Below are 55,864 nucleotides of genomic sequence, written 5' to 3' on the forward strand. Positions count from 1 at the left end.
GGGCGCGACATCACGCCCAAGAACCTGGAGTGGGCGGAGCGCCGTCTGCAGCAGGACGGGCCCGCGGCCATCGACAAGCTGCTGCCCTGACCCGCGCCGCGGGGGGCTCGACGACAGGCTCTCAGCCCCTCGCGTAGACGCTGCTCGCGAACGAGGCGAACTGGTCCGCCGGGAGGTGCCGGGCCAGATCCGCCTCGGTGATCACACCGACCGGCTCGCCGTCGTCCACGACGACGAGGCGGCGTACGCGCGCGTCGCTCATCACCCGCACCGCCTCGGCCGCGTCCGCGTCGGCGGAGACCGTCAGCGGTCTGCCGTCGGCGAGGTCGCCCGCGGTCACCTCGGCCGCCTCCTTTCCGGCGGCGAGCACCTTCACCACGATGTCGCGGTCCGTGACGATGCCGGACAGCGTGCCGTCACCGGCCTTGACCGGCAGCGCGCCGATGTTGTGGTCGCGCATCAACTGGGCCGCGCGGTCGAGCGTCTCGCTCGCCGGGATGCAGCGGACGTCGACGGTCATCAGGTCGCGGGCGGTGGCCATGAGGCCTCCCCAGAGCGGTGGGTACGCCCTCGCCATGCTGGCCGCGCCCCGGGCGCGCGGCTACCGCGGGGCGACGAACGGGTGAGTGGCCGCGCGGCAGCGCACCGCCCTTCCAGATTCTTGGAACACGTTCTACTGTGTGGCCCGCTCGTACGACGTACGGCGCGGCACGACCGCGTACGACCGCGTACGGCCACGTGCGGCGACGCACAGCGACGGACCGTGACCCGCCTGGAGGGCCCGTGCACCTCGACTACACGCCCGAGCAGCAGCGGCTCCGCGCCGAGCTGCGCGCCTACTTCGCCGAACTGGTCCCCGACCACGCCTACGCCCGGTACGCCGACCCCGCCGCCCAGAAGCGCTTCTACCGCGACACCGTGCGCCGCCTGGGCGCGGACGGCTGGCTGGGGGTGGGCTGGCCCGAGGAGTACGGTGGGCGCGGGCTGAGCCCGATGGAGCAGTTCATCTTCTTCGACGAGGCCGCCCAGGCCGGGGTCCCGCTGCCGCTGATGGCGCTGAACACGGTCGGCCCCACCCTGATGCGGTTCGGCACGGACGAGCAGAAGGCGTACTTCCTGCCGAGGATCCTCTCCGGAGAGATCGACTTCGCCATCGGCTACAGCGAGCCCGACGCCGGCACGGACCTGGCCGCGCTGAAGACGCGCGCGGTGCGCGAGGGCGACGAGGCCACCGGCCACTACACGGTCAACGGGCAGAAGATCTGGACCACCAACGGCGACACCGCGGACTGGGTCTGGCTGGCCGTGCGCACCGACCCCGCCGCGCCCCCGCACAAGGGCATCTCCATGCTCCTGGTGCCGACCTCCGACCCCGGCTACTCCTGCACCGTGATCAACACGCTCGCCTCGCACGACACCACCGCCAGCTACTACGAGGACATCCGCGTCCCCGCCTCCCGCCGCGTCGGCGAGGAGAACCAGGGCTGGCGGCTGATCACCAACCAGCTCAACCACGAACGCGTCACGCTCGCCGCGCACGGCACCATGGCGATCCGCGCCCTGCACGACGTCCAGCGCTGGGCCGCCGACACCAAGCTCACCGACGGCCGCCGCGTCATCGACCTCGGCTGGGTACGCGGGCGCCTGGCCCGCACCCACACCAGGCTCGACGCGATGAAACTGCTCAACTGGCAGATGGTCAACGCCGTCCAGCACAACACCCTCACCCCGCAGGACGCCTCCGCCGTCAAGGTGTACGGCTCGGAGGCCCGCCGGGACGCGTACGCCTGGCTCATGGAGGTCGTCGGCGCGGCGGGCCCCATGAAGGAGGGCTCGGCGGGCGCGGTGCTCCACGGCGAACTGGAGCGCGGCTACCGCTCGGCCGTGATCTTCACCTTCGGCGGCGGCAACAACGAGATCCAGCGCGAAATCATCTCCTGGATCGGTCTGGGGATGCCGCGCGTGCGCCGTTAGCCTGGCCCGTACAGGAGGTGGCGGCAGATGGGTGACGGCAGTACCGGAACCGGTGGGGCCGACCCCGGGTACTTCGGACCCGACTCGGTGACCTGGCAGATGCACGCCGACCCGATCATGTGGATCGCGGGGGTGCGGGCGCTGTACCTCCAGGCCCTGCACCCGCGCGCGGTGCGCGGGGTCATGCAGAACAGCGACATACGCGAGGACACCTGGGGGCGGCTGCTGCGCACCGCCCGCTTCGTGGGCACGCTCACCTACGGCACCAAGGCCGACGCCGAGCGGGCCGGTGCGCGCGTGCGGCGCATCCATGGCCTCCTCGAGGCCGACGACCCGGTGACCGGCGAGCGGTTCCGCGTCGACGACGCGGCCCTGCTGATGTGGGTGCACTGCGCGGAGGTCGACAGCTATCTGCACGTCGCCCGGCGCTCGGGCTTCGTGCTCAGCGACGCGCAGGCCGACCGCTATGTCGACGAGCAGCGCGAGGCCGCCCGGCTCATAGGGCTCGACCCCGCCCTCGTCCCGGCGTCCACCGCGCGGCTCGCCGCCTACTTCGCGGACGTACGGCCCGAGCTCACCGCCGGTGCCGACGCGCGCGACGTGGCCGCCTTCCTGGGAAGCCCGCCGGTCCACCCGCTGCTGGTACCGGCGCGCGCGCTGGTGTGGCGGCGGGTGGCCCGGCTCGCCTACGACGCGCTGCCCCCGTACGCCCACGAGCTGTACGGGCGGCCCGCGCCCGCGCCGCACGAGGTCACCCGCCGTCTGACCGCCGCCGGGCGGCTGCTGCGCGGCATCCCGGACACCGTGCGCTGGCAGCTGCCGCCCAAGCACATCCTGCGCGCGGTGGCCCGGCTCGGCCCGGGAACGCGCCCGGCCCCGTACAAACTTCGCAGACGGGCGGCCATACTGGAGGAAGCCGGGGAGGGCGCAGCAGCGGAGTGACGGGGGCGACATCGCGCGATGGCGGACACCAGGCTGATCCACGGCCGGTACCGGCTGCTGGAGCTGATCGGGCGCGGCGGCATGGGCGAGGTGTGGGCGGCCCGCGACGAGTCGCTGGGCCGGCGCGTGGCCGTCAAGTGCCTGAAGCCGCTGGGCTCGCAGCAGGACCACGCCTTCGCCCGGGTGCTGCGCGAGCGGTTCCGGCGCGAGGCGCGGGTCGCGGCCGCGCTCCAGCACCGGGGCGTCACGGTCGTCCATGACTTCGGGGAGTTCGAGGGCGGGCTCTACCTCGTCATGGAACTGCTCGACGGCCGCAACCTGAGCCAGCTCCTCCAGGACCACAAGGGGCACCCGCTGCCCGTCGCCGACGTCCTGGACATCGCCGAGCAGGTGTCGTCCGCCCTCGCGTACACCCACCAACAGGGCATCGTCCACCGGGACCTGAAGCCCGCCAACATCATGCGGCTGCCGGACGGCACCGTGAAGATCCTGGACTTCGGGATCGCCCGCCTCGGCGCCGACATCGGCTTCACCTCCCGGCTCACCGGCACCGGCATCGCCATGGGCACCCCGCACTACATGTCGCCGGAACAGATCGGCGGCGCCCCCGTCGACCACCGCAGCGACCTGTACTCGCTCGGCTGCGTCCTGTACGAACTCGCCACCGGGGCGCCGCCGTTCGACCTCGACGACGCCTGGGCGATCCTGGTGGGCCACCGCGACACCGAGCCGGAGCCGCCGCGCGCCCGGCGCGTCGAACTCCCGGTGTACTTCGAGGAGATCGTGCTCGACCTGCTCGCCAAGGAGCCCGGCGCCCGGCCCCCGGACGCCCGGGAGCTGGTGCGGCGGCTGGTGGCCGGGCGCGGGCTCGCCCCGGCGCCGGCCACCCCCTTCGCGGTGGCGCCGCCGCCCGTGCCCACGCGCGGGCTGCCGTCCTGGGCGCGCGGGATGACCACCGGCCACAAGGCGACCGGCGCCACCCCGCCGGACCCCGCCCCGCCCGACCCCGACGGCAGTCTCACCGGCGCGTGGACGACCGCGCTGCCACCCGTCCCGCCCCAGCCCGACCGGCCGCCGCCGCCCCCGCCCGACCTTCTGGCCGAGCTCGGCGCCCGTCACCGCGAAGGCCTGGGCCTGGGCGCCGCCGGCCGGTGGGCGGAGGCGGGCGAGGTGCACCGCGCGGTCGCCGCCGAACGTGCCCAGGCGCTGGGCCCGGACCATGTGGACACCCTGGTCAGCCAGTACGAGGTGGCCTTCGCCCTGAGCCGGACCGGGCGCGAGGCCGACGCCCTGCGCGAGTTCGGCCTGGTCGCCCGGGCCCGGGCCCGCACGCTGGGGCCCGACGACCCGGCCACGCTCGACGCGCGCCAGGAGACCGCGTACGTCCTGGGCCGCCTCGGACGCCACTTCGAGGCCCACCAGGAGTACGTGTCGGTGCTCGACGCCCGCGAGCGGGTCATGGGGGCCGACCACCCGGCCACCCTGCGCTGCCGCCACAACCTCGCCTTCAACCTGGGCCGGCTCGGCCGTCTGGAGGAGGCCCACCGGATGGCCCGAGAGGTCGCCGCCGACCGCGCGCGCGTACTCGGCGCCGGACACCCCGACACCCTGGTCTCGCGCTACGAAGTCGCCTATGTGCTGGGCCAGTTGGGGCGCTGGGTGGAGGCGCTCCAGGTCTACCGCGAGGTCGCCGCGGCGCGCGCGACCGTGCTCGGGGCCGACCACCGCGACACGCTCGCCGCCCGCTACGAGGTAGGTATCGCCCTCGGCCGCCTCGGCCGCAGCGCCGAAGCGTTGCAGCTGTACCGGGTGCTCGTCGAGGACCGCACCCGCGTCGACGGGCCCGAGGGCCCCGAGACCCTGCGCGCCCGCCACGGCCTCGGCGTCAACCTCGGGCGGCTGGGGCGCTGGGAGGAGGCGCTGGCCGAGGCCCGTGAGGTGGGCGCGCTGCGGGAGCGCGTGCTGGGTCCTGACCACCCCGACACCCTGGTCAGCCGGCGCGAGAGCGCAGTGGGGCTCGGCTGGCTCGGGCGCTGGGCGGCGGCCCTCACGGTCTACCGGCAGGTCGCGGACGCGCGGGAGCGGGTCCTGGGCGCCGACCACCCCGACGCCCTGGCCAGCCGGAGCGAGGAGGCCCACTGTCTGGAACGGCTGGGGCGCGGCGCCGAGGCGGCCGCCCTGTACCGGCGCGTCGCGACCGTGCGGCAGCGGGCCGGCAGGCAGGGAGGGTAGCGGGCGGCGGGGACGGTGGGCGGCCCTGGCGGCGGGCTGCCCGGGCGGTGGCCCGGCCGCGGCACCCTGGCCGCCGGTGATCGGCGCGTGCTAGGAAGGGCCATGCCCGCACACCAGGTGTACGACACCGTGATCGTCGGCGGAGGACACAACGGCCTGGTGGCCGCCGCCTACCTCGCCCGCGCCGGGAAGTCGGTGCTGGTTCTGGAGCGCCTCGGCCGCACCGGCGGCGCGGCCGTCTCGACCCGGCCCTTCGCGGGCGTCGACGCCCGGCTCTCGCGCTACTCCTACCTCGTCTCGCTGCTGCCGCGAAAGATCGTCGACGATCTGGGGCTGCGCTTCGCCGTCCGCAAGCGGGACGTCTCCTCGTACACGCCGGTGGTCCGCGACGGCCGCCCCACCGGGCTGCTCGTGGGCGGTGGCGAGGAGCGCACCCGGGCCTCGTTCCGCCGACTGACCGGCTCCGACGCCGAGTTCACCGCCTGGCAGGAGTTCTACGGGATGACCCGGCAGGCCGCCGAGCGGATCTTCCCCACGCTGACCGAGCCGCTGCCCACCCGGACTGCCCTGCGCGAGCGCCTGGGCGACGACACGGCGTGGCGGATCCTCTTCGAGGAGCCGATCGGCGTCGCCGTGGAGCAGCGGTTCGCCGACGACCTGGTCCGCGGTGTCGTCCTCACCGACGCCCTCATCGGCACCTTCGCCGATGCCCACGACCCCACCCTCGCCCAGAACCGCTGCTTCCTCTACCACGTCATCGGCGGCGGTACCGGCGACTGGGACGTGCCGGTGGGCGGTATGGGCGCGTTCACCGACGCGCTCGCGGGCGCCGCACGCGCGGCCGGCGCGGAGATCGTCACCGGGCACGAGGCGACCGCGCTGCGCACCGACGGCCGCGAGGCCGAGGTCGACTTCCGTACGGAGACGGGCGAGGGCACGGTCGCGGCCCGGCACGTCCTGGTCAACGCCTCTCCCGAAGCCCTGGCCGCGCTCACCGGCGGGTCGGCCCCCGAGCCCGCCGAGGGCGCCCAGCTCAAGGTCAACATGCTGCTCACCCGGCTGCCCCGGCTCAAGGACACCTCCGTCGACCCGCGCGAGGCGTTCGCCGGGACCTTCCACATCGGGGAGGGGTACGGGGCGCTGGCCACCGCGTACGCCCAGGCGGCGGCCGGGCAGCCGCCCGCCGCGCCGCCCTGCGAGATCTACTGCCACTCGCTCACCGACCCCACCATCCTCGGCCCGGACCTCGCCGAACGGGGTTACCAGACGCTGACCCTCTTCGGCCTGCACACCCCGGCGCGGCTGTTCGCGGGCACCGCCGAAGAGCATGACAAGGCGCGCGAGGCCCTGTGGGAGGCGACGCTGGCCCAGTTGGACACGCATCTGGCCGAGCCGCTCGCGGACTGCCTGGCCACCGACGCCGAGGGCCGCCCCTGTATCGAGGCGAAGACCCCGCTCGACCTGGAACGCGATCTGCGGCTCCCCGGCGGCAACATCTTCCACCGCCCGCTCGCCTTCCCGTACGCCCAGGAGTCCACCGGCCGCTGGGGCGTGGAGACGGCCGACGCGAACGTCCTGCTGTGCGGGGCGGGCGCGGTGCGCGGCGGCGGTGTGAGCGGCATCCCGGGCCACAACGCGGCGATGGCGGTGCTGGACACGCCTTGAGGGGCGCGTTCTCGGGCGAGGGCGGTGCACTCCCGGCCGCCGGGCCGCGCCGGCACGCAAAGAAACTGACGCAGCATCAGAAAATCTCTTCCCTCGTCGCCCGGGCTGCGGCATCCTGCGCCCCATGCAGACGGAGCTGAGCAGCAGACTGGGAGTGGAGCACGCCATCTTCGGCTTCACACCGTTCCCGGCGGTGGCCGCCGCCATCACCCGGGCCGGCGGGTTCGGCGTGCTCGGCGCGGTCCGCTACACCGCCCCCGACGACCTCGCGCGCGACCTCGACTGGATGCAGGAGCACACCGACGGACTGCCCTACGGCCTCGACGTCGTCATGCCCGCGCGCAAGGTGGAGGGCGTCAGCGAGGCCGATGTCGAGGCCATGATCCCCGAGGGGCACCGGCAGTTCGTGCGCGAGACGCTCGCCAAGCACGGCGTGCCCGAGCTCGCCGACGGCGAGGCGTCCGGCTGGCGGATCACCGGGTGGATGGAGCAGGTGGCCCGCGGCCAGCTCGACGTCGCCTTCGACTATCCGGTCAAGCTGCTCGCCAACGCGCTCGGCTCGCCGCCCGCCGACGTCGTCGAACGGGCCCACGCCCAAGGCGTCCTGGTCGCCGCGCTCGCCGGCAGCGCCCGGCACGCCCGCCACCACGCGGAGGCGGGCATCGACATCGTCGTCGCCCAGGGCTACGAGGCCGGCGGCCACACCGGAGAGATCGCCTCCATGGTGCTGGTGCCCGAGGTCGTCGACGCGGTCGGGCCGCTGCCCGTGCTGGCCGCCGGAGGCATCGGCAGCGGCGCCCAGGTGGCCGCCGGGCTCGCCCTCGGCGCCCAGGGCGTCTGGCTGGGCTCCCTCTGGCTCACCACCACCGAGGCGGATCTGCACTCACCCGCGCTCACCCGCAAACTCCTCGCCGCGGGCTCCGGCGACACCGTCCGCTCGCGCGCCCTCACCGGCAAGCCCGCCCGCCAGCTGCGCACCGAGTGGACCGACGCCTGGGACGACCCGAGCGGCCCCGGCACCCTGCCGATGCCGCTCCAGGGACTGCTGGTGGCCGAGGCGCTGTCGCGCATCCAGAAGTACGAGGTCGCCCCGCTGCTCGGCACACCGGTCGGCCAGATCGTCGGCCGGATGAACTCCGAGCGCAGCGTCCAGGAGGTCTTCGACGACCTCACCCGCGGCTTCGAGCAGGCCGTCGACCGCATCAGCCGTATCGCCGACAGGAGCGGGTCATGACCGACTCCACGCAGCCGCCCAACGGGTTCTGGGCGCAGGCCGCCGCCGACCCCGACCGCGTGGTGCTCACCGCGCCCGACGGCGAGCGGTGGACGGCGGGACGGCTGCACGCCGCCGTCAACCAGCTGGTGCACGGGCTGCGCGCCGCCGGACTCCAGCGGGGCGACGCGTTCGCCGTGGTCCTGCCCAACGGGGTCGAGTTCTTCACCGCGTATCTGGCCGCCTCCCAGGCCGGGTTCTATCTCGTCCCCGTCAACCACCATCTGGTCGGGCCCGAGATCGCCTGGATCGTCGCGGACTCCGGCGCCAAGGTGCTCATCGCCCACGAGCGGTTCGCGGACGCGGCCACCGCGGCCGCCGACGAGGCGAAGCTGGCGGGCAGCCACCGGTACGCGGTGGGGGAGGTGGCCGGGTTCCGCCCCTACCGCCGACTCCTGGACGGGCAGCCCGGGTCCGTGCCCGAGGACCGCACCCTCGGCTGGGTCATGAACTACACCTCGGGCACCACCGGCCGTCCGCGCGGCATCCGGCGCCCGCTCTCCGGCAAGCTCCCCGAGGAGACCTATCTGGGCGGCTTCCTGGGGATCTTCGGCATCAAGCCGTTCGACGACAACGTCCATCTGGTCTGCTCGCCGCTCTACCACACGGCCGTGCTCCAGTTCGCGGGCGCGTCCCTGCACATCGGGCACCCGCTGGTCCTGATGGACAAGTGGACGCCCGAGGAGATGCTGCGGCTGATCGACACGTACCGCTGTACGCACACCCATATGGTGCCGACCCAGTTCCACCGGCTCCTCGCGCTGCCCGAGGAGGTCAGGGCGCGCTACGACGTGAGCTCGCTGCGGCACGCCATCCACGGCGCGGCCCCCTGCCCCGACCATGTGAAGCGGGCGATGATCGAGTGGTGGGGGAGCTGTGTGGAGGAGTACTACGCGGCGAGCGAGGGCGGCGGGGCGTTCGCCACGGCGCAGGACTGGCTCAAGAAGCCGGGCACGGTCGGCAGGGCGTGGCCCATCAGTGAACTCGCGGTCTTCGACGACGACGGCGAACGGCTGCCCGCGGGCCAGCTCGGCACTGTCTACATGAAGATGTCGACGGGCGGCTTCAGCTACCACAAGGACGAGACCAAGACCCGTAGGAACCGCATCGGCGACTTCTTCACCGTCGGCGACCTCGGCTACCTCGACGAGGACGGCTATCTCTTCCTGCGCGACCGCAAGATCGACATGATCATCTCGGGCGGGGTCAACATCTACCCGGCCGAGATCGAGGCCGCGCTGCTCACCCACCCCGCCGTCGCCGACGCCGCCGCGTTCGGCATCCCGCACACGGACTGGGGCGAGGAGGTCAAGGCGGTCGTGGAGGCCGCGCCCGGATACGAGCCCGGCGACGAACTCGCCCTCGACATCCTCGCCCACTGCGAGGAGCGCCTCGCCGGCTACAAGCGCCCCAAGTCCGTCGACTTCATCGCGGCCATGCCGCGCGACCCCAACGGCAAGCTCTACAAACGCCGGCTGCGCGACCCGTACTGGGAGGGCCACGAGCGGGCGGTGTGAGCCACCGGGGCCGCTGTGCCCCACGTCACATCCGGTGACTGTCACGCGTGAGGGGCCTCGCCCGTCCTGATGCCGAACCTCCTCCGGGGCCGCCCACCGGCCCCGGAGGGCCGACCTCAGGAGGAACCCCATGCGTGTACTCGTCGCCGGAGCCACCGGAGTCATCGGGCGGGCCCTGGTCCCGCTGCTGACCTCGGTGGGCCACGAGGTGACCGGCCTCTCCCGCTCGACCGGGCGCTCCGCGTTCCTGGCGGGGGCGGGCGCGAGGACCGTGGTGGCCGACGCCCTCGACGCGGCGGCCCTGGACCGGGCCGTGCGCGAGGCGGCGCCGGACGCGGTCGTGCATCTGCTCACGGCCATCCCGTCCCGGCTCAACCCCCGTGGCATGCCCAAGCAGTTCGCCCTCACCGACCGGCTGCGCACCGAAGGCACCCGCAACCTGATCGAGGCGGCGCACCGCGCGGGCGCGCGCCGGGTCATCACCCAGAGCGTCGCCTTCGCGTACGAACCGGACGGCGACGGCCTCGCCAACGAGGACACCCCGCTGTGGCGCAACCCGCCCAAGCAGTTCCGGCGTTCGCTGGACGCCCTGCGGGAGCTGGAGCGGCGCACGGGCGACGCCGGTGGGCTGGTGCTGCGCTTCGGCCACCTGTACGGGCCGGGCTCGGCGTTCGACACCGACGGACAGTTCGTGTCCCAGCTCAGGGACGGCAAGCTGCCGCTGGTGGGCGGGGGTTCGGCGACCTTCTCCTTCACCCACGCCCATGACGCGGCCACCGCGGTGGTCGCGGCCCTGGACAAGAACACCACCGGCGTCCTGAACATCGTCGACAACGACCCGGCCCGGATGAGCGAGTGGGCACCGGAGGTCGCACGGATCCTGGGCGCCCCGGCGCCGAAGCGGCTGCCCGCGTTCGTGGCCCGCCTCGTCGTCGGCGGCTGGGGGACGGCGTACATGACGCGGCTGCGCGGCGCGGACAACGCGCGCGCCCGGCTCAGCCTCGACTGGCGGCCCCGCCACACCTCGTGGCGCACCGGCCTCGCGGCCGAGTTGAATGGCCGGGTGGCCGCGGCGAACTGACGCCGACCACGGCTGTGAACAGCGAAAACAGGGGAAGGGAACCGGTTGTGGCAGCGCCCGCGGAGCAGCAGGAGACGGCGTCGGACGGCGGCGGTGCGGCCGAGTTCGAGCGGCACCGGCCGATGCTGCTCGGGCTCGCCTACCGCTTCCTCGGCTCGATGTGGGACGCCGAGGACGTGGTCCAGGACGCGTGTGTACGGTGGCTGGGCATCGGCCAGGACGAGATCAGGGTGCCCCGCGCCTACCTGGTCAAGATGGTCTCGCGCCTCGCCCTCGACCAGCTGCGCTCGGCACGGGTGACCCGTGAGGCCTACCCCGGGCCCTGGCTGCCCGAGCCGGTCGCCACCGACGCGCTCGGGCCGATGGACACCGCCGAGCTCCGCGACACGGTGGCCTTCGCCACCGTGCACCTGATGGAGCGGCTGACCCCGCCGGAGCGGGCGGTGTTCGTGCTGCGCGAGGCGTTCGAGCTGCCGTACGACGAGATCGCCGACATCCTCGGGGCGAGCGCCGCACACTGCCGCCAGCTGTTCCGGCGGGCCGGGCAGCACCTCGCGGACGGCCGCGAGCGCTTCCACCCCGCCGAGGAGGACCACGTACGGCTCTTCACACGCTTCCTCGAAGCCGCGCAGCAGGGCGATCTGGGCGGGCTGACCGATCTGCTCAGCGAGGACGTCGTCGCCTGGAACGACGGCGGCGGCCGGGTACGCGCCGCGCTGCGCCCGGTCATCGGCCGCACCAAGGTGCTGGCCTTCATCAGCGGTCTGCTCAACCGGCACGCGGTCGGCGCCACCCGCCTGGTCGACGCCAACGGCGCGCCCGCGCTGTTCACCTCGCTCGACGACCGCTCCCAGCTCACCTCGCTGGACATCCGCGACGGCCGGGTCCACGGGATCTACGTCGTCCTCAACCCCGACAAGCTCGGCCACGTCCAGGCGTGAGCCCCTCGGCGCGGCCCGCCCGGACGGCGGGCCGCGCCGAGGGCGGGCCGCGCGGACCTCAGCGGTGCTCGCGCACCCGGACGACCCGCAGGGCGGGCGAGGAGAGGATGTCGCGCTCGCAGTACCGCGAAGTGACCCAGCGCTGCTGGGAGTAGAGCGCCGTCTGGTCGCTGTGGTGCGGCGAGAGGACGTTCTCCGACTGGGAGTACGTCAGCAGGGTGCGGGCGACCGGGCAGCGGCCGCCGCCCCAGCCGACCGCCTGGATGTGGCTGGATCCGGTCGACACCTCCGGGTAGCCCCGGGCCGGGTCCCATACGCCCTCGACCTTGTTCCAGATGCCCAGCGCCTCGGTCCCGCCGGAGACCGGAAGGCGCTTGCCACCGCGTACGACGTACTGGTGCTCGCCGAGCTTCGAGTCGAGCGGGACGCCCGCCGCGCGCAGCTCGCCGACCGCGTCGGCGAGGGCCCGTGCGACGCCCGGCGAGGCGGTGTTGAGGGTGTTCGGCGTGTGCACCGGGTCGGCGGGGGAGAACGGCACCTTCCACAGCTCGGCCGCGGCGACCGTGCCGGTCAGCCTGCGCCAGTAGCGGTCGAAGAGCAGCGCGCCCCGGCTTCCCGCGTCCACCGTACGGTCCCAGCCGGCCAGCACCGCGCACGCGCCGGACACGTCGACCGCCTTGCCGGAGCTGTCCGTCGCGGTGCCGCCGGGCAGCGCGGCACACGCCCTGGCCGTGTCGGCCGCCGTCAGGTCCCCGGCGGGTGCCCGGTCGGCGAACTCCTGGCGCTGGAGGTCGGCGACGGTGAGCCGGCCCCTCGCGGCCATGGCCGAGACGTCCTCGACGGCGCCGCGCGTACGCAGTGAGCGCGGGGTGGCGACGGTGCCGAAGACCCGCTCGTAACCGGTCAGCGGGTGGTCGGCGTTGGTCAGCCAGGCGCTGTCGTTCGAGTTCTCCGCGTACACCGCGTCCTTGAGCAGCGGCATCCGGGCGGGCCCGAACACCCCGGCCTGGACCGCGTCCGGGTCCGAGCCGAGCGCGCAGTCGCCGCGCGAGCCGTCCAGGACCGCGACGCCCGACGCCGGGTAGAGGGCCTTGCCCAACGGGGCGGAGCAGCGCGCGGCCAGCTCGTCGGTGATGCGCGGGAGCACCTGGGACTGGGTGAACAGGGAGTGGCCGTGCGCGTCGGCGGCGACCGTGTTCACCCAGGGCAGGCCCTGGGTGCGGCGCAGCGAACCGAGGACGTCGTCGGTGCTCCGCGCCTTGGAGAAGCCCAGACCGGTGTCGGCGGCGCGCAGATTGAGGGCGTTGGGGTCGTTCAGGGCGAACGCCGTGGCCTTGGTCCACGGCAGCGGCACCGTGGGGCCGAGCCCGGTGACCACCGGCCCGTACCGCGTCCACCACTGCGTACGGGTGACGGGGGCGCCGCCCTTGACCGGGACCGTCACCGTTCGCCGGGTCATCCGCTCGGTGCGGCCGTCCACCAGGTACGCGGTCGGGTCGGCCGGATCCAGTGTCAGCTGGTGGAGGTTGAGGGTGACGCCGGTGGCGACGGTGTGGCTCCAGGCCACCTTGTCGTTGAAGCCGATGCTCATGGTCGCGGTGCCGAGCAGGGCCGCCCCCGAGACGTTCAGCTCGCCCGGGATCGTCTGCTGCATCTGCCAGAAGCGGCGGCCGCCGTGCCAGGGGTAGTGCGGGTTGCCCAGCAGCAGCCCGCGCCCGCCGGCCGTGGCGGCGCCGCTGAAGGCGACGGCGTTGGAACCCATGTCGGCCTGGTCGGCGGCGAACAGCCGCTGGGCGGCCTTCGCCTGCTCGGCGGGGGCGGGCGCCGTGGACGAGGCAGCGGCGCTCGGGGGCTGGGCGGCGGTGATGCCGTCGGTGACGCGGCCCTGGCCGCCGAGCACGGATATCGCGAAGCCGCGCGCGGCCACGTCGGTGACGGTCACCGGCCGCACCCAGGCCGCGCCCCGGCACGCCGGGTCGGTGACACGGTGCTGCTTCAGCCAGGCGTTGTAGCCCGCCGCCCAGCCGCGCATCAGCTCCCTCGACTGCCGGCTCGGCCCGGCGGGCGCCGGGGTGGCCAGCAGCTTCTCGACCGTGCGGGAGTCGCGTACGGAGGTGAAGTACAGGTCACTGGAGAGGTTCTTGGTGGCGGCGGAGAGCGAGCCGTCGGGGGCCGCGTCCGGGCCGAACCACTGGGAGCGCTCCCCGCGCAGCGTCACGAAGCCGTCGGCGAGGGTGCACACCTGGTCGGCCGCCTGGGCGTATCCGGTGCCGAAGCCCAGGTCGGCGTAGTCGCGGGCGAGGATGTGCGGAATGCCGTACTCGGTGTACCGGATGACGGCGGACAGGCCGCCTCCGGAGGGGTGGTGCTCGCGGTCGCCGGACGTCGCCGAGGCCGTTGGGGACAGCGACGCCGAGGCGGTCAGCAGCGCCACCCCGACCAGCGCGAGACGCTCGATCCGGGTGCGGGTGCGGGTGCGGGTGCGGGTGCGGAGAGCCAACGTTCCTCCCAACTCGTGGGGTGCCATGGGTGGTTGCCCAAGACACACGAAGTGCCGCCAGCCACTCAGTCAGCCCCGCGCCCACCTGTCAACAGGCCGGCCGACACCCGTTCCCGCACCCCAAGAGCCGCGCGGGGCCCGTCGGTCCACCCCAGAACGTCACCCCGCCCCCGGACCGCTCCGCAGATCCACGATCCTCTTGAACTTGCCCACGGACCGCTCGATGGTGTCCGGGTCGACCACCTCCACCGCCACCGAGACCCCGATGCCGTCCTTCACCGCCGCGACGATCGAGCGCGCGGCCGCGTCACGCCGCTCGGACGGCGTGTCTGCCCGCGCTTCCACCCGTACCGTCAGCGCGTCCAGCCGGCCCTCCTTGGTGAGCCGCAGCTGGAAGTGCGGGGCGAGGCCGGGCGTGCGCAGCACGATCTCCTCGATCTGGGTGGGGAACAGGTTCACCCCGCGCAGGATCACCAGGTCGTCGCTGCGGCCGGTCACCTTCTCCATCCGCCGGAACACCCGCGCCGAGCCCGGCAGCAGCCGGGTCAGGTCCCGCGTCCGGTAGCGCACGACGGGCATGGCCTCCTTGGTCAGCGAGGTGAAGACCAGCTCGCCGCGCTCGCCCTCGGGCAGCACCTCGCCGGTGAGCGGGTCGACGACCTCCGGGTAGAAGTGGTCCTCCCAGATGTGCAGGCCGTCCTTGGTCTCCACGCACTCCTGGGCCACACCGGGGCCCATGACCTCCGACAGCCCGTAGATGTCGACCGCGTCGATGGCGAAGCGCTCCTCGATCTCGCGGCGCATCTCCTCGGTCCACGGCTCGGCGCCGAATATCCCGACCTTCAGCGAGGTCGTCCGGGGGTCGACGCCCTGCCGCTCGAACTCGTCGAGGAGGGTCAGCATGTACGACGGAGTCACCATGATGACCTCGGGACGGAAGTCCTGGATCAGCTGGACCTGGCGGGCTGTCATCCCGCCGGACGCGGGGATCACCGTACAGCCCAGCCGCTCCGCCCCGTAGTGCGCGCCCAGGCCGCCCGTGAACAGCCCGTACCCGTACGCCACATGGACCTTGTGGCCCGGGCGGGCACCCGCCGCGCGCAGCGAGCGGGCCACCACGTCCGCCCAGGTGTCCAGGTCGCGCTCGGTGTAGCCGACCACCGTGGGGCGGCCGGTGGTGCCGCTGGAGGCGTGGATACGGCGGACCTCGGCCTCGGGGACGGCGAACATCCCGAACGGGTAGTGGTCGCGCAGGTCCGCCTTGGTGGTGAACGGGAAGCGGGCGAGGTCCGCCGGCGAACGGCAGTCCTCCGGCCGCACCCCCGCCTTGTCGAACGCCTGGCGGTAGAAGCCCACCTTCTCGTACGCATGGCGCAGCGAGGCTCTCAGCCGGTCGAGCTGGAGCGCCTCCAGCTCCGCGCGGCTCAGCCGCTCCGCCGCGTCCAGCAGGGGTTCCATGGACCGCTCCCGTCCTCGCCAGCCGTCACTCCGCCCGAAATCGGACGACCGATCATTCGGTAGATCTGCTTGGGTTCAGTAATCCAGCCACCGAACCGCACCGTCAAGGCCTGTGGACAACGTGCTTGGCGGCCGTGCCCTTCGCGCTCTGGGCGAAACGGCCTTGGCCAGGGCCGCACGGGCTGTGAAGATCACCAGCATGCCGAAGTTCACCGCATACGACGGGACCGAGCTCGCCTACCGCCTGGTGGGGACGGGGAAGCCGCTGATCTGTCTGCCCGGCGGGGCCATGCGCGCCTCCGCCTATCTGGGCGACCTGGGCGGGCTCTGCGCCCATCGGCAGCTGGTGCTGCTCGACCTGCGCGGAACCGGTGAGTCGGCGGTGCCCGAGGACGTCTCCTCGTACCGCTGCGACCGGATGACCGACGACGTCGAGGCGCTGCGCGAGCACCTCGGCCTGGAGCGCGTCGACCTCCTCGCGCACTCCGCCTCCGGCAACCTCGCCACCCTCTACGCGGCCGCCCACCCACAGCGGATCGCCTCCCTCGTCCTGGTCACCCCCGGCATCCAGGCCGTCGGCCTGAAGGTCACCGAGGACGACTGGCGGGACGCCGTGGCACTGCGCGAGGGTGAGCGCTGGTACGCCGAGGGCAGGGCCGCGTTCGAGGAGATCTGGGGCGGGCGCGACCCGCGCGAGGTGTGGACGTCGATCCAGCCGTTCATGTACGGGCGCTGGGACGAGGCCGCCCGGGAGCACGCGGCGGGCGAGGACACCCAGATCAACCGGGCCGCGGCAGCCGTCCACTACGAGGACGGCGTCTTCGACCCGGCCGCCACCACGGCCGCGCTCGCCGCGGTGGACGCGCCCGTGCTCGTGCTGGCCGGCGCCTACGACGCCACGCCGACCCCCGGGCGGGCGGCCGAGTTCGCCGCGCTCTTCCCCCGGGGTGAGGTGACGGTGCTGCCTGGCGCCGGGCACTTCCCGTGGCTGGACGCGCCGGGCGACTTCGCCCGTACCGTCGCGGCCTTCCTGACGCCCGGCGTCCACAGCGTACGGACCGCCTGCGGCCTCCGGCTCGCCTACCGGGCCTGGGGCGACCCGGCCGCACCGCCCGTGGTGCTCGCGCACGGGCGCGGCGGCTCGGGGGCGCACTGGACGGAGGTCGCCGAGCGGCTCGCCCCCACGCGCCGGGTCTACGCGCCCGACCTGCGCGGCCACGGCCTCAGCGACTGGCCCGGCAGCTACTCCTTCGAGGGGTTCCGGGACGATCTGCGCGGCTTCTTCGAGGCGCTCGGCCTGGCCGGAGCCGACCTCGTCGGCCACTCCATGGGCGGAGCCGCCGCGCTGCTGCTCGCCGAGGAGGCACCCGGGCTGATTGGGCGACTCGTCCTGGAGGAGGCGCCCGCGTTGGTGCCGCTGGACCCGCCGCGCGGGCCGGTGGCGCGGCCCGACGAGGAGCTCGGGTTCGACTGGCCGGTGATCGCCGGTACCAACGCCCAGTTGAACGCGCCCGACCCGGCGTGGCGCGCGGGGCTCGCCCGACTCGCGGTGCCCACGCTGCTGGTCGCGGGCGGGGAGACGAGCGAGATCGTGGACCAGTCGCTCATCGCGGAGATGGCCACCTTGGTCCCCGGCGCCCGACTGGTCACCATCGACGCCGGTCACTCGGTCCACACCGCCCGGCCGGACGAATTCGTCGCGGAGATCCGTAAGTTCGGGATATAGAGCCAGTGGTCCGGGGCCGTGGTCACCCCGCCGGGGACTCGTCCGCCACCGCCACCGCCCGCGCCCAGCGGTAGTCCGCCTTGCCGCTGGGTGAGCGCTGGATGCTCGGTGCGATCACCAGCTGGCGCGGCACCTTGTACCCCGCGAGCCGGGTGCGGCAGTGGCTCTGGATGTCGTCGAGGGTCGGCGCCTCGGCGCCCGCGCGCACCTGCACCACCGCCGCCACATGGTTGCCCCAGGTGGCGTCGGGCACCCCGGCGACCAGCGCGTCGTACACGTCCGGGTGGGACTTGAGCGCCTGCTCGACCTCCTCCGGATACACCTTCTCGCCGCCGGTGTTGATGCACTGCGAGCCCCGGCCGAGGACCGTGACGACGCCGTTCTCGTCGACCGTGGCCATGTCACCGAGCAGCACCCAGCGCTCCTCGCCCCGCTGGAAGAAGGTCTCGGCGGTCTTCGCGGGGTCGTTGTAGTAGCCGAGCGGCACATGGCCGCGCTGGGCGATCCGGCCCGGCTCGCCGGGCTTCACCGGCTCGTGGGTGGCCGGGTCGACCACCGCCGTACGGGAGTTGACGCGCAGCCTGAAGCCCTTGTCGGGGCCGGAGTCGTCGGTGGCGGTGCCGTTGAAGCCGGACTCGGTGGAGCCGAAGTTGTTGAGCAGCATCGCGGTCGGGACCAGCGCGCTGAACTGGGCGCGGACCGTGTCCGACATGATGGCGCCGGAGGACGAGACGCTGAACAGGGACGAGCAGTCGGTGCCCTTCAGCGGCCCGCTCAGAGCGTCGATGAGCGGGCGCAGCATCGCGTCCCCGACCAGCGAGACGCTGGTGACCCGCTCTTTCTCGATCGTCCTCAGCACCTCTTCGGGCACGAACTTACGGTGGATGACCACCCGCTGACCGAAGTTGAAGCCGATGAAGGCGGTGAGCGTGGAGGTGCCGTGCATCAGCGGGGGAGTGGGGAAGAAGGTGATGCCCTCGCCGCCCGCCGCGACCCGCTCGGCCAGCTCCTCGGGCCGGGCGACCGGCTCGCCCGTGGGCGCGCCGCCGCCGAGCCCGGAGAAGAACAGGTCCTCCTGGCGCCACATCACGCCCTTGGGCATACCGGTGGTGCCACCGGTGTAGATGATGAAGAGGTCGTCGGGCGAGCGGGGTGCGAACCCCCGCCCCTCGGCCCCGGCCGCCTCCGCCTCGGCGAACGGCACCGCGTCCAGCGCGGGCGCGCCCTCGGGCGGCTCTCCCACCCGTACGAGATGGCGCAGCTTCTCCGTGTGCGGCAGCGCGCCCGCCACCCGGTCGGTGAACTCCGCGTCGAAGACCAGCGCCGCCAGATCGGCGTCCCGGTAGAGGTAGACCAACTCCTCTTCCACATACCGGTAGTTGACGTTGACCGGCACGATCCGGGCCTTGAGGCAGCCGAGCGCGGTCTGGAGGTACTCGACACCGTTGTACAGGTGCAGCCCCAGGTGCTCGCCCGGCCGGATACCGCTGTCGAGCAGGTGGTGGGCGATCCGGTTGGCGGCCGTGTCCAGCTGCCGGTAGGTGAGCCGGCGCTCCGCGCCCGTACCGGGGTGGTCGAGGTGGACCAGTGCCTCGCGGTCGGGGACCACGTCGACGACCGACTCGAACAGGTCGGCAAGGTTGTACTCCACCGCTCCTCCTGACCCCGGCGCCATCCGTGTGGCCGTCATCAGAGCAGAGCCGCACGGAACTGGGAAGGGTGCCGCCGAAAGAATCTGACTGCCTGTCAGAAAACTCTTGAACTGCGCCCGCCGCTCCTGCAACCTGTTCCAGTCCGACGACGGGAGGCAGGCCATGGACGGCACCGAACACCTCGCCGTGCGGCGCGAGGGCGCCACACTCATCCTCACGCTCAACCGGCCCGAGGCCAGGAACGCGCTCTCGCTGTCGATGCTGGTCGGCCTCTACGACGGCTGGCTGGCGGCCGACGCCGACGACGCCATCCGCTCGGTCGTCCTCACCGGCGCCGGCGGCGCGTTCTGCGCGGGCATGGACCTCAAGGCCCTGGCCGGGAAGGGGATGGCGGGCGAGCGGCACCGGGACCGCCTCAAGGCGGACCCGGATCTGCACTGGAAGGCGATGCTGCGCCACCACCGCCCCCGCAAACCCGTGATCGCGGCCGTCGAGGGGCCCTGTGTGGCGGGCGGCACCGAGATCCTCCAGGGCACCGACATCAGGGTGGCGGGCGCGAGCGCCACCTTCGGGCTCTTCGAGGTCCGGCGCGGACTCTTCCCCATCGGCGGCTCCACCGTCCGCCTCCAGCGCCAGATCCCGCGCACCCACGCCCTGGAGATGCTGCTCACCGGACGGTCCTACAGCGCGGCCGAGGCGCGCGACATCGGGCTCGTCGGCCGGGTCGTGCCCGACGGCACCGCGCTCGACGAGGCGCTCGCCCTCGCCGAGCAGATCAACGCCTGCGGGCCGCTCGCGGTCGAGGCGGTCAAGGCCTCGGTGTACGAGACCGCCGAGATGACCGAGGCCGACGGGCTCGCCGCCGAACTGGCGCGCGGCTGGCCGGTCTTCGACACCGACGACGCCAAGGAGGGCGCCCGCGCCTTCGCCGAGAAGCGCCCGCCCGTCTACCGGCGCGCCTGAGCCACCACCCCGGCCGCGCTCCCGAGCCCGTCGTCGGCCCACCCGAGAAGGAGCCCCCGATGCCCGAAGTCCTCAGCGCCCCCCTGGTGGTCGAGTTCCCGTTCACCCGCTCCCTGGGCCCCGTACAGAGCGCCTTCCTCACCGGGTTGCGCGAGCGGACCGTGCTCGGGGTGCGGACCTCGGACGGGCGGACCCTGGTGCCGCCCGTCGAGTACGACCCGGTCACCGCCGAGGAGCTCCGCGACCTCGTCGAGGTCGCCCCCACCGGCACCGTCACCACCTGGGCCTGGAACCCGTCCCCCCGCCGCGGTCAGCCCCTGGCGCGCCCCTTCGCCTGGGCCCTGGTCCGGCTCGACGGCGCCGACACCGCGCTGCTGCACGCCCTGGACGCGCCGGGCCCCGAGGCCGTGCGGACCGGGATGCGGGTACGGGTGCGCTGGGCCGACAAGCGCGGCGGCGCCATCACCGACATCGCCTGCTTCGAGCCGTACGAGAGCGAGGAGGCGGGCGATCCCGGCGCCCACAGCGGGGAGTTCGCGGACCCGGTGACCGGCATCGTCGCCCCGGCGCGGCTCGACTACACCTACAGCCCGGGCCGCGCCCAGGCCGGGTACATCGAGGCGCTGGCCGACCGCAGGACGGTCGGCGAGCGCTGCCCGTCGTGCCGCAAGGTGTATGTGCCGCCGCGCGGGGCCTGCCCCACCTGCGGGGTCGCCACCGACGAACGGGTGGAGGTGGGACCGGCCGGGACCGTCACCACGTACTGCATCGTCAACATCAAGGCCAAGAACCTGGACATCGAAGTGCCCTACGTCTACGCCCACATCGCCCTCGACGGCGCCGACCTCGCCCTGCACGGCCGGATCGGCGGCATCCCCTACGACCAGGTGCGGATGGGCCTGCGGGTCGAACCCGTGTGGACCGAGGACGGCCGCCACCCCGACCACTACCGGCCCACCGGGGAGCCCGACGCCGACTACGACACCTACAAGGAGCTGATCTGATGGGCCCCGCACGGGACGTGGCCGTCGTCGCCTTCGCGCAGAGCGACCACCGGCGCCGCACCGACGAGCTCTCCGAGGTCGAGATGCTGATGCCGGTGCTCCACCAGGTGCTGGACAGCACCGGACTGAAGACCAGCGACATCGGCTTCACCTGCTCCGGCTCCTGCGACTACCTCGCGGGCCGCGCCTTCTCCTTCACCATGGCCCTGGACGGCGTGGGCGCCTGGCCGCCCATCGCCGAGTCCCATGTGGAGATGGACGGCGCCTGGGCGCTCTACGAGGCCTGGGTGAAGATCCTCACCGGCGAGGCCGACACCGCCCTCGTCTACTCGTACGGCAAGTCCTCGCCCGGCGAGCTCCGCGAGGTGCTGACCCGCCAGCTCGACCCGTACTACCTGGCGCCCTTGTGGCCCGACTCCGTCGCGCTGGCCGCCCTCCAGGCGCAGGCGCTGATCGACGCGGGCGACACCGACGAGGGCGCGCTGGCCGCGATAGCCGCCCGCAGCCGGGACTCCGCCACCGCCAACCCCCATGCCCAGGTGCGCGGTTCCCGGCCGCAGGGCGACTATCTGGTACGCCCGCTGCGCACCGGAGACTGCCCGCCGGTCGGGGACGGGGCAGCGGCGGTGATCCTGGCCGCCGGGGACAGCGCACGTGAGCTGTGCGAGCGGCCCGCCTGGATCCGGGGCATGGACCACCGCATCGAGGCGCACGCCCTGGGGGTGCGTGATCTGACCGACTCACCCTCGACGCGCCGGGCGGCCGAGCGCGCCGGGGCCTTCGACCGGCCCGTGGACACCGCCGAACTGCACGCCCCCTTCAGCTCGCAGGAGGTCGTCCTGCGCAAGGCGCTGGGGCTGGCCGACGATGTACGGGTCAACCCGTCCGGGGGAGCGCTGGCCGCCAACCCCGTGATGGCCGCCGGACTGATCCGGATCGGCGAGGCCGCCGCCGGGATCCACCGGGGCGAGTCCCACCGGGCGCTGGCCCACGCCACCTCGGGGCCGTGCCTCCAGCAGAACCTCGTCGCCGTCCTGGAGGGGGAGCCGTCGTGAGCAAGGAACCCGTGGCCGTCGTAGGAGTCGGCCAGACCAAACACGTCGCCGCCCGGCACGACGTCTCCCTCGCCGGGCTGGTCCGCGAGGCGGCCGGGCGCGCCCTGGAGGACGCCGGGCTGGGGTGGGCGGACATCGACGCGGTCGTCATCGGCAAGGCCCCGGACTTCTTCGAGGGCGTGATGATGCCGGAGCTCTATCTCGCGGACGCGCTCGGCGCGGTCGGCAAGCCCATGCTGCGGGTGCACACGGCGGGCTCGGTCGGCGGCTCCACCGCGCTGGTCGCCGCGAACCTGGTGGCCGCCCGGGTGCACACCACCGTACTGACCCTCGCCTTCGAGAAGCAGTCCGAGTCCAACGCCATGTGGGGCCTGTCGCTGCCGATCCCCTTCCAGCAGCCGCTGCTCGCCGGAGCGGGCGGCTTCTTCGCGCCGCACGTGCGCGCGTACATGCGGCGCAGCGGCGCCCCCGACACCGTGGGCTCGCTCGTCGCGTACAAGGACCGGCGCAACGCGCTCCTGAACCCGTACGCGCATCTGCACGAGCGGGACCTCACCCTGGAGAAGGTCCAGGCCTCGCCGATGCTCTGGGACCCGATCCGCTACTCGGAGACCTGTCCCTCCTCGGACGGGGCGTGCGCGATGGTCCTCACCGACCGTGCGGGGGCGGCCCGTTCGCCGCGTCCGCCCGCCTGGGTGCACGGCGGCGCGATGCGCAGCGAGCCCACGCTCTTCGCGGGCAAGGACTTCGTCTCGCCCCGGGCGGGCAAGGACTGCGCCGCCGACGTCTACCGGCAGGCGGGGATCGCCGACCCGCGCCGGGAGATCGACGCCGTCGAGATGTACGTGCCGTTCTCCTGGTACGAGCCGATGTGGCTGGAGAACCTGGGGTTCGCGGCGCAGGGCGAGGGCTGGAAGCTCACCGAGTCGGGCGTCACCGAGCTCGACGGGGACCTTCCGGTCAACCCGTCGGGCGGGGTGCTCTCCACCAACCCCATCGGCGCCTCCGGCATGATCCGCTTCGCCGAGGCGGCCCTCCAAGTGCGCGGGCGGGCCGGGGAGCACCAGGTGGAAGGGGCCCGCAGGGCGCTGGGGCACGCCTACGGCGGCGGCTCGCAGTTCTTCGCGATGTGGCTGGTCGGATCCGAGCCGCCGAGCCGCTAGGGCGTGTCGGCGCCTCCCCGCCGCCCCACGACCGGGCCCCGGGCGCCCGTCCGGGCCGTCGTCGCGGGCCCCCCGCGGTACTCCTTCCGTGGCCTGTCCGGGACCGGACGCGATCGCTAGTCTGGCCCCGGACGACAGGGAACCGGGAGGAGCAGGGACGTGGCCGAGAGCACCACCCAGCAGACCCTTGTGGGCTGGGACAAGCCGGATCTCGATCTCAGCAAGGCCGACTGGAGGTCGAGCAGCCAAGGGACGGGAGACGTCCAGATCGCGTTCGTGGAGGGGTTCATCGCGATGCGCAACGGGGGCCGCCCCGGCAGCCCCTCGCTGATCTTCAGCCCGGCCGAGTGGCGCGCCTTCGTGCTGAACGCGCGCGACGGGGAGTTCGACCTCACCTGAGCCGAGAGCCGGACGGGCCCGTCCGGCCCGGCCGCCGACCCCCGTGCGACCCGCCCGGCCCGTGGGCCGGGCGGGGCCGGGGCGCGTGCCGGGCGTCGCGGCGCGGGCCCGGATTCAAGGACGGGCTCTCACGCCTGCCGCCATGGTTACCATCAGCCACATGCCCGACCACTCCCTCGTACTCGACCTCGCCCTCACCGTCCGCCACGACGGCCACGGCGGGGTCGCCGACGACCTGAGCGGTCTCGAGGGGCTGACCGTGTGGGTGCGCGAGCACGCGGCCGCGCTGGCGGGGGACCCACACCCGGCCGCCGACGCCTTCGCGGCCGACGCCTTCGTGGCCGGCACCTTCACAGCCGACACCTTCACCGCCGACGACGACGCCCTCGCCGCCGTGCGCGCGCTGCGGGCCGCCGTACGCGCCCTCTTCGCCCGCGCGGTACGGCCGGACCCGCCGAGCGCCGCCGACGCCCAGCGGCTGCTGCCCGTCGAGATGGCCCTGGAGCTGCTGAACACGGCCGCCGCGGCGGTGCCCACCGCGCCCCGCCTCCAGTGGCCGGAGGGCGGCGACCCGTACACCGTCCACCAGGGCACCGGCACCCCCGACGCGGCCACGGCGCTCTGCGCCGCGCTGGCCCGCGCCGCCGTGGACTTCCTGACGGGGCCCGACCGGGCGAGGCTGCGGGCCTGCCACGCGCCCCGGTGCGTGCGCTACTTCCTCAAGGAGCACCCGCGCCAGGAGTGGTGCGGGCCCTCCTGCGGCAACCGCGCCCGGGTCGCCCGCCACCAGCGGCGCCACCGCGCGCCCACCGGACCGTAGACCGGCGGGAGCTCAGGCCTCCAGCGCGTCCGCCCCCTCGAAGAGGTGCCCCCAGGGCCGCTGGCCGCGGCCCGCCGCCTCGACGCCGGTCCTGTTGTAGCGGGCCGTCGTGCGCGACCACGCCAGATTGCCGCTCATCAGCGACCGCATGCCCGCCACATAGTCGTCGACCTGGGCCCGCAGCTGGTCCGAGACCCCGGTGTCCTGGAGCGCCTCGGAGAGTTCCACCGCGAGCGTCTGGAAGCGCTCCACCCGGGAGTTGGCCAGCCGGGCGACCTCACGGGCGGCGCGGTCCAGCGACAGCCCGGACCCCTTGTGCAGGATGATCACGCTGTTGTTGACGTCCCCGGCGGCCAGTTCCTTGTCCGCGGAGACGATGTCGTTGACGAAGATCACCACATCGGCCGTGATCCAGCGCATCTCGGCCAGCGGGCTGCCCCGGTGCAGCTCGTCCGGGAGCGTGTACCGGCCGCACCGCTCGACCAGGTCCAGACAGGGCTGCACCCCGATGGAGTCACGGCGGCCGCGCAGGAACCCCGGCAGCGACGGCAGCCCGGTGCGGGTGCGGTTGACCGCCTCCCAGTGATAGGCCATCAGATACTCCCGCCAGTGCGCCCGGAAGCGCTCCTGCCACAGCCGCGGGGTGCCGTCGCCCAGCCGCTTCCACAACTCCGCGAGTGTGCCCGCGAGATGGGTGGTCGGGTCGCCCGGGGCCGGGCCCCGGTCGCTCATCGTGCGCAGCATGATGTCGATCTGCCGGATCACCGCGTCCGGCTGCCGGCCGATCGGCCCGTCGAACTGGTCGTCGAAGACGAAGAACCAGGCGTTCAGATCGGTCGCCAGGGCGAGGTCGGCGTCGGTGGCGTCCGGATAGAAGTACGCCATCAGACGTTCGAGCCCCATCGCGTCGTACTCCTCGGTGGCGCACTGGCCCGAGAGCATCCCGAACCGGTGAAGCCAGTCGAGGGTGTGCTGACGCGCGACCGCGTGGCGCGGATGGCAGCGGGCGGGGAACGGGATGTCGATGAGCCCCGTGCGGTCCTCCGACAGCCGTGAGCCTGCTGGCGACGACATCGCTCCGCCTCCTCTGCGCCGAAGGGTGAGCAGCCTTGGGCGGAGCTGCCTGTCCGGAAAGCTCATAGTGCGCCCGTGGCCGGAACCGCACAAGCCGCGTGAGGACCGGTGCTTCGCGCCCCCGGATGCGATGTCAACCCCCCAGCAGATCCAGGCGAGTTAGTCAAGCCGGGTTTGCAAGACGGTCACATCGGTGTCACGGTGCGTGTCCGAAAGCGTAGGCTCGGCCCTACTGTCAAAAGGGGACGGTTGTGGCGGACACGAAAGGCCGGCGGACCAGTGGTGCGCGTCGGCGGCTGTTCGAGCGGGAGAATGAACTCCTGCTCCTCGAAGGCATGTTGGACGACCTGTGCGGCACCGGAGCCGAGGGGGATACGACCGCGCCGAGCGGTGGGCTGCTCGCGATCTCGGGAGCGGCCGGTCTCGGCAAGACGAGTCTGATCGCAGAGATCCGCAGGGAGGCCGTCGCCAGGAACTGCACCCTGCTGACGGCCCGCGGCGGCGAGCAGGAGCAGGGCGTGGCCTTCCACGTGGTGCGCCAGTTGGTGCAGCCCGTGCTGGCCGCGGCCGGTGAGAACGAACACCGGCGGATACTCGGGACCTGGTACGACATCGTGGCGCCCGCGGTCGGCCTGGTCGCCGTGCCCGGCGGCGGCTCGCCCGACCCGCAGGGCGTGCGCGACGGCCTGGACTGGCTGGTGACCCGGTTCGCCGTCCAGCACACGCCCGTCGTGCTCATCGTCGACGACGCGCACTGGGCCGACGACGAGTCGCTCACCTGGCTGAGCTCGTTCGCCCTGCGGGCCGCCGAACTGCCGATCCTGATCGTGGCGGCGTACCGGCCCGAGGAACTGCCCGCACAGGCGAGCGAGTTCCGCAGGCTCGCCGAGCGGCACGGCTCGCGGCCGGTGAACCTCGCGCCGCTCTCCCCGCACGGCGTGGGCAGGCTCGTCCACGACGTGCTGCAGAACGGCGCCGACGACCTCTTCTCCCGTGAGTGCTGGGCGCTGACGGGAGGCAACCCGTTCGAGGCGGTCGAGCTGATCGCCAAGATCCGCGAGCGCAACATCAAACCGCACTACGCCAACGCCGCCGAGCTGCGCGAGCTCGCCTCCTCGGCCCGTGGCAGCGGACTCGTCGAGCGCCTGGAGCGGCTCGGCCCCTCACCGGTCAGGCTGGCCTGGGCCGTCGCCATCCTGGGCACCGCGGTCGACCCGGACATGGCCAGCAGCGTCGGCGGGCTGGGCGCCGAGGAGTCGGTGGACGCCATCCAGCGGCTGCGCGAGGCCCGCATCCTGGCCGGGCGCACCGGCGACACCGACCGGCTGGACTTCTTCCACCCGCTGGTCGGTACGGCGGTCTACCGCGCCATTCCGCCCGCGATGCGGGTGGCGATGCACGGCCAGGCGGCGGTCTGCGTCACCGAGGCGGGCCTCGGACCCACGGTCGCCGCCCGCCACCTCCTGGAGATGCACCCCGACGACGACCGCTGGGCGGTGCAGCAGCTGAGGGCCGCCGCGCGCGAGTGCATGCGCGCGGGCGCTCCCGAGGCCGCCCGGCGTTGTCTGGCCCGCGCGCTGCGCGAGCCGCCCTCCCTGGAGGAGCGGGCCGAGGTGCTCTTCGAGCTCGGCTGCTCGGCGCTCCTGAACGAACCGGCCACCACCGTCAACCACCTCCAGGCCGCCCTGGAGGAGCCGGAGCTCGACCCGGCCCTGCGTGAGGCGATCACCTACCGGCTCGCCCAGGCGCTGGCGCACACCGACCGGATGGGCGAGGCCGCCGAGCTGGTCGCGGTCGAGGGCAGGGCCTCCAGCAACCCGCGCACCCGGCTGCGGATGCAGGCCGGCTTCAAGTGGAACGCGTTCCGGGCCGACGAGGAGGACTCGGCCGCCCGCTCGCGCAGGCTCGCCCGCCTCGCCGACCACCTCACCACCCGGGGCATGGCCGAGCGCTACATCCTGGGGCTGCGCGCCTGGGACGCCATGGTCCGGGGCGAGCCCGCCGCCACCGCGCTGGCGTACGCCGAGGAGGCACTCGGCGACGGGCTCTCCTGGACCGACGAGGAGTGGGGCTTCGAGGTCCCCGTCATGGTCGCGCTCACCTTCATGTACTGCGACCAGCCGGGCCGCGCCGACGAGCTGTTCAGCAAGGGCATCGCGGAGTGCGAGAACCGCGGCTGGCGCGGCGCCCACCTCTCCTTCGGCCTCACCCTTCTCGGCTACATCAGGTTCTGCCGCGGCCGCCTCGCCGAGGCCGAGGACCTGGTCCACGGCGGGCTGCGGATCGCCGACCGGGTCGGCCAGCGCATCCCGGCCCAGTGGTTCGCGCTCGGCATCCTGATGGAGATCCTGCTGGCCAGGGGCCGGGTGGACGAGGCACAGGAGCTGTCCGACCGCTACAACTACGGACAGGTCGTCCCCAACGCCGTCGTCTACCCCGACTCCGAGACCGTCTACAGCGAGCTGCTGCTCGCCCGGGGTCTGCGCAGCGACGCCGAGCAGCGGCTGCGCGCGGTCGGCCGGCGGCTCGACCGCCGGGGCATGCGCAATCCGGCGTGGTGCCCCTGGCGGCCGCTGCTCGCCGAGGCGCTGGCCCAGGCGGACCCGGCGGAGGCCCAGAAGGTGGCCGACGAGGGCATCGAGCTGGCCCGCCGGTTCGGCACGGCGGGTGCCATCGGCCGTGCGCTGCACTCCGCCGCCAAGGTCGCCACCGGCGCGAAGAGCCTCAAGCTCCTCGCGGAGGCGGTCCAGCACCTGGAGCGCTCGCCGTCCGCGTACGAGCTGGCCTGCGCGCTGGTCGACCACGGCACCGCCCTCAGCCGTGCCGGGCTGCCCCAGGACGCCTCGGAGCTGCTCATCCGGGGCATGGAGAGCGCGGTCGGCTGCGGTGCCGACGCACTGGCGGCGCGGGCGCGCGACGAGCTGGCCGCGTCGGGGCTGCGCCCGCTGCGGCTGCGCGCGGTGGGCACGGACTCGCTCACCGCCCAGGAGAAGACGGCGGCCGACCGGGCGGCGCGGGGCTGGGACAACACCCGTATCGCCGAGGAGCTGGGCCTGCGGGAGCGGGCCGTGGAGCTGCTGCTCTCCGGCGTCTTCCGCAAGCTCGGCACCGACCGGGCCGGGCTGCCGGAGCTGCTGCGGCACACCGAGAACCGCTCGGGACCGGAGGCTTCGGCGCACTGAACCGCGGGGCGTGGGCCGGGGCCCGTCGAGGTGCTCCGGCCACGTACCATGGGCGGCATGTCGTTCCTCCGCCGCCGCAGCTCCGCCACTCCCGCGGGCCCGGACTTCGATGTCCTGGCCATGGACCCGGGCGACTGGCCCGGAAACCTCGGTGCCGGGCTGCTGCCCGCACCCGACGGAAGCTGCCAGGGCGTCTTCCTGCGCTACGACCTGTTCGGCGGCCGCGGCCCCGCCATGGTCATCGGCAATCTGCCCGAGGGCTCCCCGGCCCGGGAGCTCGACGAGGGCCAGGTGCCGTTCGAGGTCTCCCAGCTGCTGCTGGCGCTGGAGAACGACGAGCCCGTCGAGGTCGTCGGCTCCGAGGACATCCCCGTGATGCAGGGCGACAACCTGCTGATCGTGCGGCGCCTCAAGCTCTCCGAGAGCCGCGTCTCCTGTGTCCAGTTCGACCGCAGCGACAACGTCCTGGTCACCATCGCGAGCTGGGACCGGCCGATCACCGACGACCTGTACGCCCTTCTGAAGCCGCTGCCCGCGGAGCTCTTCCAGCAGGGCTGACGACGCCAGGGGCAGGTCAGCGGCCTGCCGCTGGTCTCCTCCACTGACACAACCCACCCTTGTGACGGCACTCTTGACGCGCCCTCACCCCGGGTCACAGAGTGTGCGCGCGACCGCACCCCAGGTGAACTCCCGGCAGGAAGGGTTGTCATGACTGCCCATCAGAGGATCAGGCGCGCACTCGCGCTCACCGCCACCGGGGCCTTCGGCCTCGCTCTGCTCGCCCCCGTCTCACCGGCCGGCGCCCAGGAGCGCGCCACCGAGTGCCCGCGCGTCCTGAAGTGCGACTGGGTCCCGGCGGCCTACCAGCAGAACGGCGCTCCGGAGAACAAACAGGCGTACGGAAATTACGACATCGCCGACCGGCCGTCCACCAACAAGATCAAGTACATCGTCCTGCACGACACCGAAGAGGACTACGCCGGCACCATCCGGATCTTCCAGGATCCGAAGAGAGCCGTCTCCGCCCACTATGTCGTGCGCTCCTCGGACGGCCACGTGGCGCAGATGGTGAAGACCAAGGACGTCGCCTGGCAGGCCGGGAACTGGTACGTCAACACCCACTCCATCGGCATCGAGCAGGAGGGCGTCGCCGTCGAGGGCGCCCGGTGGTACACCCCCGAGATGTACCGCTCCACGGCCGCGCTCGTGCGCTACCTCGCCGCCAAGTACGACATCCCGCTGGACCGCCAGCACATCATCGGCCACGAGAACGTGCCGCCCACCACGGCCGGCGCCACCAAGAACATGCACTGGGACCCGGGCCCGTACTGGGACTGGAACCGTTTCATGAAGACGCTCGGCGCCCCCACCCACCCCACCGCGCGGCCCAACAGCCAACTGGTCACCATCAGCCCCACGTTCTCCGCCAACCAGCAGGTCTTCCGTGACTGCGAGAAGAAGGTGGACCTGCCCCTCCAGGGCAGCAGCGCCGTCCCGCTGTACACCGAACCCTCCACGGCGGCCCCGCTCTTCGCCGACCCCGGACTGCACGGGCCGGGCGAGAGCGGCACCAACTGCGCCGCCGACTGGGGCAGCAAGATCAGCGCCACCCAGCAGGCCGTGGTGGCCGAGCGCAGACCGGGGTGGACGGCCATCTGGTGGTACGGCCAGAAGGCCTGGCTCCAGACACCCGCGCACACCCGCACCACCACCCCGACGGCGGGCTATGTCGTACGGCCCAGGGCGGGCCTGAGCGAGGTGCCGGTGTACGGCGTCGCCTACCCGGAGAAGAGCGACTACCCGGCCGACTTCACCGCCGCGCGCGTGGGCACCCCGCTGGCGTACACCATCAAGGCGGGCCAGTCCTACCCCGGCGGCGGAGAGGCGCCCACGGGCTACTACTACGCCCCGACGATCGACTCCTCACTGCCGTACGACCACACGTACTTCTCCGGCGCGGCGAAGTACGTCACGGTCCAGATCGGCCACCGTGTCGCGGTGGTGCGGGCCGCCGACGTCGACGTCGTACGGGTGCGCTGAGCTCCCGCACACAGCGGCGCGCCGCGCGCCCGGTGTGTCGGCACCGGGGCGCGGCGCGCCCTTTCCCACGAGGCCCGCCCGGCGGAGCAGGTGGCCGGAGCGGGTTCCTCACACGGCGGTCAGCGGGTCCCGACCGCCGCACGCACGGCCCGACGCGCCAGGGCGCAGTCGTCGTGCAGCCTGCGCAGCAGCAGCCGCTGCTGCTCCCCGGCCGACGGCACACCCGGCTGCTGCGGCGAGGCCGCGCCCGAGGGCGCCGACTCCCGCATGGTGCGCTGCACGGCCGTCTCGTACGTCCGGATCTCCCGCGTCAGTACGAGCATCAGGTTCACCAGGAAGGCGTCCCGCGCGGCCGGGCCGGACGCCTGCGCCGCCTGGCTGATTTGCCGCCGGGCCACCGGGGCGTCCCCGAGCACCGCCCACAGCGTCGCCAGGTCGTACCCCGGCAGATACCAGCCGGCGTGCTCCCAGTCGACGAGCACCGGGCCGGCCGGCGACAGCAGGATGTTCGTCAGCAGCGCCTCGCCGTGCGAGAACTGCCACGCGACCGGGCGGCCCGAGTGGGCCAGACCGTGCAGCAGCTTCTGGAGGTCGCTGAGATCCCGGTCGGTGAAGAGCCCGAGCTCGTGGTAGCGGGCGATGCGCGGCGCGTACTCCAGCGGGCGGCCGAACATCTCGGCAGGCGGCCGCCAGGCGTTGACCCTGCCGATCGCCCCGAGGGCGGCGCGGACGTCCGCCCGGGGCGGAGCCTCCAGGGGATGCCGGGCCAGGGCCGCCGCCCGGCCGGGCATCCGCTCGATCACCAGGGTGCAGTTGTCCGGATCCGCGGCGATCAGTCGTGGCACCCGCACGGGTGGGCGGTGCCGGACGAACGCGCGGTAGACCGCTATTTCGTGCCTGAACCGCTCGGCCCAGACGGGCGAGTGGTCCAGGAGGCACTTGGCGACCGCCGTGGCGCGGCCGGTGGTTCCGACGAGCAGGACGGACCGGCCGCTGCGCCGCAGCACCTGCACCGGGTTGAACTCCGGGCAGATGCGGTGCACGGACGCGATGGCCATCCGCAGCTGCGCGCCCTGCGGGCCGGACAAGTCGATCCTCCCGCTGAGCGGTTGGACGCCCGCCCCAGGCCGGCGCGCGGTCCGGCCGGCGCCGAGCGCCGCCGGAGCGGCGTGCGAGGGGTCGAGGTACGGCCCGCCGCCCACCAGGTGGCGGTGCGGTCGGGGCGGGGCTGACACGGAGGACGATGCTGTGTACATGGGCGAGACAGATCCCTTCGTGCGCCGACGAGTAGCTGGCCGACCCGGCCCCGGTGGCCCTGATCCCACCCTGGGGAATGGGGTCCGCCAGCCGGGGCGGGGTGGCGCCTTCTTACCTGACACCCGGCTGCGGGTGGCACACCATCTGGCGCACCCTGGCGAACCCTGGCGAATAGTCCCACCGCGTCTGACAGGGGGTTACTGTCAACTCAGCCGAGAACCTGGGGGCTTGAAGTGAACGGACAACCCAACACCCGCCTGAACGACCTCTTCGGCCTCGCCGGCTGGTCCAAGGGCGAACTCGCGAGGCTGGTGAACCGGCAGGCGGCGGCGATGGGCCACCCCCAGCTGGCCACCGACACCTCGCGGGTGCGGCGTTGGATCGACATGGGGGAGTCCCCGCGCGATCCGGTGCCGAGGGTGCTGGCGGCTCTGTTCACCGAGCGGCTCGGCCGTGTCGTGACCATCGAGGACCTCGGTTTCGACCGGCAAGGGCGCGCCGGGAAGCGGCGGGACGTCGGACCCAAGCAGAACCCCGACGGCCTTCCGTGGGCGCCTGAACGGACGGCGGCGGTCCTCACCGAATTCACGGGAATGGACCTCATGCTCAACCGACGCGGTCTGGTGGGCGCGGGCGCCGCGCTCGCCGCAGGCTCCGCACTCAGCAGCGCCATGCACGACTGGCTGCACACCGACCCCGTACTCTCGGCCGACGCCCCCCGTCTCGACGATCCCCTCCACGCCGACCCCGCCGGGTACGACCGCTATGAGGCGGCCCCCATCGGGTCGCAGGAGATCGGGGCACTGGAGCGCTCGGTCGAGGTCTTCCGCGCCTGGGACGCGTCCCGGGGCGGCGGACTTCAGCGCAAGGCCGTGGTGGGCCAGCTCAACGAGGTGGGCGGCATGCTCGCCTACCGTCACCCCGACCATCTCCAGCGGCGCCTGTGGGGCGTCGCCGCCAACCTGGCCGTCCTGGCCGGCTGGATGTCCCACGACATCGGCCTCGAACCCACCGCCCAGAAGTACTTCGTCATCGCCGCGCACGCGGCCCGCGAGGGCGGCGACCGCCCGCGCGCCGGCGAGGCACTCTCCCGCGCCGCCCGGCAGATGGTCCATCTGGGCCGTCCCGACGAAGCGCTCGACCTGATGAAGCTCGCCAAGTCCGGCTCCGGCGACGAGACCCTGCCGCGCACCCGGGCCATGCTGCACACCATCGAGGCCTGGGCGCAGGCGTCGATGGGGCAGGGCCAGGTGATGCGGCGCACCCTGGGCGAGGCCGAGGAGCTCTTCGTCTCGGACCGGGGCGATGTGCCCCCGCCGAGCTGGATGCAGATGTTCGACGAGGCGGACCTCCACGGCATGCAGGCCCTGGCGTTCCGTACGCTCGCCGAGCACGACCCGAGCGCGGCGGGCATCGCCGCCCGCCATGCCAAACAGGCGCTCGAACTACGGGTCAACGGGCGCCAGCGCTCGAAGATCTTCGACTACATCTCGCTCGCCTCGGCCTGCTTCATCGCCGACGACCCCGAACAGGCGGACCGCTACGCCCGGCTGGCGCTGGTGTCGATGGGGGAGACCTCCTCCCACCGCACCTGGGACCGGCTGCGCGAGATGTACCGGCTGACCGGGCAGTACTCGGGCTACCAGAAGATCCAGGACCTGCGCGAGGAGATCCAGCTGGCCCTGCCGAAGGCGCCGCAGCGCCGGGGCAGGAGCATGGACCTCTAGAAGGCGGGCCCGGGATCCCGGACCCGCCTCGCGACCGACCTCAGCTCATTCGATCCGTACCGCCGTCAACCGATCCGTGCCGCCGGGGAGTTCACGACCCGATGCGTGCCACCAGCACGCACGCGTCGTCCTCGCGGTCCGTCTCGCCGAACTCCTCGACCACCGTCCGCACGCCGTCCTGCGCCGTACGGACCGTTTCGAGGCGGGGGGCGAGCTCCAGCAGCCTGCGGCACCCCGGCTCGTCGGTGGTGCCCCGCCGGGTCAGCCCGTCGGTGTGCAGGACCAGCAGATCGCCGGGCCTCAGCTGTACCTCGGCCTGTCCGTACCCGGCTCCTGACGTCGCTCCCAGCAGCACCCCGTCCGGGGGCGTCAGAGCGCACCCCGTCCCGCCGCGGAACAGCAGCGGGGCGGGGTGTCCTGCCTGTGCCCAGGACAGGACGCGGGTGACCGGGTCGTACTGGCAGCAGACCGCGCTGCCGAGCGCGGGCTGGACCGAGTGATCGAGCAGCTGGTTGAGGTGGCCCATCAGATCGCCGGGGCGGATGCCGGCGACCGCCATGCCGCGCAGCGCGCCGAGCAGCATCGCCATGGCACCGGTGGCGGTGACCCCGTGGCCGGTCAGATCTCCGACGGTCAGTAAAGACCTGCCGTCGGGCAGCTCCAGCGCGTCGTACCAGTCGCCGCCGATGAGTGCGCTGGTGGCCGACGGCAGATAGTGCGCGGCGACGTCGAGCGCCGCCGGGTTGCCCTGGGGCAGCCGCAGGGAGCCGCGCCAGGGCGGCAGCACGGCCTCCTGGAGCTCTACCGCGAGCCGGTGCTCGGTCTGGGCGATGTGCTGTTCGCGGCGGAGCGAGTCGCGCGACTCGCGCACCGCCCGCTGGCTGCGGCGCAGTTCGCTGACGTCGCGCAGCACGGCCCACATCGAGGCGGTGCAGCCGTCGGCGTCGAGCACGGGCTCGCCCATCATGTGCAGCGTGCGCACCCGCCCGTCGGTGCGCACGATCCGGAACTCCCCGTCGATCGGCTTGCCGTCGACCAGACACTCCGTCACCATCGCCGTGAGCAGGCCCTGGTCCTCGGCGAACACCATCGACGGCAGTTCGTCGAGCGACATCGCTCCGCTCTCGGGCGCCCGTCCGAATATCTGGAAGAGCTCATCGGACCAGTCCACCGCGTCGGTCAGCAGGTTCCACTCGGCGCTGCCGACCCTGCTGAGCAGGGATCCGGGCATCGGGTCGGGCGCGAACCCGGGTGCCTCCTCCTCGTCGCACTCCTGTGGTGCGGGCTCGGGCAGGCCCTCCTTCAGCTGGTCCAGGTGCGTGCCGAGGTCGTCCAGGTGATGGACCGCCAGGTCGCACAGGGCGCGCTGCCAGCGGCCGTGCGCGTCGTCGTCGTCCACCAGCGCGTCGCGCCGTACGGCGTCCACTCCGCCGCGCAGTCGACGGGTCTGTGTGATCAGCGCGTCGACCGTGTCCCGCTCCGGCGGTTGCGGGCTGGGACGGTCCGCGAACAGATGGGACGGCATGACGTACTCCGATACAGGCGCGGCACTGCAAGTCGGAAGGATGGACCGGTAACGACTGTTGCACAGGGAGCGATGCCCCGTAAGGGATTTGGCAACACTCGATACGGTGGTGCTTGTGGCATATGCCTGCGGCCTTCCGTGGGCGATCAGCGCACCCCCCGCCGAACTGGGAAACCACGGGTGCGCGCGGTCCAAACCACCAGTACAGCACCGATCACGAGCGGCAGGGACGCCCAGGGGAGCGCACCGGCGCCCGCGCTCTCCAGAACGACCCCGCCGGTGAGCGATCCGGCGGCGATCCCGACGTTGTACACGGTCGCCTGGAGGGAGGTGGCCACGTCCGCGTGCTCCGGCCCCGAGACGTCGACCAGAGCGGTCTGGATGAGCGTCGGCGCGCCGCCGAAGGCCGCGCCCCACAGCGCCACCGCGACCAGCAGCACGGCGGGCACCCGCCCCAGGGCGCCAAGTGCCGCCATCACGACGGCGATCAGCCCCAGGGCGCCGAGCAGTGTGGCGCGCGGCCGGCGGTCGGCCAGCGCGCCCGCGAGCCAGATGCCGGCGACGGTCGAGCCGCCGAAGACGAAGAGGACCAGCCCCCCGCGCCCGAAGCCGGCGTCCTCGGCGAACGCCACCAGGAAGGTGTACACCGCCTGGTGGCCGAGGAGCAGCAGCAGGGTGACGGACAGGACGGCCCGGATGCCCGGCAGGGCCGCGATCCGCCGCAGCGGGGTCCGCCCCGCGCTCGGCTCGCCGGGGAAGCCGGGCACGTACCGCAGGGCGCACAGGACCAGGAGCGCGGCCAGGGCGGCCAGGGCGGCGAATCCCGTGCGCCAGCCCACGGCTCCGGCCAGCGCGGTGCCCAGCGGTACACCGAGCGAGAGCGCGACGGTGATGCCCGAAAGGACGATCGCGATGGCTCGGCCCCGGCGCTCGGCGGGCACCATCCGGGCCCCGTAGCCCGCGAGCATCGCCCACAGCGTGCCGCCCATCGCCCCCGCGAGCAGCCGGGCCGCGCACGTCAGCGGATAGGAGAAGGAGAGCGCGGTGACGGCGTCGGCGAGCGCGAGGCCGGCGAGCGCGCCGGTCAGGACCGTGCGCCGGGGCAGCCCGCGCAGCAGCGCGGTGAGCGGTATCGCGGACAGGAAGGAGGCGGCCGCGTACAGCGTCACCAGGAAACCGATCCGCCCCTCGGACACCCCCAGCCCGCCGCTCATGCGCGGGAGCAGCCCGGCGGGCAGCAGCTCGGTGAGCACGGCGGTGAAGGCCGTGGCGGCCAGCGTGAGCAGCCCGCCCAGCGGCAGTGCGGAGCGTGCGGGGGCGCTCGGGGCTGCGGCGCGCGCCGGTGGTGCGGTCGTCATACGGCCATGGTCGAACCCTCACATTAGTGTGAAGGGCAAGCCTCCTTCCCCGGGGACCGCCCTGACCTGCGCTGCAACCCGTTCCGGGGCGGGGAGCGAGCCTCCTGGCCGTTCATGACATCCTGTGTCGTCACAGCTCGCCGGACAGATGGGATCGGCGGACGTCCGGGGGGTTACAGGGGAAGGTCGATGAGGCTCTGCTTTCTGGTGGAGGAGCACTACCGCCACGACGGCATGCCGGTGGAGGTGATCCGCCAACTCGTCGCCTGGGGTCATCGGGTGGACGTGCTGCGCCCGGGCGGCTCCCTGCTGCGGATGTCCGAGGTGGTCAGCGCGGGCAGCCATGACGCCTGGGTGCTCAAGACGGTGTCCGGCGGCCCGGGCCTGACGCTCCTGGAGGCCGCCGCGGCAGTCGGTCTCACCACCGTCAATGACGCCCGGTCGATTCGGGGCGTACGGGACAAGGCGCTCGCGGCGGCCATCGGCCGCAACCGGGGGCTGCCGATGCCGACGACGTACGCGGCGGCCGTCCCCGAACTGCTCGCCGAGATACCCGAGTCCGCGTTCCCGCTGGTGGTCAAGCCCGCCGACGGCAGCGCGGGGCGCGGGGTGTGCCTGGTCCCGTCGCCGGACCGGCTCGCCGCGATGACCGGGCAACTGGCGGGCCAGGGCATGCTGGTGGCGCAGCCGTACGTGCCCAACTCGGGCGTGGACCTCAAGGTGTACTGCGTGGGGGGCGAGCTGTACGCCACCGAGCGCTGCTCCCCGCTCCACCCCGACCACGCCGTGCGCGAGCGGCAGGTGGTGCTCCCCGCCGAGGTGGCCGCCGTCGCCGCCCAGGTCGGCGCGGTCTACGGCCTGGACCTGTACGGGGTGGACGTGCTGCTCGGCCCGGACGGGCCGGTGGTGGTCGACGTGAACGACTTCCCGAGCTTCCGGCAGGTGCCGCAGGCCGCCGCGCGGGTGGCGCGCGCCGTGCTGGAACTGGCCCGCACCGGCCGGGCCGGCGCCCCGGACGTCATCCCGCAGGCCATCATCCCGGAGGCCGTCATACCGGAGCAGCAGCCGGGGGCGGCCGTATGAGGATCGGCCTCCTCACCCCGGAGCCCGGCCACCCGCTGCTCGCCGCCGCCACCGCCCTGCTCGCCCGTGAGCACGAGGTGGAGCCGGTGCACCCGGACGCGGCGCCGCCGGACCGGGTCGCCGACGTCTATCTGCTCAAGTCCCGTACGCCCCGGGCCCTCGCGCTCGCCCGGGAGCTGGAGGCGCGCGGCGCCGCGGTGCTGAACTCGGCGTCCGCGACGGAGCTCTGCCAGGACCGCACGGCGATGGCGGAGCTGGCCGGGCGGGCCGGGCTGCCGTTCGCGGCGACCCGCACCTTCGCCGCGCTCGCCCTGCTCGCGGACGCGCACGACCTCACGTATCCGCTGGTGGTCAAGAGCCGCCACAGCCGCCGCCACGACCTGGTCGCCCGCGTCGACGACCGGGACGGGCTGCGGGCGCTGGCCGGGGTGTGGGGGCCGGAGCCGGTGGTGGTGCAGGAGTTCACCGCCAACAGCGGCTGGGACCACAAGCTGTGGGTGATCGGCGACCGGGTCTTCGCCGCCCTGCGCCGCTCCGAGCTCGCCCCCGGGGGCCGCGGCCCCACCCGCTCGCTGCCCCTGGACGAGCTGCCGCCCGGCTGGGCCGACCTGGCGCTGCGGGTGGGGGAGGCCTACGCCCTGGAGGTGTACGGGGTGGACCTCATCGACGCGGCCGGGAGCCCGCTCATCGTGGACGTCAACGCCTTCCCGGGCATACGGGGTCAGCTCGGCGCCCCCGAGGCGCTCGCGGAGCTCGCCGTGGCGGCGGGGAGCGGGCGGCTCATCCCACGGCCACGGGCACGTCCTGCGCAAGAGTGGTGTTCCACGCCGTGATCACCGGTCGGCCGTGTTCGGTGCCCAGCCGTGACACGGCTCCGGTGCCGAGCAGGAACAGCGACCCGGCGGTGGCGGGCAGCCCCAGATAGCGGGCCGTCAGGACGCGCAGGAAGTGCGAGTGGGCGACCAGCGCGACATCGCCGTCGGACGCCAGTGCCCCCACGGCCTCCGCGAGCACCCGGTCGGCGCGGGCGCCGACCTGCTCGGCGCTCTCGCCCGGGTGCGCGGCGGGCCCGGCGGCGACCCCGTCGGTCCACAGGTTCCAGTCGGGGCGGTCGCGCTGGATCTCGGGGGTGGTGACGCCCTCGTACCCGCCGTAGTCCCACTCGCTCAGGTCGGGCCGCACCTGAAGGCCGGTCAGCCCCGCCAGTTCGGCGGTGCGCCGGGCCCGGGCCGCCGGGCTGACCAGGGTGAGCCCGATCCGGCGCCCGGCGAGCAGCGGCGCCACCGCGCGGGCCTGGGCCTCGCCGTGCTCGGTGAGCGGCAGGTCGGTGTGGCTGGTGTGCTGCCCCGTCAGGGTCCACGCCGTCTCGCCGTGCCGTATCAGGATCAACTCGCCCATGGATCGTTCCCGTTCTCCGCGACCGGCCGGACGGGCTCGTCCCGCCGGACCGTGTACGGCACAACCATGCTGGGCGCGAGGGCATTCCGGCAGGTGGGGCAGGTCACGCGTGGGGGAGCTCAGCCCGTGAGGAAGGCGCGCACACCCCGCGAGACGGCGTCGTCGCCCAGCAGGTCGTTGTGCTTGAGGCAGCCCGCCGCGTTGTTGACCGCGCCGGTGAGCGGCACGCTGCTGTCCGGGTTGACGACCTCGTCGCAGTTCGACCACCAGGTGGCGTACTGGACGGCGCCGGGCGTCTCGTCGCCCTCGGCCAGCTGCTTCTGCACGTACGAGCCCGGGGTCATGTCGCGGCAGGCCTGGGACCACAGCGCGCAGGCCCAGGCGGTGGAGGTGCCGTGGTTGGGCCCGGCGAGCGAGACCCAGTGGCCGACGGTGGCGGTGCTGCCGCCGCCGTACTTGACGTACCAGCGCGTCACCAGGCTGCCGAAGGAGTGGGCGACGACGTCCACCCGGGCCGCGCCGGTCCGCGCGCGCACCTGCTCCACATAGGCGGCGAACCGGCCGGACAGCACCTCGTTGACCGACTGGCTGGTGTCGTAGCCCCAGGAGAAGAGGTCCGCGTCGGTGTAGCCCGACGCCTTGAAGTCCTCGCGCATCCGGCCCCACACACCGGGGTCGGCGTTGTAGCCGTGCACGAAGACCACCGGGGTGCGGGCCGGGGCGGGCGCCGCGGGACCGGGGACGAGCCCCGGCCCGGCGGCGGCCAGGGCCACCATCAGCGACACTGCTCCGCGGCGCATGGACAGCACGATGTCTCCCTCGAAGCCTCGCCCTCGCGGGCCACGCTGTGACGGCCGGGTGGCCGGGAGCATGGTGGGGCCTGGGGCCCGCGATGGCCAGATGCGTGCGTCACCCCGTCGTCCGGCGGCGGCGCCCGACGGGATCCGGCCGTCCGCTCAGCCGTCGGCGAGCGTGTTCCAGAACATCGCCTCGTACGACTGCAACAGCCTGCCGTAGCGCCGGGCCAGGGCGGCCCCGGCCTCGGAGGGGACGTCCGAGGCGACGGCCGCGAGGGCCTGGCGCTCCAGCTCGGGGGCGGGCCCGGCGAAGAAGTCGAAGAAGCCGCACGCCTCGTCCGAGAAGCCGTACCGGTCGCGCAGCGCTTCGGCCACCGTGGCGCAGTAGCCGCCCCAGGCCGCGAAGTTGGCGGTGAGTGCGAGGGCCACCAGGGGCGGCTCGCCGTTCAGTGCCAGCCACGCCACCCAGGCCGGATACGCCTGGCAGCCGGGCAGCGGCTCGTACCGCCCGACGCTCTGCGCGTCGAGCCCGCAGGCGGCCTCGTACGCGCCGAGCCGCTCCAGGGCGAGCGTCTCACCGGCGGCGAGCGAGCCGAAGAACTCGGCGCACGCCGGATTGCCGGACCGTGCCGAGCGGTCGGCGAGGAAGGTGAAGGCGCGCAGGTCGGAGCCGATGACATGGCGCTGTTCCAGGGCGAGGGCGCCAAGGGTGCGCAGGGTGGCGGTGCCGCTCGCGATCTCGGGCACCAGCCGGTTGGCGTCCTTCGCGGGCGCCAGTTCCGCCGTGATCGTCTCCACCAGTTCCCGGGCCGTGACCGCCATGGGGACCCCTCTCCGGCCGGCGCTCGTGGCGCCCAGGCTCTCATGTACGCGGGGGCCGAGATGGGCCAATGCGGCAGAAATCGACCGGATCATCCCGTGCGAGTGATTCGGCCGAACTGTGCGTAGACCACTTAGCTGCCTTGGGCATGTAGTGGAGATCGGCAAGACGGACTCTTCGCTTGCGAGGTTCACCCCATGACCGAATCTGTCTCCTTTCCCCAGGACCGCACCTGCCCCTATCAACCGCCCGGCGCCTACCGGCCGCTGCGCGAGGCGAGCCCGCTGTCGCGGGTGACGCTCTTCGACGGCCGCACCGCGTGGTTCGTCACCGGCCACGCCGAGGCACGGGCGCTGCTCGTGGACCCGCGGCTCTCCTCCGACCGGCTCCATCCGGCGTTCCCGGCCGTCACCCGGCGGTTCGCGGCGCTGAACGTGCGCCGCACCGAACTCCTCGGCGTGGACGACCCCGAGCACAACACCCAGCGCCGCAAGGTCATCCCCGGCTTCACCCTCAAACGCACCGCCGCCCTGCGGCCGATGATCCGGGAGACCGTGGACGGCCTCCTGGACGCCATGGTCGCGAAGGGGCCGCCGGCCGACCTGGTCACCGCGTTCGCGCTGCCGGTGCCGTCCATGGTGATCTGCGCGCTGCTCGGCGTCCCGTACGAGGACCACGACTTCTTCGAGGAGCAGTCCCGGCGGCTGCTGCGCGGGCCCGAGCCGTCCGACACCGAGGACGCCCGCGTCCAACTGGACTCCTACCTCGGCGAGCTGGTCGACCGCAAGGTCCGCGAGCCGGGCGACGGACTGCTCGACGAGCTCGTCGAGGACCAGCTGCGCACGGGCGGCATGGACCGCGCGGAGCTGGTCAGGATGGCGGTGCTGCTGCTCGTCGCCGGGCACGAGACCACGGCGAACATGCTGTCGCTGGGGACCTTCACGCTCCTGGAACACCCCGAGCGGCTCGCCGAGCTGCGGGCGGACCCGTCGTTGATGCCGGTGGCGGTCGAGGAGCTGATGCGGTTCCTGTCCATCGCGGACGGCATGCTGCGGGTGGCCACCGAGGACATCGAGGTGGCCGGCACGGTGATCCGCGCCGACGACGGCGTGGTGCTCTCCACGTCCATGATCAACCGGGACGGCTCGGTCTACCCGGACGCCGACACCCTCGACTGGCACCGCTCGGCGCGCCACCACGTGGGCTTCGGGTTCGGCATCCACCAGTGCCTGGGGCAGAACCTGGCGCGGGCCGAGATGGAGATCGCCCTGGGCGCCCTCTTCTCCCGGCTGCCGGGGCTGCGGCTGGCGGCGCCCGCCGACCGGATTCCGTTCAAACCGGGCGACACCCTCCAGGGGATGCTGGAACTCCCCGTCACTTGGTAGTGGAGTGGGCTCATGAACATCAGCATCGACAGTGACGTCTGCATCGGCTCGGGGCAGTGCGTGCTGACCGCCCCGGGTGTGTTCACCCAGGACGACGACGGATTCAGCGAGCTGCTGCCGGGGCGCGCGGACGGCGGGGGCGACCCCATGGTCCGCGAGGCCGCCCGCGCCTGCCCGGTGCAGGCCATCTCGCTCGGCCACTGACCCGCGCGTCGGCGGTACGGTGACCCGCGCATCGGCGGTACGGCACGTGTCTTTCGCGCCGTACCGTCCGGTGGGCGCCGCCGTCAGCGGTCGGTGTGCCGCAGCCGTACGACGGGGATGTCCCGCTCGGTCCGCTTCTGGTAGTCCGCGTAGGGCGGGAACACCTCCACCAGGTGCGGCCACACCCGGGCCTTCTCCTCGGGGGAGAGGGTCTCGGCGCGGGCGGGGAAGCGCTCGGTGCCGATCCGGACGCTGACGTCCGGCTGTTCCACGAGGTTCAGGTACCAGAGCGGATGCTCGTCGGAGCCGCCCTTGGAGGCCACGATCAGATAGTCGTCGCCGTCACGCCCGTAGATCAGCACGGTGCGGCGTACGGTGCCGGTGCGACGGCCGACGTAGTCCAGGAGCAGACAGGGCGCGCCGTGCAGGGTCGTTCCCTTGGTGCCGCCCGACTCCTCGTACAGCCGGGCCTGTTCGGCCACCCAACCGGTCGGGCTGATCTCCACCGCGCTGCCGTCGCCGGGTTTCAGGGCCACGGGGTCCTCCTTCGCCGAGAGTGAGTCGCCTCCCAGCCTGCCCCAGTCGGCGGGAGTGAGCCCTCGCGGCGCACCCGCCCGGCCGAAATCGTTCGCTCGCCGGGTCGTCAGCCGCCGGTGGTGGAGCCCGGCCGCAGGATCATCAGGACGGTGACCGTCGCCCACAGGAGGTTGAACACCCCCGTGAACATGGCCAGCCGGACGGTCCGGCGTACGTCGACGGCGGTCACCGGCCCGGTCCGTACCTCGGTGGCGGCCGTGTCGAGCTCGGTGAGTATCGCGTCCTGGGCGGGCAGGACGAGGGCGATGAGCGCGCCCGCCGCGAGGGTCGTCAGCACGATGGAGGCGATCAGCCAGGTGTCGCCGAGGATGTGCATATTGCTGGCGGTGGCGAACCCGAGGACGGGCACCGCGACGCCCACCGCCGAGTAGACCCGGCAGATGCGGTACAGCAGCCGCACCGACGCCAGCGCCTGCGCGTCGCCGGGCGCGGCCAGCGCCCGCCGGGCGGTCGGCGGGAACATGCTGGCGGCCACGGCGACCGGGCCGACCGCGAGGATCGCGGCCAGGATGTGGACGGTGAGCAGGAACTTCGTCACGGGCTGAGCACTTTCGTACGGGTGTGAGAGCCGGTTCGACGACAGGCTCCGAGGGCTTCCGGACGGGAGCCCCGGCCGACGGTATGACGTGCTCGGGCGGCGGAGTAGTGGCGGGAGTGCCAGCATCCAACGGATTCCCGCCAGGATCCCCACCAGGCGGCGGCCTGTCGAAGCGGAGTTGTCCACAGGGCGGGGGGGGCCGTTGGTTCGGGGGTTGTCCACAGGGCCGGGGGGCTGTCGGTGCCAGAACCTACGATGGTGGAAGATCACTTCCAGATGCGGGGGTGGTCGTCGCAGAGTGCTCGTCAGACAGCGGTCATCCAACGGTGGTTGCCCGCCCGGCGTCGGAGGTTTCCCGTGGAGCAGAGGTTCGTCACCGTCGTCACCGGCGGAAGCCGCGGTATCGGCGCCGCGGTCTGCGCCCGGCTGGCCGCCGACGGCCACGACGTGGTCGTGGGCTACCGCTCGGATGCCGAGGCGGCCGAAGCCGTGGCCGAGCGGGTGCGCGAGGCGGGCGGCAAGGCTCTCGCCGTGGCCGTCGACACGGCGGACGAGGCGTCCGTGGACCGGCTGTTCGACGCGGCGGCCGCGCTCGGCCCGGTCACCGGGCTCGTCAACAACGCGGGGGTCAGCGGCCCCAACGGCCGTCTCGTCGACGCCGACGCGGAGGGGATGCGCCGGGCCCTCGACGTCAATGTGCTGGGCTATCTGCTCTGCGCCCGCCGGGCCGTGCGCGACATGGCGGCGCGCGGCGGCGGGTCCATAGTCAACATCTCCTCGGCCGCGGCCACCCTGGGCAGCCCCGGGCAGTATGTGCACTACGCCGCCACGAAGGCCGCCACCGACGCCATGACGGTCGGCCTCTCCAAGGAGGTCGCGCCGGACGGCATCCGGGTCAACTGTGTGGCGCCGGGCATCATCTGGACCGGCTTCCACGAGGACCCGGAGCGCCCCGCGAAGCTCGCCGGCACCATTCCGATGGGCCGGGCCGGACGCCCCGACGAGATCGCCGGAGCGGTCGCCTGGCTGCTCTCGGACGACGCCTCGTACGCGACGGGCACCGTCATGCGGGTGGCGGGTGGGATATAGCCGGGGCCTCGACGAAGAGGACCTGGAGGCGGACCGGCTCTGCGTGGCCGATCGCGTACGCGACCCGGACCCGGACCCGCCCCCGGCGTCCCGGTGTCAGCTCAGGGGGCCGGGCGAGGGCGTCGGCTCCGGTACGGGGTCGGGCCCCGGCGGCTGCGGCACGGGATCCGGCTCCGGTACGGGCTGCGGACCGGGCAGCGGTCCGGGGCCCGGCGCGGGCGGGCCGGGTGTCGGCCCGGGCGTGGGCGGTACGGGGTCGGGCGGCCCCGGAGTCGGGCCCGGGGTGGGCCCCGGCGTCGGCGGGTTGGGGTCCGGGTAGGGCGGCTGGGTCATCGGGGCCTCCTGGGCTGCTGCGGGCCGCTGGTCGGGGCGTCGGCTCCGCGCCCGGGACCGGGCCAGGGGGCCGACGCCGTCTCCACTGTCTCCTCCAGCGCGTGCCCACGCCCGTCGGCCGTACTCCATCCGTCGGCCCGCTCGGTTTCTTCCGGGCGACGGCCGCCCGGTCAGCCGACGCCGTCCCCGAGGGATTCGAGCAGCTCCCGCAGGGTTCCCGCGAGCTCCTCCCGCCGGTCCGCACCGAGGGCCGTCAGCAGCCGCTCCTCCGTGGCGAGGTGGTCGGGCAGCGCCCGGTCGATGAGGGCGTGTCCCTCGGGGGTCAGGGCCACCTGAACCACCCGGCCGTCGGTGGGGCTGGGGGAGCGGGTCACCAGGCCGCGTTCCTCCAGGCGGTCCAGGCGCTGGGAGACGGCGCCCGAGGTGACCATCGCGGAGCGCATCAGCTCGGCGGGCGTGAGCAGATGGGGCGGCGGGCTGCGGCGCAGGGTCGCGAGCACGTCGAAGGAGGCGGGGTCGAGGCCGTGCTCGGCGAAGGTGCGGCGCAGCTCGGTCTCGATCAGCCGGGAGAGGCGTTTGAGCCGTCCGATCACCGCCATCGGCGACACGTCGAGGTCGGGGCGGCGCTCGCCCCACTGCGCGAGCAGGAGGTCCACATGGTCGGTCACATCGTCAGACTAGCCAATCTCTTAGCGGTGAGGTACTTTTCTCTTAGTGCTAAGAGATCTTCCGGGGAACCGGACGAAGCAGAAGGAGCGACACTCATGCGCATCACCGTCTTCGGAGCCGCGGGCAACGTCGGCAGCCGTGTCGTGGCCGAGGCCGTCGCCCGGGGGCACGAGGTCACCGCCGTCGTGCGCGACCGGTCCCGCTTCCCCGAGCTCCACCCGGCGGCCGTCGCCCGTACCGGCGACGCGCAGAACGTCGAGGACATAGCCGAGTTGAGCGCCGGGCAGGACCTGGTCATCAGCGCCACCCGGCCCGCGCCCGGCAGCGAGGGCGACCTCGTCACCGTGACCAAGGCGCTGGTCGCCGGGCTCACCGGGACCGGGGTGCGGGTGCTGGTCGTCGGCGGCGCCGCCACCCTGACCCTGCCGGGCGGCGACGGCGCCACCGTCGTCGACGACCCGGACTTCCCGGTGAGCTGGCGGCCCATCGCGCAGGCGTGCACCGAGCAGCTCGACGTCTGGCGCGCCGAGAGCGAGGTCGACTGGGCCTACCTGAGCCCCGCCGCCCTGCTGGAGCCCGGTGAGCGCACCGGGAGCTACCGGCTGGGCGCCGACGAGCTCCTGGTGGACGAGCAGGGCCGGTCCGCGATCTCGATGGAGGACCTCGCGGTGGCGCTCCTCGACGAGGCCGAGGAGCCCCGCCACCACCGCACGAGGTTCACCGTGGCGTACTGAGGACATTCGGGGTGTGCTCTCAGTGCCCGAGCAGCACCCTCAACTCGGGCTGGAGCAGATCTCCGTGGGCCTGTACGAGGTCGTCGCACAGGTCCCAGATCCGCTCCACCGGCAAGGTGGCGGCGGTCGCCGCGTCGGTCATCGCGGCGTGCCGCACGTGCCGGGGCTCGCCCTCGGTGGCGGCCCGGACCACCAGATCGGTGACGCTCGCGTACGTACGGTTGAGCGCGGCGCACTGCGGGGGGAGTGCGCCGACCCGGGTCGGCTGCACGCCCTGCGAGTCGACCAGACACGGGACTTCGACCGTGCAGTCGTCCGGCAGGTTGGTGATCAGGCCGTGGTTGGGCACATTGCCGTAGATCGTCCGGGGAGTGCCCGTCACCACGCTGTGGATGATCTGCGGGGCGTACTCCATGGTGCCCTCGACCGGCAGCGGCCGACCCGCCACCAGGGCGTTGCGGGTGCGTTCATAGCTGACCGTGTTGTCCTCGATGATGTCGAGGTACGCGCCGATCGGCAGCCGCAGCCGCTCCACCTCGCTGTCGTGGTGCAGATACCACGGCACGTACTCGGAGGAGTGCTCGCTGGTCTCGGTGGGGTAGTGGCCGAGCCTGCGGTACATGTCGACCCGGACCCGGCGCAGCAGTTCGCGGTCCTTGTCGATGGCGGCGTCCAGGAGCGGGTGCAGATCGCGGCCGTCGCGCTCGAAGCGCAGCACCCACGCCTGGTGGTTCATCCCGGCGGCCAGATAGGAGACCTCGGAGAAGTCCACGCCGACCAGTTCGGACAGGTCGTGCATCGTCCAGTACACCGAGTGGCACAGGCCCACCGCCTTGAGCCGGGGGGCGATCCGATGGAGATAGAGGAGGTTCATGGCCATCGGGTTGGTGTAGTTCAACAGCCAGGCGTCCGGGCACAGTTCGGCCATGTCCTCGGCGATCTGGCGCAGCACCGGGAAGGTGCGCAGGGCCCGGAAGATGCCGCCGATGCCCAGGGTGTCCCCGATGGTCTGGCGCAGGCCGTACCGCGCGGGGACGGCGAAGTCGGTGCGGGTGGCCGCGTTCATGCCGACCTGCACGGTGTTGACCACGAAGTGCGCGCCGTCGAGCGCGCCGCGCCGGTCGGGGTGCGCGGTGATGACGGGAGTGACCCCCATCGCTCCCGCGATGTGCCGGGCCGCCGCCCGGGCGGTCTCCAGTCGCTCGGGGTCGATGTCGTGCAGCGCGATCCGCAGCCGGGTGAACTCGGGGAAGGCGAACAGGTCGGCCAGCAGCCCCTGGGTGAACACCACACTGCCCGCGCCCATGAACGCGATCTTCACTTCGGCCGGTTCGGCCATCTCGGTGACTCCAGTCGTCTCGGTGGCCGGCTCGCCGGTCGTCTCGGTCATGCGGAAACCCCCGTAACTCCCGTAATTCCCGTAACCCCCGTAACTCCTCTGGCTTCGCTGGCTCCCGCGCCGGGTACGCGGGCGACGGCCTCGTCCCAGGTGGGCTGGGCCTCCGTGCCGCCACGGCCGCGGGTGGACAGCGAGCCGCAGACCGCGGCGACGGCCAGCGCGTCCGCCAGGCCGAGCCCGCGCAGCACCGCCGCCACGAACCCGGCGTCGAAGCTGTCCCCGGCCCCGACGGTGTCGAGCGGCTCGACGGGAAGGGCGGGCGCGGCCGTCACCCGTGTCCCGTCGTGGGCCAGCGCCCCCTCGGCGCTGTTCTTGACCACGACCAGCGGGCCGCGCCGGGCCAGCGCGGCCGCCGCCTCGGCCACGCCCCGGGCCACCCCGGTCAGGGCGCGCGCCTCGGCCGCGTTCGGCAGCAGCTGGTCCGTCACGTTGAGGACCGGGTCGAGCAGCTCCGGGTCCCAGCGGCCGGACGGGTCGTCGTTGGTGTCCAGCGAGGTGGTCGCGCCGAGCTCGCGCGCCCGCGCGAACACCTCGGCGAGCGCCCCGGCGAGCCGGGGCATCAGGAAGAACGAGGCCGCGTGGACGTGCCGGGTCCCGGCGAGCAGTGCATCGGGGACGTCGCCGGGCCCGGTCGCGGCCAGACACCCGGGCGCGGTGAGGATCGCCCGGTCGGCGCCCCGGGTGAGGACGGCGGTGAGCGGCGTGGCCAGTTCCGGGTCGGTGGTGAGCGCGGAGGTGTCGACTCCGCGCGCGGTCAGGGCCGTACGGACGAAAGCGCCCGCCGGGTCGTCGCCGACGCGGCCAGCGAACGCCACCCGCAGCCCGAGCCGGGCCGCCCCGCACGCCATGATCGCGGCCGAGCCGCCGAGGACGAGGTCGGCCCGCTCGACCAGTTGCTCGCGCTGGCCGTAGGCGAGGTCGCGCGGCACCGGGCCGAGGACCACGTCCGGGTTGGCGTCGCCCACGACGAGCAGGTCGAAAGGGCGGTCGAAGGGAGGGTTGGAGGGACGGTCGGAGGGTGCCGGTGGCACTGGTGGTGACGACATGGCGAAGGGCTTTCTGGTCAGGGAAAGTCGAGCGCTGGGAGGTTGAGCGCTGCGGGGCCTCGGTGGGCACGGAGCTCCCCACGGGGGCAGCCGCGGACGGTGAAGCGCAAGGCGAGCGGCGCTCGCCTCAGCCCTTCAGCCCGCTCGACGTCAACGACTGGATGAAGGTCCGCTGGGCGAACAGGAAGGCGAGCAGCACCGGCAGCACCGTGATGACATTGCCCGCCATCACCGCCGCCCACTGCGTGTGGTGCTGCCCCTGGAAGGTGGTCAGGCCCAGTTGGAGGGTGTACTGGGTGTCGTGGTTGATGGCGATCAGCGGCCAGGACAGGTCGTTCCAGGTGGCGAGGAAGGTCAGCACGGCGACCGTCGCGAGCGCGGGCCGGGCCAGCGGCGCCACGATCGAGAAGAGCACCCGCAGCCGGGAGCACCCGTCGATCCAGGCGGCCTCCTCCATCTCCCTGGGCAGCCCCAGGAAGAACTGCCGGAAGAGGAAGACCGCGAACGGGGTGACCAGCGAGGGCACGATCAGCGCGCCCAGCGTGTCGATCAGTCCCAGCCACTTCATCACCAGGAACGTCGGGATCATCGTCAGCTGGAACGGGATCACCATGGTCGCCAGCATCAGCGCGAGCAGCGCCCGCGACCCCCGGAACCGCATCCGGGCGAAGGCGTAGCCGCCGAGCGAGCCGAGGACCAGGTTGGAGCCGACGGCGACGGTCGAGACGATGCAGGAGTTGGCGAACCAGCGCGGGAACATGGCGTTGCCCAGCACATAGCGGTACCCGCCGAAGTCGATCCCCTTGGGCCACAGCGCCGGGGGGAAGCGGTTGATCTCGGCGTTGGTCATCACCGAGCTGAGCACCAGCCACACCAGCGGCAGCGCGAAACCCAGCGACAGCGGCGCCAGCAGCAGATGCCAGGGGCTGAACGGCAGCCGGCGCCGCCGGGCGGTGCGCGGCACCGGGGCCGCGGTCGGCGCCGCGCCCTCGCTGACCATGGTCGAGGCGGTCATCGGGCCACTCCTTCCGCGCGCAGCGGTCCGGCCGCGGAGCCGGTGGTGCGCTCCCGGTGGCGGCGGTAGAGCGTCACCGCCGTGCCCGCGAGCAGCAGGGCGACCGCCAGGACGTACGCGGCGGCGGCGCCGTAGCCCGCGGTGAACGTGCGGAACGCCTGCTCCCAGACGAAGTACACGATGACCGTGGTCGACTCCAGCGGCCCGCCCTTGGTCGTCACGTACACCAGGTCGAACACCTGGAGCGCGGTGATCAGCTGCCACAGCACCAGGAACGCGGTGACCGGCGCGAGCGTCGGCAGCGTGACATAGCGCAGCACCTGCGCCCGGTTCGCCCCGTCGAGCCGCGCCGACTCGACGAGTTCGGTGGGCACGTCCTGGAGCGCGGCGAGGAAGACGACGACGCAGAAGCCGATCCCGCTCCACAGCGAGATGGCGAGCAGCACGTACAGCGACTGGCCGGGGTCGGTCAGAAAGCCCTGCGGGGAGACGCCCAGCTTGTGCAGGATCGAGTTGGCCGCGCCGAACTGCGGGTCGAAGATGAAGGAGAACAGCACGCCCTGGGCGGCGGCCGAGACGACGAACGGTATGAAGACGAGCGTGCGGTAGACGCCGACGAAGCGGATGCGCCGGTTCAGGGCCAGCGCGAGCGCGAGCCCGCCGGCCAGGCTCAGCGGCACATAGAGACCCGCGTATGTCAGCGTGTTCTCCACGGCCTTGCGGAAGCCCGGGTCCTTGGACAGGGCGCGGTAGTTGTCGAGGCCGACCCAGCGGCCGGGGGTGACCAGGTCGTCGGCGCGGAACGACAGCAGCAGCGACCAGATCACCGGCACCACGCTCAGCCCCAGGATCACCAGGACCGACGGGGTGATGAACGCCCAGGCGGTGGCGGTCTCGCCGCGCGCCCGCCGGCGCCGGGCGCGGCGCCGCTCGGCGGGCTCCGGGCCGCCCGGGGCCAGGGTGAGCGGGCGCGGTGTGCCCGTACGGGATCCTCGGTCCACGTCGACCCTCCTCATCGGGGAATCAGCAGGGCGGCGTCGGCCTTGTCGGCGCACCGGCGCACCGCCTTGGCGGGGGAGGCGCGGCCGAGCAGCACGGACACCACGGCCTGCCCGGTGGCCTGCGAGATCTGTGGATAGGCGGGGTGGATGGGCCGCACCCGGGCGGTCTCCAGGGCCTTGGTGAACACGGGCAGGCCGACGGTGTCGGCGGAGTGCCGGCGCCAGGCGCTCTCCTGCTCGGTCTGCCGACTCAGCGGCAGACTGCCGCCCCCTATGTCCCACCGCACGTCCTGGGCGGGAGTGATCAGCCAGCGCACGAACTCCACCGCCGCCTTCGAGCGTGCCCTGCCGTTGTCGAACACGGTCCAGGTGTCGGGGCCGGAGATGGTCAGCGGCTTTCCGCTGTAGGTGGGCAGTGGGACCACGTCGTACGGCAGCTTGGACTCCACGATGTTCGGCAGCTGCCAGGGCCCGGTGATCACCATCCCCATCCGGCCCGAGACGAACACCTGGTACATCTGCTCGCTGCCGGGCTTGGGGTCGATGTAGACGCTTCTGTCGGCGACCAGCTGGGCCACCGTCTCCAGGGCCCGCCGCCCGGACTCGACGAAGCCGATGCTCTTGCCGTCGGGGGCGATGACGTCGCCGCCGAGGTCCCACACCATCGGCCACAGCCGCCACACGGTGTCCTCGTCGCCGGCGCCCGGCCAGGCCGTGCCGAAGACGCCGTGGCCGGCGTCGGTCAGCTTCTTGGCGGTCGCCACGAACTCCGGCCAGGTCCAGCCCGGCTTCGGCAGCGGGATCCCGGCGCGCTCGAAGAGCCTGGTGTTGCAGGCGACGGCCAGCGAGTCGAGCAGCGAGGGCGCGGCCCGCACCTTGCCGTGCAGGGTGACAGCCTCCCTGACGGAGGGCCAGAAGTCGCGCCACGGCGGCGAGCCGTCGTGCAGCGCGCCGGTCAGATCGACGACCTTGGGACTGCGGGCGATGCTCGCGAGGTCCGAGCCGAAGATGTACGCGATGTCCGGGTAGGCACCGGCCGCGAGGGCGGCCGTCACCTTCTGGAGCATGGCGTCGGCCACCACGCCGCCGCCGCTCGCGTTCACCCGGATGCGGGACTGCGAGCGGTTGAAGTCGGCGGCGAGCGCCTCGATCGCCTTGGCCCCGATCTCGTTCTGGCCGTGCCACATCTCGATGGTGACGCGGCCGTCGGCGCCGATGCCGTCGGAGGTGGTCGCGGCGCAGGCGTCGAGCAGGGGGAGCGCCGCCGCCCCGGCGACGGCTCCCGCCCCGGTGCGCAGGAGGCGGCGGCGCGGGAGGCCGGGAGCGGGGTGCGGCTTGCTGGTGCGGTCCTGACCGGCGGGCATGGTCGTCCATCCCTTCGCGGGTGCGCCCCGCCTCGGACGCGGGACACACGTCCTGGCGACTCGGGCCGGGCTTGGGATCGGGTCGGGATCCGCTACCGGCTGGGCGCACCTATCGAAGCGCCGGGCCGCGCTGAGGCCCCGCACTGGCTGGATGAAAGCGCCTCGGGGGGCATGCGTCAAGTACCCGAGAGGGCCCCGGGTCCGCGTGCCGCCGGGCGGAGCGCCCCACGTCAGCGCGGAACAGCGCGCTTTTGGCCGTGCCGGGCGCGCTTTCGGCCTACTTGCCGGTACGGGGTGACCAACTGATCCACCGCGCACTAGATGTGAGGGCCTGTCACTTGCGTCGCGGGTCCCGGGAGGATCACTTGAAGAATCGTTTCAGCAGGCTGCGTCTGCTCATCGGCGCGGGCGCGTCGGCCGCGGTGTTCGTCACGACGGCCCTGTTCGGCGCCGCCCCGGCGCAGGCCGCCGCACCCGCCGAGGGCGCTGCCGCGACCGCGCCGGCCACGGCCGGGCGGACCGCTCCCACCGCCTGCTCGGGCACCTACGAGGGCGACGAACGGCTCGGCCCGCAGTACCTGCCCAGGCCCTGGCAGGGCCCGGTGGGCCCGCTGGTGCTCGGCTACCACCGCACCGGCCACCTCAGCCCTACGGCGTTCCTCGCCACCTACTGGGACAGCACGGCGGGCAGCTGGAAGTACCCGCCCCACGACGGCTTCGCCAACCGCCCGGACGGCAGCCTCGACAAGCGGGCGGTACGGCTGCGCGTCGGCGAGGACCTGGACCGCTTCGGCTCCGAGTACGGCGCCTTCCTCGCCCCGGCGGGGGCGGCCTACGGCCGCCGGGCGCTGCCGCCGCAGAGCCTGGTCACCCGTGAGGCGGCCTACCCGTGTGCCTACCACGCGTACGAGGTGACCAAGAGCTTCACCGTCTGGGAGGGCCGGATCGCACCCTGGTTCGAGCAGCGCGGCGGCGCCGAACAGGTCAAGCTGGACGCGGCCTTCGTCGACCCGGGCGAGGGCCAGAAGCTCAATGTGAAGTGGCTGCTGGACCACGGGTACCTGAAGGCGGAGAACAACCCGGAGGCGGCGAGGAGCGCGCTGGCGGGGGTGGTGGGCGGCTGAGCGCGCCGATCCGTCAGGGAGCGGTGAAGACCAGCTCCGACCAGTGCACCCCGGCGCGGCCGTGCAGATCGGGGCGGCCGCCCCGGTGGGTGAGCCGGAGTCCCGCCCTCGCGGCGAGGGCGAGCGTCTCGGGCTCGGGTACGTCGAACATGCGCCGCCCGGGCGGCACCGGTCCGCTGCGTACGGTCATCGCCAGGGTGGCGCCGGGGGCGAGCAGCGCGGCGACGGTCCGCATGCCCCGGGCGCGCTCGGCGGCGTCCAGGTGCATCCACACCGCCGTGATCAGGATCAGATCGAACCGCTCGCCGCTCGCGGCCAGCCCGGGCAGATCCGGCAGGGCGTCGTCCAGCCAGGTCAGGGCGGTGTCCGCGTGCAACCGCTCGCCGTGGCCGCGCAGTTCGGCGGTCGGCTCGACGGCGGTGACGGTGTGGCCGAGACGGGCCAGCGCCGCCGCGTCCCGCCCCGTTCCGGCGCCCAGGTCCAACACGCGGGCGGGCGGCGCGGGGTAGAGGTGCAGCAGCGCCCCGTGCACCTCCTCGAAGGTGACGCCCTCGTACTGCTCGGCCAGTGCGTCGGCGTCCGCGCCGTACCCCTGCGTCCCCGCCACGGTGTCGTTCACCCGGCCAGGCTAAACGATCAGTCGGGGGCGGCCGTCGGGCGCATTACCCGGCGGGTAATCGCCAACGGCCGCCGGCCACCCCACCATTGATCACATCAGCGCCGCCGCGACGAGGCGGGGCCCCAGGGGAAGGACCCGGCGCCATGCCGTACTTCGAGACCAGCACCGACGGCACCCGTCTGCACTACGTCGACTACGGGCCGCGCGAGGGCCGCACGGTCGTCTTCGTCAACAGCTCCTACTTCGGTACGGAGATGTGGGAGTTCCAGATGCTCCCGCTGGCCGCCGAGGGCTTGCGGTGCGTCGGGCTCGACCGGCGCGGCCACGGCCGCTCCGAGGACGTGTGGGACGGCTTCGACCTCGACACCCTGGCCGGGGACCTCGGCGCGCTCCTCGACCACCTCGACCTGACGGACATCACCCTCGTCGGCCACTCGATCGGCACCGCCGAAGTGGTCCGGTACCTCACCCTGCGCGGCAGCGGGCGGGTGGCGAGGGTGGCCCTGGTGGCCGGGATGGCGCCGGGCCCGGCCCGCTCGGCCGACCACCCCGAGGGCGTCGACCCGGCGCTCATCGCCGCCGGGAACGAGGCCTTCCGCGAGGACCGGCCCGGCTTCTTCGCCGATGGCGCGGCCCCGTTCTTCGCCCTGGACCGGCCCGGCAACGACGTCTCGCCCGCCCACGTGCGGTACTGGGAGAACCGCTGCACCGGCGCCACCGCCCGCGCCTCCAACGCGCTGGGCGACCTGTTGGTGACCCTGGACCTGGCCCCCGAACTCACCAAGATCGACGTTCCGGTCCTCGTCGTCCACGGCACCCACGACGTCTCGGCCCCGATCCACCTGACCGGCGACCGCACGGCCCGCCTGGTCCCGGACAGCACTTACCACGTCTACGAGGACGCCGGGCACGGCCTGTTCGTCACCCACGCGGAGCGGCTCACCGCGGACCTGCGCGCGTTCGCGAGCCGCTGAGAGCCTGTCTGCGACGACGGGAGTCGGCGGCAGGCCTCAGCCCCGCCGGATGCCGAGCGCCGCCCGCACCTCCCGGAAGAGCCGCTTGTCCAAGCCGTTCAGGCTCATCCGGTTCTTCGTCAGGGCGAAGGAGAAGCGGTGGGCGGGGTCGCCGGAGGCGGCGCTTCCGCCCGAGCCGTTGGTGCCGAAGCCGCCGTCGGGGGAGCGCACCACCGAGCCCGCGCCGCCGAGCATGAAGCCGTACCCCTTCAGCAGCGGGAAGCCGAGCGAGCGGTCCTCACCCGCCGTCCTCGGCGTCGTCGCCTCCTTGAGGGTGGCCGGGGACACCAGCCGTACGCCGTCGAGTTCGCCGCAGACCAGTGCCGCGTACATCCGGGCCGCGGCCCGGGCCGTCATCGTCCCGTTGGCCGGGAGCGCGGCCCGCCGGTAGTCGGCGCGGTTGGCGAGCGGGGCCACCGGGAGCACCGCGCGCGGCGCGAAGACCAGGAACGGCGAGTGGGGCGGCATGCCGTCCAGGTAGGCCGCCCAGTCGCCGTCGTAGCAGCGGGCCACCCGCCCGGCCAGCCGGTCCGGGACCGAGAACAGCAGCGAGTCCGCGACCCCCAGCGGCCCGGCCAGCTCGTCCCGCAGCAGGGCGTCGCAGGTGCGGCCGGTGGCCCGGCGCAGGGTCTCGGCGAGCAGCACGCCGTAGGTCCAGCCGTGGTAGCCGCTCGCCGTGCCCGGCTCCCACAGCGGCGCCTGCCCGGCCAGCCAGCTCCCCATCGCCGGTACGTCGAAGAGCTCCTCGGGCGTCACCTCGGGCGGCAGCTGCGGCAGCCCCGCCGAGTGCGAGAGGACCTGGCCCAGGGTGATGTGCTCCTTGCCCCGGGCGGCGAACTCCGGCCAGTGGGCGGCGACCGGGGTGTCGTACGCCAGCACGCCCCGGTCCACCAGGACCGCCACCAGCGCCGCGGCGACGCCCTTCCCCGTCGACCACGCGGGCACCAGGGTGTCCGCCTCCATGGGCCGCGCGCCGGCCACGTCGGCCAGACCCGCCCAGGCGTCGACGACGAGTTCGCCGTCGAGGTAGGCCGCCACCTGGACGCCGGTCTCCTCGCCCTCCGCGGTGACCTCGGCGAGGATCTCCTCGGCCCGGGTCTGGGCGGCG

50 protein-coding genes (2 of these 50 only partly in view) are annotated in these 55,864 nt (G+C 73.3%); 28 read left to right on the top strand and 22 right to left on the bottom strand.

Annotated elements, in window-relative coordinates:
• Positions 1-90, top strand: the 3' portion of a protein-coding gene (locus ABD236_RS05685) for a hypothetical protein (protein ID WP_344070792.1). 111 nt of this gene lie to the left of the window's left edge; the window shows 90 of its 201 coding nt (coding positions 112-201); its start codon lies beyond the left edge, outside the window; its stop codon occupies positions 88-90.
• 31 nt (positions 91-121) lie between these two features.
• Here the strand turns inward: ABD236_RS05685 and ABD236_RS05690 are convergent, their stop codons facing one another.
• A complete protein-coding gene (locus ABD236_RS05690) occupies positions 122-541 on the bottom strand; it encodes a CBS domain-containing protein (protein WP_344070794.1) in 420 nt (139 codons plus the stop codon).
• A 242-nt stretch (positions 542-783) separates the two neighbouring features.
• Between ABD236_RS05690 and ABD236_RS05695 the strand changes: the two genes are divergently transcribed.
• From ABD236_RS05695 to sigJ, 8 genes are all read left to right on the top strand, one after another.
• Positions 784-1,974, top strand: a complete 1,191-nt coding sequence (locus ABD236_RS05695; RefSeq protein WP_344070796.1) for an acyl-CoA dehydrogenase family protein — start codon at positions 784-786, stop codon at positions 1,972-1,974.
• A gap of 27 nt (positions 1,975-2,001) precedes the next feature.
• Positions 2,002-2,916, top strand: coding sequence for an oxygenase MpaB family protein (locus ABD236_RS05700; protein WP_344070798.1), 915 nt, complete (start codon positions 2,002-2,004; stop codon positions 2,914-2,916).
• Positions 2,917-2,934: 18 nt separating this feature from the next.
• Positions 2,935-5,148 (top strand): serine/threonine-protein kinase, encoded by a 2,214-nt coding sequence (locus ABD236_RS05705; protein ID WP_344070800.1) that lies wholly within the window; start codon positions 2,935-2,937, stop codon positions 5,146-5,148.
• A 102-nt stretch (positions 5,149-5,250) separates the two neighbouring features.
• A complete protein-coding gene (locus ABD236_RS05710; protein ID WP_344070803.1) occupies positions 5,251-6,813 on the top strand; it encodes a phytoene desaturase family protein in 1,563 nt (520 codons plus the stop codon).
• Between the two features lie 124 nt (positions 6,814-6,937).
• Positions 6,938-8,047 carry an NAD(P)H-dependent flavin oxidoreductase gene (locus ABD236_RS05715; protein ID WP_344070805.1) on the top strand — a complete coding sequence of 370 codons (1,110 nt, stop codon included), beginning with the start codon at positions 6,938-6,940 and terminating at the stop codon, positions 8,045-8,047.
• Positions 8,044-9,603 (top strand): acyl-CoA synthetase, encoded by a 1,560-nt coding sequence (locus tag ABD236_RS05720; RefSeq protein ID WP_344070807.1) that lies wholly within the window; start codon positions 8,044-8,046, stop codon positions 9,601-9,603. The genes ABD236_RS05715 and ABD236_RS05720 overlap by 4 nt, the downstream gene beginning before the upstream one ends.
• 130 nt (positions 9,604-9,733) lie before the next feature.
• Positions 9,734-10,684: an NAD-dependent epimerase/dehydratase family protein gene (locus tag ABD236_RS05725; protein WP_344070809.1), complete on the top strand. Its 951-nt coding sequence runs from the start codon at positions 9,734-9,736 to the stop codon at positions 10,682-10,684.
• A 47-nt stretch (positions 10,685-10,731) separates the two neighbouring features.
• A complete protein-coding gene (gene sigJ, locus ABD236_RS05730; RefSeq protein WP_344070811.1) occupies positions 10,732-11,625 on the top strand; it encodes an RNA polymerase sigma factor SigJ in 894 nt (297 codons plus the stop codon).
• 58 nt (positions 11,626-11,683) lie between these two features.
• Here sigJ and ABD236_RS05735 read toward each other — a convergent pair whose 3' ends face one another.
• The gene (locus tag ABD236_RS05735) at positions 11,684-14,125 is read right to left on the bottom strand and encodes a penicillin acylase family protein (protein ID WP_344070813.1); all 2,442 of its coding nucleotides are present in this window, start codon (positions 14,123-14,125) and stop codon (positions 11,684-11,686) included.
• Positions 14,126-14,284: 159 nt separating this feature from the next.
• A complete protein-coding gene (gene paaK, locus ABD236_RS05740; RefSeq protein WP_344070815.1) occupies positions 14,285-15,583 on the bottom strand; it encodes a phenylacetate--CoA ligase PaaK in 1,299 nt (432 codons plus the stop codon).
• Positions 15,584-15,782: 199 nt separating this feature from the next.
• Between paaK and ABD236_RS05745 the strand changes: the two genes are divergently transcribed.
• On the top strand, positions 15,783-17,309 hold the full coding sequence (locus ABD236_RS05745; protein WP_344070817.1) for an alpha/beta fold hydrolase: 1,527 nt from the start codon (positions 15,783-15,785) through the stop codon (positions 17,307-17,309).
• Positions 17,310-17,331: 22 nt separating this feature from the next.
• Here the strand turns inward: ABD236_RS05745 and ABD236_RS05750 are convergent, their stop codons facing one another.
• On the bottom strand, positions 17,332-18,960 hold the full coding sequence (locus ABD236_RS05750) for an acyl-CoA synthetase (protein WP_344070819.1): 1,629 nt from the start codon (positions 18,958-18,960) through the stop codon (positions 17,332-17,334).
• Positions 18,961-19,123: 163 nt separating this feature from the next.
• On the opposite strand from ABD236_RS05750, the gene ABD236_RS05755 reads away from it, so the two are divergent.
• The 6 genes from ABD236_RS05755 to ABD236_RS05780 all read left to right on the top strand — a co-directional run bounded on the left by ABD236_RS05755 (position 19,124) and on the right by ABD236_RS05780 (position 24,365).
• Positions 19,124-19,924 (top strand): crotonase/enoyl-CoA hydratase family protein, encoded by an 801-nt coding sequence (locus tag ABD236_RS05755; RefSeq protein ID WP_344070821.1) that lies wholly within the window; start codon positions 19,124-19,126, stop codon positions 19,922-19,924.
• Positions 19,925-19,983: 59 nt separating this feature from the next.
• Positions 19,984-20,928 (top strand): Zn-ribbon domain-containing OB-fold protein, encoded by a 945-nt coding sequence (locus ABD236_RS05760; protein ID WP_344070823.1) that lies wholly within the window; start codon positions 19,984-19,986, stop codon positions 20,926-20,928.
• On the top strand, positions 20,928-21,983 hold the full coding sequence (locus tag ABD236_RS05765; RefSeq protein ID WP_344070825.1) for a thiolase domain-containing protein: 1,056 nt from the start codon (positions 20,928-20,930) through the stop codon (positions 21,981-21,983). The genes ABD236_RS05760 and ABD236_RS05765 overlap by 1 nt, the downstream gene beginning before the upstream one ends.
• Positions 21,980-23,146, top strand: a complete 1,167-nt coding sequence (locus ABD236_RS05770; RefSeq protein ID WP_344070827.1) for a thiolase domain-containing protein — start codon at positions 21,980-21,982, stop codon at positions 23,144-23,146. Before ABD236_RS05765 ends, ABD236_RS05770 begins: the two co-directional genes overlap by 4 nt.
• A 159-nt stretch (positions 23,147-23,305) precedes the next feature.
• Positions 23,306-23,545 carry a DUF397 domain-containing protein gene (locus ABD236_RS05775; RefSeq protein ID WP_101386816.1) on the top strand — a complete coding sequence of 80 codons (240 nt, stop codon included), beginning with the start codon at positions 23,306-23,308 and terminating at the stop codon, positions 23,543-23,545.
• A gap of 160 nt (positions 23,546-23,705) precedes the next feature.
• The gene (locus ABD236_RS05780) at positions 23,706-24,365 is read left to right on the top strand and encodes an ABATE domain-containing protein (protein WP_344070833.1); all 660 of its coding nucleotides are present in this window, start codon (positions 23,706-23,708) and stop codon (positions 24,363-24,365) included.
• Positions 24,366-24,377: 12 nt separating this feature from the next.
• Here ABD236_RS05780 and ABD236_RS05785 read toward each other — a convergent pair whose 3' ends face one another.
• Positions 24,378-25,439 carry an isoafricanol synthase gene (locus ABD236_RS05785; protein ID WP_344070835.1) on the bottom strand — a complete coding sequence of 354 codons (1,062 nt, stop codon included), beginning with the start codon at positions 25,437-25,439 and terminating at the stop codon, positions 24,378-24,380.
• Between the two features lie 335 nt (positions 25,440-25,774).
• Here ABD236_RS05785 and ABD236_RS05790 point away from each other — a divergent pair, with 335 nt between their 5' ends.
• The 3 genes from ABD236_RS05790 to ABD236_RS05800 all read left to right on the top strand — a co-directional run bounded on the left by ABD236_RS05790 (position 25,775) and on the right by ABD236_RS05800 (position 30,661).
• Positions 25,775-28,621: an ATP-binding protein gene (locus ABD236_RS05790; RefSeq protein WP_344071221.1), complete on the top strand. Its 2,847-nt coding sequence runs from the start codon at positions 25,775-25,777 to the stop codon at positions 28,619-28,621.
• A gap of 57 nt (positions 28,622-28,678) precedes the next feature.
• Positions 28,679-29,179: a hypothetical protein gene (locus ABD236_RS05795; RefSeq protein ID WP_344070837.1), complete on the top strand. Its 501-nt coding sequence runs from the start codon at positions 28,679-28,681 to the stop codon at positions 29,177-29,179.
• Between the two features lie 150 nt (positions 29,180-29,329).
• Positions 29,330-30,661, top strand: coding sequence for an N-acetylmuramoyl-L-alanine amidase (locus tag ABD236_RS05800; RefSeq protein ID WP_344070839.1), 1,332 nt, complete (start codon positions 29,330-29,332; stop codon positions 30,659-30,661).
• A gap of 119 nt (positions 30,662-30,780) precedes the next feature.
• Here ABD236_RS05800 and ABD236_RS05805 read toward each other — a convergent pair whose 3' ends face one another.
• A complete protein-coding gene (locus ABD236_RS05805) occupies positions 30,781-31,917 on the bottom strand; it encodes an aminoglycoside phosphotransferase family protein (RefSeq protein WP_344070842.1) in 1,137 nt (378 codons plus the stop codon).
• A 234-nt stretch (positions 31,918-32,151) separates the two neighbouring features.
• Here ABD236_RS05805 and ABD236_RS05810 point away from each other — a divergent pair, with 234 nt between their 5' ends.
• Positions 32,152-33,645, top strand: coding sequence for a DNA-binding protein NsdB (locus tag ABD236_RS05810; RefSeq protein ID WP_344070844.1), 1,494 nt, complete (start codon positions 32,152-32,154; stop codon positions 33,643-33,645).
• A gap of 91 nt (positions 33,646-33,736) precedes the next feature.
• Here the strand turns inward: ABD236_RS05810 and ABD236_RS05815 are convergent, their stop codons facing one another.
• Positions 33,737-35,170: a PP2C family protein-serine/threonine phosphatase gene (locus ABD236_RS05815; protein WP_344070846.1), complete on the bottom strand. Its 1,434-nt coding sequence runs from the start codon at positions 35,168-35,170 to the stop codon at positions 33,737-33,739.
• Between the two features lie 146 nt (positions 35,171-35,316).
• A complete protein-coding gene (locus ABD236_RS05820; protein ID WP_344070848.1) occupies positions 35,317-36,528 on the bottom strand; it encodes an MFS transporter in 1,212 nt (403 codons plus the stop codon).
• A 189-nt stretch (positions 36,529-36,717) separates the two neighbouring features.
• Between ABD236_RS05820 and ABD236_RS05825 the strand changes: the two genes are divergently transcribed.
• Both ABD236_RS05825 and ABD236_RS05830 read left to right on the top strand, forming a co-directional pair.
• Positions 36,718-37,611, top strand: coding sequence for an ATP-grasp domain-containing protein (locus ABD236_RS05825; RefSeq protein WP_344070850.1), 894 nt, complete (start codon positions 36,718-36,720; stop codon positions 37,609-37,611).
• Complete coding sequence (locus ABD236_RS05830) at positions 37,608-38,444, top strand: ATP-grasp domain-containing protein (protein ID WP_344070852.1); 837 nt, start codon at positions 37,608-37,610, stop codon at positions 38,442-38,444. Before ABD236_RS05825 ends, ABD236_RS05830 begins: the two co-directional genes overlap by 4 nt.
• On the opposite strand, the gene ABD236_RS05835 is transcribed toward ABD236_RS05830, so the two are convergent.
• From ABD236_RS05835 to ABD236_RS05845, 3 genes are all read right to left on the bottom strand, one after another.
• Positions 38,392-39,009 (bottom strand): histidine phosphatase family protein, encoded by a 618-nt coding sequence (locus ABD236_RS05835; protein WP_344070854.1) that lies wholly within the window; start codon positions 39,007-39,009, stop codon positions 38,392-38,394. The genes ABD236_RS05830 and ABD236_RS05835 overlap by 53 nt on opposite strands.
• A 119-nt stretch (positions 39,010-39,128) precedes the next feature.
• On the bottom strand, positions 39,129-39,809 hold the full coding sequence (locus ABD236_RS05840; protein WP_344070857.1) for an esterase/lipase family protein: 681 nt from the start codon (positions 39,807-39,809) through the stop codon (positions 39,129-39,131).
• A 156-nt stretch (positions 39,810-39,965) separates the two neighbouring features.
• Positions 39,966-40,628 carry a transcriptional regulator gene (locus tag ABD236_RS05845; protein ID WP_344070859.1) on the bottom strand — a complete coding sequence of 221 codons (663 nt, stop codon included), beginning with the start codon at positions 40,626-40,628 and terminating at the stop codon, positions 39,966-39,968.
• A gap of 195 nt (positions 40,629-40,823) precedes the next feature.
• Here ABD236_RS05845 and ABD236_RS05850 point away from each other — a divergent pair, with 195 nt between their 5' ends.
• Together ABD236_RS05850 and ABD236_RS05855 are read left to right on the top strand one after the other, a co-directional pair.
• On the top strand, positions 40,824-42,011 hold the full coding sequence (locus ABD236_RS05850) for a cytochrome P450 (protein ID WP_344070861.1): 1,188 nt from the start codon (positions 40,824-40,826) through the stop codon (positions 42,009-42,011).
• A gap of 12 nt (positions 42,012-42,023) precedes the next feature.
• The gene (locus tag ABD236_RS05855) at positions 42,024-42,215 is read left to right on the top strand and encodes a ferredoxin (RefSeq protein WP_344070863.1); all 192 of its coding nucleotides are present in this window, start codon (positions 42,024-42,026) and stop codon (positions 42,213-42,215) included.
• Positions 42,216-42,298: 83 nt separating this feature from the next.
• On the opposite strand, the gene ABD236_RS05860 is transcribed toward ABD236_RS05855, so the two are convergent.
• Both ABD236_RS05860 and ABD236_RS05865 read right to left on the bottom strand, forming a co-directional pair.
• On the bottom strand, positions 42,299-42,751 hold the full coding sequence (locus ABD236_RS05860) for a nitroreductase family deazaflavin-dependent oxidoreductase (RefSeq protein ID WP_344070865.1): 453 nt from the start codon (positions 42,749-42,751) through the stop codon (positions 42,299-42,301).
• 107 nt (positions 42,752-42,858) lie between these two features.
• The gene (locus ABD236_RS05865) at positions 42,859-43,350 is read right to left on the bottom strand and encodes a DUF2269 family protein (protein ID WP_344070866.1); all 492 of its coding nucleotides are present in this window, start codon (positions 43,348-43,350) and stop codon (positions 42,859-42,861) included.
• Positions 43,351-43,707: 357 nt separating this feature from the next.
• Between ABD236_RS05865 and ABD236_RS05870 the strand changes: the two genes are divergently transcribed.
• Positions 43,708-44,439: an SDR family NAD(P)-dependent oxidoreductase gene (locus ABD236_RS05870; RefSeq protein ID WP_344070867.1), complete on the top strand. Its 732-nt coding sequence runs from the start codon at positions 43,708-43,710 to the stop codon at positions 44,437-44,439.
• A gap of 96 nt (positions 44,440-44,535) precedes the next feature.
• Here the strand turns inward: ABD236_RS05870 and ABD236_RS05875 are convergent, their stop codons facing one another.
• Both ABD236_RS05875 and ABD236_RS05880 read right to left on the bottom strand, forming a co-directional pair.
• Positions 44,536-44,772: a hypothetical protein gene (locus tag ABD236_RS05875; protein WP_344070868.1), complete on the bottom strand. Its 237-nt coding sequence runs from the start codon at positions 44,770-44,772 to the stop codon at positions 44,536-44,538.
• A 170-nt stretch (positions 44,773-44,942) separates the two neighbouring features.
• A complete protein-coding gene (locus ABD236_RS05880) occupies positions 44,943-45,440 on the bottom strand; it encodes a MarR family winged helix-turn-helix transcriptional regulator (protein WP_344070869.1) in 498 nt (165 codons plus the stop codon).
• A gap of 96 nt (positions 45,441-45,536) precedes the next feature.
• Between ABD236_RS05880 and ABD236_RS05885 the strand changes: the two genes are divergently transcribed.
• Positions 45,537-46,175 (top strand): NAD(P)-dependent oxidoreductase, encoded by a 639-nt coding sequence (locus ABD236_RS05885; protein ID WP_344070870.1) that lies wholly within the window; start codon positions 45,537-45,539, stop codon positions 46,173-46,175.
• A gap of 19 nt (positions 46,176-46,194) precedes the next feature.
• Here ABD236_RS05885 and melA read toward each other — a convergent pair whose 3' ends face one another.
• The 5 genes from melA to ABD236_RS05910 all read right to left on the bottom strand — a co-directional run bounded on the left by melA (position 46,195) and on the right by ABD236_RS05910 (position 52,000).
• Complete coding sequence (gene melA, locus ABD236_RS05890; RefSeq protein WP_344071224.1) at positions 46,195-47,514, bottom strand: alpha-glucosidase/alpha-galactosidase; 1,320 nt, start codon at positions 47,512-47,514, stop codon at positions 46,195-46,197.
• Positions 47,515-47,561: 47 nt separating this feature from the next.
• A complete protein-coding gene (locus ABD236_RS05895) occupies positions 47,562-48,620 on the bottom strand; it encodes a carbohydrate kinase family protein (RefSeq protein WP_344070871.1) in 1,059 nt (352 codons plus the stop codon).
• A 127-nt stretch (positions 48,621-48,747) separates the two neighbouring features.
• The gene (locus tag ABD236_RS05900; protein WP_425543818.1) at positions 48,748-49,635 is read right to left on the bottom strand and encodes a carbohydrate ABC transporter permease; all 888 of its coding nucleotides are present in this window, start codon (positions 49,633-49,635) and stop codon (positions 48,748-48,750) included.
• Positions 49,632-50,651 carry a carbohydrate ABC transporter permease gene (locus ABD236_RS05905; RefSeq protein ID WP_425543819.1) on the bottom strand — a complete coding sequence of 340 codons (1,020 nt, stop codon included), beginning with the start codon at positions 50,649-50,651 and terminating at the stop codon, positions 49,632-49,634. Before ABD236_RS05905 ends, ABD236_RS05900 begins: the two co-directional genes overlap by 4 nt.
• Complete coding sequence (locus tag ABD236_RS05910) at positions 50,648-52,000, bottom strand: ABC transporter substrate-binding protein (RefSeq protein WP_344070872.1); 1,353 nt, start codon at positions 51,998-52,000, stop codon at positions 50,648-50,650. Before ABD236_RS05910 ends, ABD236_RS05905 begins: the two co-directional genes overlap by 4 nt.
• A gap of 392 nt (positions 52,001-52,392) precedes the next feature.
• On the opposite strand from ABD236_RS05910, the gene ABD236_RS05915 reads away from it, so the two are divergent.
• Positions 52,393-53,124, top strand: a complete 732-nt coding sequence (locus tag ABD236_RS05915; RefSeq protein ID WP_344071230.1) for a TNT domain-containing protein — start codon at positions 52,393-52,395, stop codon at positions 53,122-53,124.
• A gap of 13 nt (positions 53,125-53,137) precedes the next feature.
• Here ABD236_RS05915 and ABD236_RS05920 read toward each other — a convergent pair whose 3' ends face one another.
• Complete coding sequence (locus tag ABD236_RS05920; RefSeq protein ID WP_344070873.1) at positions 53,138-53,743, bottom strand: class I SAM-dependent methyltransferase; 606 nt, start codon at positions 53,741-53,743, stop codon at positions 53,138-53,140.
• 143 nt (positions 53,744-53,886) lie between these two features.
• Here ABD236_RS05920 and ABD236_RS05925 point away from each other — a divergent pair, with 143 nt between their 5' ends.
• Positions 53,887-54,717, top strand: coding sequence for an alpha/beta fold hydrolase (locus ABD236_RS05925; RefSeq protein WP_344070874.1), 831 nt, complete (start codon positions 53,887-53,889; stop codon positions 54,715-54,717).
• 36 nt (positions 54,718-54,753) lie between these two features.
• Here ABD236_RS05925 and ABD236_RS05930 read toward each other — a convergent pair whose 3' ends face one another.
• On the bottom strand, positions 54,754-55,864 hold the 3' portion of the coding sequence (locus ABD236_RS05930; protein WP_344070875.1) for a serine hydrolase domain-containing protein. 23 nt of this gene lie beyond the right edge of the window; 1,111 of the gene's 1,134 nt are visible here — the last part of the coding sequence; its start codon lies beyond the right edge, outside the window; the stop codon is at positions 54,754-54,756.

This window comes from Streptomyces crystallinus, from assembly GCF_039521265.1.
GTDB lineage: Bacteria > Actinomycetota > Actinomycetes > Streptomycetales > Streptomycetaceae > Streptomyces > Streptomyces crystallinus.

What these genes read in the sequence shown, in the direction of transcription:
- ABD236_RS05690 (WP_344070794.1), bottom strand. Translation starts at nt 541, where the DNA reads ATGGCCACCGCCCGCGACCTGATGACCGTCGACGTCCGCTGCATCCCG.
- ABD236_RS05700 (WP_344070798.1), top strand. Translation starts at nt 2,002, where the DNA reads ATGGGTGACGGCAGTACCGGAACCGGTGGGGCCGACCCCGGGTACTTC.
- ABD236_RS05705 (WP_344070800.1), top strand. Translation starts at nt 2,935, where the DNA reads ATGGCGGACACCAGGCTGATCCACGGCCGGTACCGGCTGCTGGAGCTG.
- ABD236_RS05710 (WP_344070803.1), top strand. Translation starts at nt 5,251, where the DNA reads ATGCCCGCACACCAGGTGTACGACACCGTGATCGTCGGCGGAGGACAC.
- ABD236_RS05715 (WP_344070805.1), top strand. Translation starts at nt 6,938, where the DNA reads ATGCAGACGGAGCTGAGCAGCAGACTGGGAGTGGAGCACGCCATCTTC.
- ABD236_RS05720 (WP_344070807.1), top strand. Translation starts at nt 8,044, where the DNA reads ATGACCGACTCCACGCAGCCGCCCAACGGGTTCTGGGCGCAGGCCGCC.
- ABD236_RS05725 (WP_344070809.1), top strand. Translation starts at nt 9,734, where the DNA reads ATGCGTGTACTCGTCGCCGGAGCCACCGGAGTCATCGGGCGGGCCCTG.
- paaK (WP_344070815.1), bottom strand. Translation starts at nt 15,583, where the DNA reads ATGGAACCCCTGCTGGACGCGGCGGAGCGGCTGAGCCGCGCGGAGCTG.
- ABD236_RS05745 (WP_344070817.1), top strand. Translation starts at nt 15,783, where the DNA reads ATGCCGAAGTTCACCGCATACGACGGGACCGAGCTCGCCTACCGCCTG.
- ABD236_RS05755 (WP_344070821.1), top strand. Translation starts at nt 19,124, where the DNA reads ATGGACGGCACCGAACACCTCGCCGTGCGGCGCGAGGGCGCCACACTC.
- ABD236_RS05760 (WP_344070823.1), top strand. Translation starts at nt 19,984, where the DNA reads ATGCCCGAAGTCCTCAGCGCCCCCCTGGTGGTCGAGTTCCCGTTCACC.
- ABD236_RS05765 (WP_344070825.1), top strand. Translation starts at nt 20,928, where the DNA reads ATGGGCCCCGCACGGGACGTGGCCGTCGTCGCCTTCGCGCAGAGCGAC.
- ABD236_RS05780 (WP_344070833.1), top strand. Translation starts at nt 23,706, where the DNA reads ATGCCCGACCACTCCCTCGTACTCGACCTCGCCCTCACCGTCCGCCAC.
- ABD236_RS05785 (WP_344070835.1), bottom strand. Translation starts at nt 25,439, where the DNA reads ATGTCGTCGCCAGCAGGCTCACGGCTGTCGGAGGACCGCACGGGGCTC.
- ABD236_RS05790 (WP_344071221.1), top strand. Translation starts at nt 25,775, where the DNA reads ATGTTGGACGACCTGTGCGGCACCGGAGCCGAGGGGGATACGACCGCG.
- ABD236_RS05795 (WP_344070837.1), top strand. Translation starts at nt 28,679, where the DNA reads ATGTCGTTCCTCCGCCGCCGCAGCTCCGCCACTCCCGCGGGCCCGGAC.
- ABD236_RS05800 (WP_344070839.1), top strand. Translation starts at nt 29,330, where the DNA reads ATGACTGCCCATCAGAGGATCAGGCGCGCACTCGCGCTCACCGCCACC.
- ABD236_RS05805 (WP_344070842.1), bottom strand. Translation starts at nt 31,917, where the DNA reads ATGTACACAGCATCGTCCTCCGTGTCAGCCCCGCCCCGACCGCACCGC.
- ABD236_RS05815 (WP_344070846.1), bottom strand. Translation starts at nt 35,170, where the DNA reads ATGCCGTCCCATCTGTTCGCGGACCGTCCCAGCCCGCAACCGCCGGAG.
- ABD236_RS05820 (WP_344070848.1), bottom strand. Translation starts at nt 36,528, where the DNA reads ATGACGACCGCACCACCGGCGCGCGCCGCAGCCCCGAGCGCCCCCGCA.
- ABD236_RS05825 (WP_344070850.1), top strand. Translation starts at nt 36,718, where the DNA reads ATGAGGCTCTGCTTTCTGGTGGAGGAGCACTACCGCCACGACGGCATG.
- ABD236_RS05830 (WP_344070852.1), top strand. Translation starts at nt 37,608, where the DNA reads ATGAGGATCGGCCTCCTCACCCCGGAGCCCGGCCACCCGCTGCTCGCC.
- ABD236_RS05835 (WP_344070854.1), bottom strand. Translation starts at nt 39,009, where the DNA reads ATGGGCGAGTTGATCCTGATACGGCACGGCGAGACGGCGTGGACCCTG.
- ABD236_RS05840 (WP_344070857.1), bottom strand. Translation starts at nt 39,809, where the DNA reads ATGCGCCGCGGAGCAGTGTCGCTGATGGTGGCCCTGGCCGCCGCCGGG.
- ABD236_RS05845 (WP_344070859.1), bottom strand. Translation starts at nt 40,628, where the DNA reads ATGGCGGTCACGGCCCGGGAACTGGTGGAGACGATCACGGCGGAACTG.
- ABD236_RS05850 (WP_344070861.1), top strand. Translation starts at nt 40,824, where the DNA reads ATGACCGAATCTGTCTCCTTTCCCCAGGACCGCACCTGCCCCTATCAA.
- ABD236_RS05855 (WP_344070863.1), top strand. Translation starts at nt 42,024, where the DNA reads ATGAACATCAGCATCGACAGTGACGTCTGCATCGGCTCGGGGCAGTGC.
- ABD236_RS05875 (WP_344070868.1), bottom strand. Translation starts at nt 44,772, where the DNA reads ATGACCCAGCCGCCCTACCCGGACCCCAACCCGCCGACGCCGGGGCCC.
- ABD236_RS05885 (WP_344070870.1), top strand. Translation starts at nt 45,537, where the DNA reads ATGCGCATCACCGTCTTCGGAGCCGCGGGCAACGTCGGCAGCCGTGTC.
- melA (WP_344071224.1), bottom strand. Translation starts at nt 47,514, where the DNA reads ATGGCCGAACCGGCCGAAGTGAAGATCGCGTTCATGGGCGCGGGCAGT.
- ABD236_RS05895 (WP_344070871.1), bottom strand. Translation starts at nt 48,620, where the DNA reads ATGTCGTCACCACCAGTGCCACCGGCACCCTCCGACCGTCCCTCCAAC.
- ABD236_RS05900 (WP_425543818.1), bottom strand. Translation starts at nt 49,635, where the DNA reads ATGACCGCCTCGACCATGGTCAGCGAGGGCGCGGCGCCGACCGCGGCC.
- ABD236_RS05905 (WP_425543819.1), bottom strand. Translation starts at nt 50,651, where the DNA reads ATGAGGAGGGTCGACGTGGACCGAGGATCCCGTACGGGCACACCGCGC.
- ABD236_RS05910 (WP_344070872.1), bottom strand. Translation starts at nt 52,000, where the DNA reads ATGCCCGCCGGTCAGGACCGCACCAGCAAGCCGCACCCCGCTCCCGGC.
- ABD236_RS05925 (WP_344070874.1), top strand. Translation starts at nt 53,887, where the DNA reads ATGCCGTACTTCGAGACCAGCACCGACGGCACCCGTCTGCACTACGTC.